The sequence below is a fragment of the Luteimonas sp. MC1828 genome, from assembly GCF_016461615.1.
GTDB lineage: Bacteria > Pseudomonadota > Gammaproteobacteria > Xanthomonadales > Xanthomonadaceae > Luteimonas.
The window spans coordinates 730418-785939 of sequence record NZ_JAEMNY010000002.1 but is presented as its reverse complement, the minus strand read 5'-3'; the positions used below and the strand labels follow the sequence as shown (position 1 = coordinate 785939).

The following is a 55522-nucleotide window of genomic DNA, read 5'->3' as shown; positions in this document are numbered from 1 at the left end:
CCATCAACGCATAGCGGGTGGCGCGGGCCGCGAGTTCGGCGTCTTCGGGCAGCGCACGCGCCGCCTCCAGGTACCACGCCGTGCCTTCGTCCAGGCGACCGGCCGAAACCGCGAATTCCGCGGCAATCACCGCCTCGAGCGGGTCGCGGGCGACGCGGTCCCGCGCCTGGGCGGCCATGGCGCAAAAGAGCAGCAGGACGGCGGCCAGCGCCGCGCGGGGGCGCCGCGAACGACCGCGCGGGAGGTGGCGAACGCCGGTCGCGGACGCGGAGGCTGCCGGCGACGTAAAATAGCGACCTGTCATGCCAGCAGCTTATCGCAAGCACCTGAACCGATGAGGCTGATCGCCATCGGTCTCAACCACCAGACCGCGCCGCTCCAGCTGCGTGAACGGGTGGCCTTTGCCGGCGATCGGCTGGAGGCCGCGCTGGCCGAACTGCGCGCGCTGCCCGACGTCAAGGAGGTGGCGCTGCTTTCCACCTGCAACCGCACCGAGCTGTATGCCGTTGCCGATGACGAAGGCCGCGCGCTGGTGAACTGGCTCGCCACCCACCCCGACGACGCCTCGGGCGATGCCGCCGGGCTGCACGCCTACCTGTACCACCATGCGGGCGACGCCGCGGCGCGCCACCTGTTCCGCGTCGCCACCGGCCTGGACTCGATGGTGCTCGGCGAGCCGCAGATCCTCGGCCAGGTGAAGCAGGCCTGGTCCAGCGCGCGCAGCGCGGGCACGCTCGGAGGCCACCTCGACCGGCTGTTCCAGCACGCCTTCGTCACCGCCAAGCGCGCGCGCACCGAAACCCGCATCGGCAACAGCCCGGTGTCGATGGCATCGATGGCGGTGCGCCTGGCCCAGGAGAGCTTTGCCCGGCCGGAAGACTCCGTGGTGCTGCTGGTCGGCGCCGGCGAGACCATCGAACTGGCCGCGCGCCACCTGGCGCAGGCCAAGGTCAAGCGCCTGCTGGTCGCCAACCGCACCTTCCGCCACGCCGAGGAGCTGGCCGCGCGCCACGGCGGCGTGGCGCTGCCGCTGGACGAACTCGACCGCCACCTGTTCCTCGCCGACATCGTGTTCTCCGCCACCGCCAGCCGCACCCCGGTGATCCGCCGCGACCATGTCGCCGCGGCCCTTGCGGCGCGCAGGAACCGGCCCATGCTGCTGGTCGACCTGGCCGTGCCGCGCGACATCGAACCCGCCGTCGCCGAGCTGCGCGACACCTACCTGTACACCGTGGACGACCTGGAACGCGCGGTCGAGGACAACCGGCGCAGCCGCCGCGAGGCCGCGGACGCGGCGGAATCGATCATCGACCTGCAGGTTTCGCGCTACGCCGAACTGCTGGCCACCAACGCGCGCAGCGCGCCGCTGCGCCGCCTGCGCGCGCATGGCGAAGCGGCGCGGAGCGAAGCGCTGGCCAGGGCGCGGCAGCAGCTCGCGGCCGGCCAGTCGCCGGAGGCCGCACTGGAGCATCTTGCCCACGCGCTGACCAACCGCCTGCTGCACGCGCCCACCGCCGCCCTGCGCGAAGCGGCCGCCAGCGGCGACGACATCCTGTTGCGCGCGGTGGAACGCATGCTCCCCGCCGACCCCGCGACCGCCGACGCACCACGCCAGCGGGCCGATGCCGGCGTGCACGACGACGACGATGCTCCCCTCCCTGCGCCGTAAGCTCGAGGCGCTGGCCGAGCGCCGCGACGAACTCGAACGCCTGCTCTCCGATCCCGCTGCCGCGGCCGACCAGGCGCGGTACCGCGCGTGGTCACGCGAATTCGCGAGCCTGGCGCCGCTGTCCAGTGCGCTCGCCGACGAGGCCCGCGCCCGCGCCGACCTCGCCGCGGCGCAGGCGCTGCGCGACGACCCCGAGCTGCGCGAGATGGCCGACGAGGAGGTGACGTCCGCAAGCGCGCGCCTCGCCGAACTCGACGCCGCGCTGATGGCGCTGCTGGTGCCGCGCGATGCGCGCGACGACGGCGGCATCTACCTCGAAGTCCGCGCCGGCACCGGCGGCGACGAGGCGGCGATCTTCGCCGGCGACCTGTTCCGTCTGTACAGCCGCTACGCCGAGCGCCAGGGCTGGCGGGTCGAGGTCGAGTCCGCCAACGCCGGCGAGCACGGCGGCTTCCGCGAAGTGGTGGCGCGCATCGAGGGCGCCGGCGCCTACGCACGCCTGAAGTTCGAGTCCGGCACCCACCGCGTGCAGCGCGTGCCGGAGACCGAATCGCAGGGCCGCATCCACACCTCGGCGGCGACGGTCGCGATCATCCCGGTGGAGGACGAAAGCGAGCCGATCGAGATCAATCCCGCCGACCTGCGGGTCGACACCTTCCGTTCTTCGGGTGCGGGCGGCCAGCACGTCAACAAGACCGACTCCGCGATCCGCATCACCCACCTGCCCTCCGGCGTGGTGGTGGAATCGCAGACCGAGCGCTCGCAGCACGCCAACCGCGACAAGGCCATGAAGCGCCTGAAGGCGATGCTGGCCGAGGCCGAAGCCGCGCGCCGCGCCGCCGCCACCGCGCAGTCGCGCAAGCTGCAGGTGGGCAGCGGCGACCGCAGCCAGCGCATCCGCACCTACAACTTCCCGCAGGGCCGGATCACCGACCACCGGGTCGACGGCCTGACGCTGTACGACCTGCCGGCCGTGATGGAAGGCGCGCTCGACCCGCTGGTCGATCGCCTGCTGCAGGAACACCAGGCCGACGAACTGGCACGCCTGACGGAGCAGTCGACGTGATCCGCGGAGCGGGTGCGTGAGCGCCCCCGCGGATGCGCGCAGCGAAGCGCGCCGCGCGACGGTCCTGGCGCCGGGCAACCTGATCGCCTGGATCCTGCTGTCGGATGCCGAGCTTGATGCCGGTGACGGCGTCGCCGGCGAAGCCGCTGCGCAGCGTGCACTCGCGCTGGCGCCCGGACACCCCGAAGCGCTCGCGCGCCTGGGCCGCGCCCAATGGTTGCTCGGCCACCGCCGCGACGCCGCGGACAGCCTCGGGCAGGCTGCGCGCGCTGCGCCGGGGCATCCCGGCATCGCGCTCTGGCACGGACATGCGCTGGAGGACGTGGGCGAAGCGGAAGCCGCGGCCGACGCGTATGCACGCGCGCATGCGCTGGCACCCGACGCGGCGCAGATCGCGGCCCACCTGCTGGCCTGGCGCCGGCGCCTGTGCGACTGGCGCGGATTGGACGCCCTGTCGGCGCAGGTGCGTTCGGCGGTGGCGCGCGGCGAAGCGGCGGTGGAGCCGTTCGCCTTCCTCAGCGAAGACGGTGATGCGCTCGAGCAGTTGCGCTGCGCGCGGCTGAGCGCGGCGCAGGTGGCGCGCAGCGTGCGTCCGCTGCCGCCGCGCGCGATCGCCGGCGACGGCCCGCTGCGGATCGGCTTCCTGTCCAACGGTTTCGGTGCGCATCCCACCGGCCTGCTGACCGTGGCGTTCCTGGAGGCGCTGCGCGCGGAGGCGGCCGTCGAGGCGCATCTGTTCGCGCTCAACGCCGACGACGGCAGCGCGGTGCGCCAGCGACTCCAGGCCGCGACCACCCTGCATGACGTCTCCGCCCTGCCCCATGCGGAGGTGGCGGCGCGCATCCGGGCGGCCGGCATCGACGTGCTCCACGACCTGCGCGGCTGGGGAGGTGGCGGCACGCCGGCCGTGCTGGCGATGCGCCCGGCGCCGCTGCAGGTCAACTGGCTCGCCTATCCAGGCACCTCCGGCGCGCCGTGGATCGACTACGTGCTCGCCGATGGCTTCGTGCTGCCACCAGCGCTCGAGACGGGCTTTTCCGAAGCGGTGGCACGCCTGCCGCGCTGCTTCCAGCCCTCCGACACCCGGCGCGCCCCCGCCCCGCCGCCGTCGCGCGGGGAGTGCGGCCTGCCGGCGGAAGGCGTGGTGTTCTGCTCCTTCAACAACAGCTACAAGCTGAATCCGGCCAGCTTCGCGCGCGCCATGGCAGTGCTGGGCGACGTCCCGGGCAGCGTGCTGTGGCTGCTGTCCGGACCCGGGAATGGCGACGCGCGCCTGCGCGCCGCCGCCCAGGCGGCCGGCATCGATCCGGCGCGGCTGGTGTTCATGGCCAAGCAGCCGCACGCCATCTACCTCGCGCGGCTGCAGCTCGCCGACCTGTTCCTCGACAGCAACCCGTACAACGCCCACACCACCGCTTCCGACGCGCTGTGGGCCGGTTGCCCGGTGCTCACCCGGCCGGGGCGCACTTTTGCCGCACGGGTGGCCGGCAGCCTCAACCACCACATCGGGCTTGGCGAACTCAACGTCGCCGACGACCCGGGCTTCGTCGCGCTGGCCACCGCGCTCGGCAACGATCGCGCGCGCCTGCAGGCGGTCCGCACACGCCTGCGCGCCCTGCGACAGGAATCGGGGCTGTTCGACATGCCGGCGTTCGCGCGCGACTTCGCCGCGATGGCCCTGGCCATGGCGGACCGCCAGCGGAGCGGACTGCCTCCGGCCGCGCTCCAGGCGCGGTAGGCTCGACGGATGACCCAGTCCGACACCGCCGTCCAGCTGCACCTGTGCGTCCTCACCGTGTCCGATTCGCGGACGGCTGCCGAGGACAGCTCGGGCGATTACCTCGTCGCCGCGCTCGAGAAAGCCGGGCACCGCCTGGCAGGCCGCGGCCTGCTGCCCGATGACCGCTACCGCCTGCGTGCGCTGGTCTCGCAGTGGATCGCGGACCCCGCGATCGACGGCATCCTGGTCACCGGCGGTACCGGCTTCACCGGACGCGACTCCACCCCCGAGGCGCTGCTGCCGCTGCTCGACAAGGAGATGGCGGGTTTCGGCGAACTGTTCCGCGCGATCAGCTTCGAGGAAATCGGCACGTCGTCGCTGCAGTCGCGGGCGTTCGCCGGCCTGGCAAACGGCACGTTCCTGTTCTGCGTGCCCGGATCGACCTCGGCCTGCCGCACGGCGTGGGAACGGATCATCCGCGCGCAGCTGGATTCACGCACCCGTCCCTGCAACCTCGCCACGCTGCGGCCGCGCCTGAAGGAATGACCGGCGCGATCGCCCAACCATTTCGGAACGGGAGCGGCACGTGAAGGAACTCAAGCGCAAGCAGTACGCATCGCTGCTGGAGCCGCTGCAGCACGAGCTGGTGGCCATGGCACGCTGGGCGCGATGTGCCGGGCAGCGCATCGCCATTGTCATGGAAGGCCGCGACACCGCCGGCAAGGGCGGCGCCATCAAGGCCATCACCGAGCACCTGGACACCCGTCAGTACCGTGTCGTCGCGCTGCCCAAGCCGAGTGAGCGCGAACAGGGCGAGTGGTATTTCCAGCGCTATGTGCGCCACCTGCCCACCACCGGCGAGATCGTGCTGTTCGACCGCAGCTGGTACAACCGCGCCGGCGTCGAAAAAGTGATGGGCTTTGCCACGGACGACCAGGTCGCCGCCTTCCTGCGCCAGGCGCCGGCGTTCGAGAAGCTGCTCACCGACGACGGCATCCTGCTCTTCAAGTACTGGCTGTGCTGCGACCAGGAACAGCAGGAAGAACGCTTCGCGGAGCGGCTCGCGGATCCGCTGAAGTCGTGGAAGCTGTCGCCGATCGACGTCGAGGCGCGCACCCGCTACGCCGATTACACCCGGGCCCGCGAAGCGATGCTCGAGGCCACGCATACCGGGAACGCGCCCTGGACCCTGGTCGACTTCGACGACCAGAAGCGCGGCCGGCTGACGCTCATCCGCCACCTGCTTGACCGCCTGCCCGACGTGCACGTGCCGCGCCGCGCGCCGGAGTTTCCGCCGCTCGATGGCAAGCCGAAGAAGGAACGCTTCGGCAAGCTCAAGCCGATCCCGGCCTGGGAAGGCTGAGGCCGCCGCGCGTCAGACCGCGGGTGCGCCCGGTTCGCCGGCCGCGGTGATCGCGGCCTCAATCTCGCTGGCGGTCACCGGGCCGAGGAACTTCCGGGCCACGCGGCCGTCGGGCGCGATCAGGTAGGTCAGCGGCAGCCCGCGCGGGGTGGCGAAGTCCTTCGGCGGGTCGTAGACGTCCAGGATCGCGACCGGATAGACCACCGGATGCTTGTCCAGGAACGCGCGCATGTCGTCGACCGCGATGTCCTCGTAGGCCAGCCCGACCACTTCGATGTGCTCGCGCATCGCGTCCAGCGCCGACAGCTCGGGCATTTCCTTGATGCAGGGCGCGCACCAGGTGGCCCAGAAATTGACCACCACCCAGCGGCCACGATGATCGGCAAGCCGGTAGGGCACGCCGTCGATCGTGGTCACCTCGAGCACCGGGACCTCGGCATCCGCGGACGCGGCGGCGCCCGCCTCGTCCGCGGCCATTGGCGGTGCCGGTGCCGGCGCATCGCCTGCAGGCGCAGCGGGCTGCGCCGGGGTGTCGCCTGTGGTCGCCGGCGCATCGCCGCCGTCGGGCCGGCAGCCGGAAAGCGCCAGCAGCGCGGTCAATGCAAGGCAGGGGATGTACAGCGGGCGCACACGCATGGGCTCAGGTCCTGGAGGGATCGTGGATGTCGCCGATGCGGCGGCGCAGCAGGTCGCGCAGCGGCAGGCGAAGTTCGTCCAGCGCGGCGATCGCGGCCGCGCCGAGGGCGTCGTCGCGGCACGGCAGCACCGCCTCGGCGACCGGGATGCGCAGCTGTCCGGCTTCGTAGAGTTCGGCGAGCGACAGCCCGTCGAGGTCGCGCGCCAGCAGCCATTCGCCGGTCTCGGCGCGGCGCACCACGTCGATGCCCTGCAGCTGGCCGAGGATCTCCTGCACCAGCTCGTCGGTCAGCATCGGTTCGCATGCCAGGATGTCGTCGCTGTGCAGGCCACGGCCTTCGCGACGCGCCTCGGCGAAGCGGCCGAGCAGGCGCAGGATCCCGTACAGCTCGTAGCCCTGCGGCAGGCGCATGTGCGCGGGCTGGTAGCGGAACGCCGAGATCGACGCGGCGAACGACGCGCCCAGCAGTATCGAGATCCAGCCGAAGTACAGCCACAGCAGGAAGATCGGCACGAACGCCAGCGGCCCGTAGATGTTCTGGTAGGCGTTGAAACTTCCCAGGTACAGGCCGAGCAGGCGCTTGCCGATTTCCAGCAGTACCACCGCCAGCACGGCGCCGGCGAACGCGTGCCGCCACTGCACGGTGCGGTGTGGCACCACGCGGTAGATGGTGGCGAACGCGAGCAGCTCGATCAGCGTCGGGGCCAGGCCCAGCATCAGGTGCTGCAGCCACTGCCCGGCGTTGCTGCGGAACACATCCAGTGCAAAGAACCTCGCCGACACCGACAGGCTGGCCGCGGCGACCAGCGTGCCGAGGGTCAGCACCGTCCAGTACACCAGGAACCGCCCGAACCGCGGCCGTGCGGTGTGCACGCGCCAGATGCGGTTGAAGGCGCCCTCGATGCCGAACAGCGTCACCAGCACCGACACCACCAGTGCCACCACGCCGACCGCGGTCAGCTGCCCGGTGTTTTCCGAGAACGAACGCAGGTAGCCCTCGATGGCCTGTGCCGAACTGGGCACGAAGTTGGAAAAGATGTAGGTGCTCAGCTGTGCGCTCCACTGCTCGAACACCGGGAACGCGGACAGCACGCCGAACACCACCATCGACAGCGGCACCAGCGCGAAGGTGGTGGTGAACGACAGCGCACCGGCCGCTTCGAACAGGCGGTCATCAAGGAAGCGTCGCCACAGGAAGCGGGCGAACGAAGTCGCGCGCGCGCGGTCGCGGATGCGCTCCTTCCAGCGGTACAGGGAATCCAGCGGCTCCATCGTGGCGAGGTTAACCGATCACGAACCCGCGCCGCGGCACGGGGCCTGGCGCATGCGGCTATGCTTTGCCGCCCGGAGGAAACCGCATGCCCGATATCCTGGTCCTGTATTACAGCCGCGGCGGTTCGGTCGCCGCGCTCGCGCGCCACGTCGCGCGCGGCGTGGGCGAAGTGGACGGCATGGCGGCGCGGCTGCGCACGGTGCCGCCGGTGGCCGCGGTGACGCAGGCGGCCGCGCCGCCCGTGCCCGATGAAGGCGCGCCCTACGTGGAACGCGCGGACCTCGACGAATGCACCGGCCTGCTGCTGGGCAGCCCGACGCGCTTCGGCAACATGGCCGCGCCGCTCAAGCACTTCCTCGACGGCCTCGGCAGCGAATGGGCGAGCGGCACGCTGGTCGGCAAGCCGGCGGGCGTGTTCACCTCCACCGCCACCCTGCACGGAGGCCAGGAGTCGACGCTGCTGACCATGATGGTGCCGCTGTTGCACCACGGCTGCGTGCTGGCCGGCATCCCCTTCACCGAGCCGGGCCTGTCCGCCACGCGCAGTGGCGGCACGCCCTACGGCGCCAGCCACGTCGCCGGCGGCGACAATGACCCGCTCCCCACCGACGAGGAGGCGCGGCTGGCCCGCGCGCTCGGGCGCCGCATCGCGATGCTCGCCGCGAGGCTGGGTTGATGACGGCACCCCGTTCGAGGTGGGCACTCGCCGCGCTGCTCGCGGTGCTCGCGCTGCTGTTCGCGGCGTGGTTCCGCGACGACCCGCGCTACCTGCAGGCGCTCGCGGTGTTCGCGCTGCCGCCGCTGCTGCTGATGGCCGGGGTGCTGCTCGGCAGCCGGGTCGCGGCATTCTGGTCCGGCGTGTTCGGCCTCGGCTGGTTCTGCCACGGCGTGATGGTCGGCTGGGAGCGCGCGGCAGGCCGCGGCTACGCCCTGGCGGAAGTCGCGTTGGCGCTGGCGATCATCGTGGCCGCGAGCTGGCCGGGCCTGAGCGCGCGCTTCGGCCGTCGCGGCCAGGGCGGCGCGACCGACTAGAATGCGCACCCGGCCGGCGACACGCCCGCCACCGCGCACGGCATTCGAGGAACACGCGATGGATGAACTCCTGGTCGTCACAACCGGCGGCACGATCGACAAGGTCTATTTCGACGACAAGTCGGATTTCCAGGTCGGCGAACCGCAGATCGGCCGGATCCTCGAGGAGCTCGGGGTGGCGTTCCGCTTCCGCGTGATCCCGATCATCCGCAAGGACTCGCTGCACATCGACCAGGCCGACCGCGAACTGGTGCGCGCCACCATCGCCGCGCAGCCTGCGCGCCACGTGCTGATCACCCACGGCACCGACACCATGGTGGAGACCGCGCAGGCGCTGGCGTCGCTCACCGATCGCACGATCGTGCTGACCGGCGCGCTGAACCCGGCGCGCTTCCGCGGCTCGGACGCCGAGTTCAACATCGGCACCGCGGTCGGTGCGGTGCAGTCGCTCGCGCCAGGGGTCTACATCGCCATGAACGGGCGCATCTGGGATCCGCTCAAGGTGCGCAAGAACGTCGCCGCGAACCGCTTCGAAGCGACCTGAGCCCCGCGCACGCGCGGCACGCGGGCGCGGAGCGCGCAGTCAGGGCGGGCTGAAGCGCGACCGCCCCGGGCCACCCGGCGGCACCGGATCCGGCAGCGCCGGGTGCGGGCGGTTGCGTGGCACCTGTCCGGGCGATGCCGGTGGTGGCACCCGCAGCCGGGTCCTGTTCGACTTGGCCAGTTCGCCCATGAACGCCAGCCCCAGGCGCGCGATGATCGTGGCGTGCTGCGCGTTGCCGCCCATGTTGGCCAGCGTGTCGCCGGGCGTGTGCAGGCGCGGGAAGAACGGGCCTTCGTCGTACATCGCCGCGGGGAACCCGGACTGGGTCCACGAGGCGTGGTCGGAGCAGGCATACCCGCAGGACGAATCGCTGCGCGTATAGCCCTGCGGCGCCATGTACTCGTCGAACAGGTCGCGCAGGAACTGCACCAGCGCCGGGTTGGAATTGTCGGTCATCACCCGGATGTCGCTGCCGCCGCCCGGCGCGCGGTAGTTGGTCATGTCCATCTGCAGCACGCCGACCACGGTGCGGCCCTCGAGAGCGAACGACTGCGCGATCGCGCGCGAGCCGCGCAGGCCCACTTCCTCGGCGGCGTAGGCCATCAGCTTCACCGTGCGCCGGGGCCGGTACCCGTCGGCCATCGCCACGCGCAGCACCTCGGTCAGCGTGGCGATGCCGGATGCGTCGTCGTCGGCACCCGGCGCGACCATGGCGTTGCCGCTGCCGGTGCTGGAGATCGAATCGAGATGGCCTCCGAGCACCACGATCTCGTCGGCCAGGTCGCTGCCCTGGATGGTCAGGATCACCGACGGCTGGCCACCGCAGTTGTTGCAGGCGGTGAACAGCTCGGCGCTGACATCGCTGCGGCCGGCGGCGAGCGACAGCCAGTGGTCGCGGATCCACAGCGCGGACGCCTGCCCGTGGGTGCTGGCGAAATACCGGTTCGGCCAGGCCGTGGACAGGTGGGTGATGGTGGCGGCGAGGTTGGCCGCGGACACCTGCGGCAGCCAGCGCCCGACCACCGCCTGGTTGCTGATGGTGTACGCCGGCGGCGCGGCGGCGCGCATGCCGTCCAGTGGTGCGCGATTCGCGACGAAGGCCTCGGCCTCGGCGCGGGTCGCGAACGCGAAGTAGCCTCCGCAGCGGCGCTCGACCTCGTGCACGTGGCGGGCCAGGTCCTGGATCTGGTGCTCGCGCAGCTCGGCCAGCACCAGCGCATTGCCCAGGGCATCGCGGCGCGACGCGAGCCGGCCGCTGAAGTCGCGCAACGCGGCCTCGAACGTGGCGCGTTCGGCGACCACGTGCACCGGCGCCATCGGGTCGACCGTGGTCGCGCCATGGCCGTGCGCCGCCGCGGCGCCGCTCGCAAGCAGCATCGTGGCAGCCACCAGGCCGCTGGTCAGCGCGCGCTTCAAAGCCGCGTCCCCGGGCGCACGGTCCGCGTGACGCTGGACGTGGCGCCGCGATCGTCGGTCACCGTCAGGGTGACCTGGTAGAACACCTTGGCCGCGTAGGTCCGGGTCGGGTTGGCTGCCGTGGAAGTGGTGCCGTCGCCGAAGTCCCAATGCCAGGCCACGATGCTGCCGTCCGCATCGCTGGACCGGTCGTCGAACCGGATGTTCAGGCCGCCGTTCCGCTGGAAGGCGAACTGCGCGACCGGGTCGGCATTGGGCGTGCCGGCAGCGTCGAGTCCATCGACGAAGGCCGCGCCGCTGCCGGCCGGATCCAGCCAGTCGCTGAGCCGCGTTGCCGCTGTGCCGCCGCCACTCCACGAGGTGAAGATCCGTCCGTAATAGTCGCTGTGGCTGGCGCCGGTGGTGCTGCAGCTGGCGAGTCCACCGTGCAGCTGGCCGACAACGCGCTTCTCGGGGCTGTACAACGGCGATCCCGACGAGCCGCCCTCCGTGGTGCCGATGCCGCCCGGCTCCCAGAACACCTGGTAGTGACTGCTGCCGCTGCCGAAGTAGCCGCTGATGACCAGCGGATCGAGCGAATGCGTGATGCGCTTTTCCGCCACGCGCGGGTGATGGATGCCGGTGGCGTTGGCATGCGCGACGTCGCGCCGGTCCCAGCCCCCCCAGTACAGGTTGAACGCGGGATCGGCAGCGTCATCGAGTTCGAGCAGGGTGAAGTCCGAGGCCGCGTTGGTCGCGCGCACCTGCGCGCCAGACTGGTTGTACGCAAGCGAGCCGTCGCCGTTCTGGCCGCTGGCGGCGCTGCCGGGGATGCGGCAGGTGGAGTTCTGGTAGTTCCAGTACACGACGATGCTGGCTGCAGCCGCCGCCGTGCCCATGCTGCAGTGGTGCGCGGTCAGGAACAGCATGCGCCGGTCGTTGGCGGTGTTGTTGAGCAGCGAGCCCGTGCAGTAGAAGGTGCCGTAGCGCGAGTACGCGCCGACCGAGCGGATCTGCGGGCGATGCGCATCGCCCTGCGGGCACGCGACGTCGATATTGCAGGCGCCGGACACGCCCATGGCGCGCACTTCGTAAGCCGCCTCGCGCGCGATGCGGCCGAAGCCGACGTAGTCATGGTTGACGCTGGACAGCGCCAGCTTCAGTTCGCCGACGCGCACCGCGGGCACCGTCACTTCGATCACGGCATGATCGCCCGGCACGATCGGTGTCCACAGCTGGCCATGCGGCTTGTTGTCGGCTGCGGTGAACACGCTGACCAGCTCCGGCGCATGCGCCTTGGGCAGGCCTGCAGGATAGACGCGCAGCTCGCCGCCTTCCGGCATCCGGTACGCGCTGAATCCGAAATTGAGGGACAGCGCGCCGGGCGACTCGATGCGCAGGCGCCACATCATGCGGTCCTTGCCGACCGCGTCCCAGTCGCCCGCGCTGTCCGGCGTGATGTTCACCGCATGCGCCACCGCGAACCGTGCCGGCGCGTCGCCGCGCGTCGCGGCGCGGTCTTCGGCATGCAGCCTGGCGACATCGACCGCCGGCATGCGGACCACTTCAACCGTGTGTTCGGCGGGCAGCCCCTGCGGGGCCAGGCGGCTCCCGGAGGCCATGGCGCCGCCCGCCATCAGCAGCGCGCACAGCGCCAGGCAAATCCGATTCATCCTTTTCATATCTGCGTCCCCGCACTGGACCGATCGACCGTTGATGGAATGCTGCCCCGGCGCGGGCCGGGGCAGCAGACTGTAACCGGGCGAAGGCCATTCAGATCAGGCTGAGACTCAGAAAGTGACGCTCCAGCTGTTGATGTAGCCGCTGTCGCCGGCGGCGTTGTCGTTCACCCGCAGCTTCCAGGTGCCATTGAGCGCCTCGCTCGACAGGTTCACGTTGTAGGTCGAGTTGATGTTGTCGGCGCTGCCGCCGCTGCGGTTGTGCAGCACGTACACGCTGCCGTCCGGCGCCACCAGGTCGACCTTCAGGTCACCGCGGTAGGTGTGGACGATATTGACCGCGACCGGCGTCGACGCCGGCGCGTTGCCGCTGCGGCCGGAGACCGTGATCGGGCTCTCCACGGTGGCATTGCTGTTGACCGGATAGTCGGTGCCGTTGCTGTAGGTCTGCGGGGAACCGCCGCCACCGCCGGCCGTGTAGCTGCCGGTGAGGGTGACGCCGGAGAACGCCGAGTAGCCGCGCAGCATGACGTGGTAGGTGCCCGCCTGCGGCGCGGCGAAGCTGCAGCTTTCGGCGTTGCCGGCGCGGTACGGACGGCAGTCGTAGGTGGTGGTGGTCGGTGCGGAACCGAAGCGCACGTACAGGTCCGCGTCACCGGTACCGCCACTGCTGGCGATGGTGAGGTTGCTGGCGCCGGCCGGGACATTGATCGTCCACGACTGCGTGCTCGACGCCGCTCCGGCGATGCCGCTCACCGGTACGCCGTTCTGCAGCACGCTGCCTCCGCCGCCACCGCTGCTGACCGTTACCGACTGGGTTCGGCTGTTGCTGGCGCCGCTGTTGTCGGTCACGGTGAGGGTGACGCTGTAGGTGCCTGCCGCCGCGTACGTCTTGCTCGGGTTGGTGGCGGTCGAACTGGTGCCATCGCCGAAGGTCCAGCTGCGCGAGGCGATGCTGCCGTCGCTGTCCGTGGAACTGTCGGTAAAGCTGGCGACCAGGCCGCTGGTGCTGACGCTGAAGTTCGCGGTCGGGGCGACGTTGCCGGTCCCGCCGCCGGCGGCATCGACCGCCGCCTTGGCGTTGACGATGCCCGCGCCGATGGTCTGCGAGGGCGTGCTCGGGAATGCGCTGGCCGTGCTCTTGATGAGCGCTTCGATTTGCGCCGGCGTCTTGGCCGGGTTGGAAACCGACTGGATCAGCGCCACCACGCCGGCCACGTGCGGCGCCGCCATCGAGGTGCCGCTGTAGCTCGCGTAGCTTTCGCTGCCCGGACCCTGGCTGCCCGAGTTGAGCGTGGACATGATGCTGGAGCCGGGCGCGGCGATGTCGACTAGCGCGCCGTAGTTGGAGAAGCTGGAGCGCGCGCCGGTGCTGGTGATCGAGCCCACCGCGATCACGTTGTTGCAGTTGGCCGGCGAGAACCCGGAGGTATTGGCGTTGCTGTTGCCGGCGGCGATCACCAGGGTGGTGCCGCGGCCGACGGCGCCGTTGATCGCGCTCTGCATGGCGCTGCCGCAGCTGCCCGTGCCGCCCAGGCTGAGGTTGATCACTTCCGCCGGATTGGCATTGGCCGGCACGCCGCTGACGGTGCCGCCCGACGCCCAGATCACCGCGTCGGCGATGTCGGAGTCGTAGCCGCCGCCGCGTCCGAGCACGCGCACCGGGACCACCTTGGCGCCGAACGCGGTGCCAGCGACGCCCTTGGCGTTGTTGGTCACCGCGGCCACGGTGCCGGCGACATGCGTGCCGTGCCAGCTCGACGCATAGCCGCCTGAGTAGTCGCCCGGATCGCTCGCATCGCTGTCGCGGCCGTTGCCGTCGCCGGCGACCGCGGTGTCGATGATGAAGTCGTAGCCCGGCAGGATGTTGGCGTTGAGGTCGCTGTGGTTGGTGATGCCGGTATCGAGCACCGCGACCACCGCGCCGGTGCCGGTGGTGACATCCCAGGCCTGGGTGGCGCGGATGCCGGCCGGCGTGGTGCCAAAGCCCCACTGCTGGCTGAAGTTGGTGTCGTTGGGGGTCAGGACCGCCTTGTTGAGCTTGTCGACCTCGACGTACTCGACGTTCGGGTTGGATGCGATCTGGCGCATAAGCGATTCGGCTTCGATGCGGTCCAGCTTGCGGCTGCTGCGCACCACCTCGGCACCGACGGCCATGCGGCGTTCGTGGCGCAGCGCCAGCGGCGTCGCGCCGCGCGCGTTGCGTGCCTGTGGAACGGCGACGGCGGCGGACCTGAGCGCGGCATCGCGAGCGGCGGCCTGCGCGTGTTCGGCGCTGCCGTCCACGTATTTGACGATGAAGCGGTCGTGCAGTTCGGACGCCTGCAGGCCACTCAGGTCGATGCGATCGACAGCCGGCGCCGAGACGGCGGCCAGCGACGCAAGCGCAAGGGTGGTGGCAACGGCGAGCGCGTGCAGGCGCACGCGGCGGTTCGGACGATCGGTCATGGCGGTTGTTTCCGGGAGGTGTGACGGCGCCGCTGGGCGGCAACTGCCGGCAGGACGCCTGCCCGGGATCCCTCCCCCGTTCACGACCCTGCCGGACGCGAAGCGGACTGACCAGATTGTCCGCAAACTGACGCTACGCGACAGGCTGGCGTTCACACAAGCGGGCGCAGACCCTACTTCCGCCTGGAAAATGTGGCGACGCTCACAAAGCTTGAAAGTGGCTGGCGACCCGGTCGCCAGCGCCAGCCCCTCAGAGCATCCCGGTCTCGAGGCGCGCGGCTTCGGACATCATGTTGCGGCCCCACGGCGGGTCGAAGACCAGATCGACGTCGGCCTCGGCCACGGTCGGGATCATCTCCAGCTTGCTGCGCACGTCGTCCACCAGGATGTCGCCCATGCCGCACCCGGGCGCGGTGAGCGTCATCTTGACCGCGACCTCCCGCTGGCCGTCGTCGCGGTGGGTGACCACCGCTTCATAGACCAGCCCGAGGTCGACGACGTTGATCGGGATCTCGGGGTCGAAACAGGTGCGCAGCTGCTGCCAGACCAGCCTTTCAACCGCCGCGTCGTCGGCGCCTTCCTCGAGGACCAGCGGCTCCGGCGGTTCCTTGCCGATGGCGTCGCCATCGGGACCGGCGATGCGGAACAGATTGCCTTCGATGTAGACGGTATAGCTGCCGCCGAGCGCCTGGGTGATGTAGCCGATGCTGCCGGCCGGCAACGTCACCTCATCGCCCTGCGGGACGAGCACGGCGGCGCAATCGCGCTCGAGGCGCACGGGTTCGCTGCTACGGGAGTACATGTCGGGGATGTGTGGCCGCTGGCGGCATGATGCAAGGTGTCCATTCTAGCGCCGCCGGGACGCTATCCTGTGCCGCCCCGAGCGGTGCAGCGTTCCATGACCCCAATGCGATCCCGGCTGGCGCCCACGCTGGCGCTGGCTGGCGGCATCGGTTTTGCCTGTGCCTGGGTGCTGCTGGCGCAGGCCACCGGCCGGCAGTGCAGCTGGATGGCCGTGCTGGCCGCGCTCGACGCCGCCCTGCTGCTGCGCATGGTGCGCGTGCAGCCGGGAATGGCACGTGCCGCCTGGGGCGTGCTGGCCACGGTGCTGACGATCGCGCTGGCCAACTGGGGGATCGTCGCCACCGAGCTCGGCAAGGTCACCGGCCTGGCGCCCTGGACCTCGCTCGGTCGCCTCGGGTTCGAACACGGCTGGCTGCTGGCGCGACTGGCCAACGGCGCCGTCGACCTGGCGTGGCTGGGCGCGGGGATCGTGGTTGCCGCGGTGAGTTGCCGCTGAGACCCCGGCGCCCGGTCGCGGGGCGCGCCCGGCGCAATGCGGATCCGCGCGTCAGTGCCCGCCGTCGAGCGCCTTGAGCTCGGCGACCAGCGCGCTCGCTACCTCCGCGCCATCGCCGTAGAGCATGCGCGTGTTGTCGGCGTAGAACAGCGCATTCTCGATGCCCGCGAAACCGGTGCCCTTGCCGCGCTTGATCACGATGGTGTTCTTCGAGTCGACCACGTCGAGCACCGGCATGCCGTAGATCGGGCTGGCCGGATCGGTGCGCGCCACCGGATTGACCACGTCGTTTGCGCCGATCACCAGCGACACGTCGGTGTTGGGGAACTCGGGGTTGATGTCGTCCATGTCGACGATCAGGTCGTAGGGCACGCCGGCTTCCGCCAGCAGCACGTTCATGTGCCCCGGCATGCGTCCCGCAACCGGATGGATGGCGAAGCGCACCTTCACCCCGCGCTCGATCAGGCGCTGGCTGAGCTCCCAGATCTTGTGCTGCGCCTGCGCCACGGCCATGCCGTAGCCGGGCACGATCACCACGCGTTCGGCGTAGGCCATCATGGCCGCGACGTCGGCAGCCTCGATGGGCTTCTGCGCACCGGTGATCTCCTGCGCCTCGCCGCTGGCGCCGAAGCTCGAGAACAGCACGCTGGCGATCGAGCGGTTCATGGCCTTGGCCATCAGCCGCGTCAGCAGCAGGCCGGCGGCGCCGACCATCATGCCGGCAATGATCAGCGATTCGTTGCCGAGCACGTAGCCCTCGAACGCCACCGCGAGGCCGGTCAGTGCGTTGTACAGCGAGATCACCACCGGCATGTCGGCACCGCCGATGGGCAGCGTCATCAACACGCCCAGCGCCAGCGCGACGATGAAGAAGGCCACGATCACCGGCACGTCGAGGGTGTGGATGGCCATCGCGCCCAGCACCACCGCGGCCAGGAACACCAGTGCGTTGAACACCTGCTGGCCGGGGAACGTGAAGCGCCGGTCCATGCGTCCGTCAAGCTTGGCCCAGGCAATGACCGAACCCGACAGCGACACCGCACCGATCAGCGCGCCCAGCGTGCCGAGCACCAGCGTGGTCATCAACGGCGTGGCGTCGGGACCGCCACCCGAGAAGCGCAGCAGTTCGACGGCGCCGATGGCCGCGGCCGAACCGCCACCCATGCCGTTGAACAGGGCGACCATCTGCGGCATGTCGGTGATCGCCACCTTCTTGCCCCAGATCCACGTCGAGGCGATGCCGATCACCGTGGCCAGCACGATCAGGCCGATGTTCTGCAGCCCCGGCATGAACAGCGTGGCCACGGTGGCGATCACCATGCCCAGCCCGGCCCAGCGGATGCCGCTGCGCGCGGTGCGCGGCGACGCCATGCGCTGCAGACCGAGCAGGAACAGGGTGGCGGCCACCAGGTAGCTGGCCTTGACCAGCAGCATCAGCACGTCCGCGAGCGCCCAGGTCACGGCGCGGCGCCCGGCTTGGCGGCAGGCTTTGCGCTCGGCTTGAACATGTCCAGCATGCGCTCGGTGACGACGTAGCCGCCGGCGGCGTTGCCGGCGCCCAGCAGCACCGCGATGAACCCGATCGCCTTTTCCAGCGTGGTGTCGGCGTGGCCCAGCACCAGCATGGCGCCGATCAGCACGATGCCGTGGATGAAGTTGCTGCCCGACATGAGCGGCGTGTGCAGGATCACCGGCACCCGCGAGATGATCACGTTGCCGGCGATCGCCGCCAGCATGAAGATGTACAAGGCCACGAAACCGTCGCTCATCCGCTTTTTCCCCGGGCTGCCCTGCGTCCGATCATAACCGCCGCGACGGCGGGCGCGACGCCGCTGTCAACCGCGGGCGCGGCGACGCGTTGACAGCCCCGGACCCGACCCGGGATGCGTGGAATGGATGGCGGCATGCAGCAACACCGCGACATCGGCGGGCTGGCTATGCTGGACGGCATGGGTCACCCCGCCGACATCCCTGCCGCCGCCATGCCGGCCACCGACGCCGTGCCCGCGCCGCCGGCGGAGACGCTCGAGGAATTCCTCGACGCCATCGCCCCGCGCGCGTTCCGCTTTGCCGAGTCCGGCCTGCGCCACCGCGAGGACGCCATGGATGTGCTGCAGGACGCGATGGTGAAGATGCTGGGCTACCGCGACCGTCCGCCCGCGGAATGGACGCCGCTGTTCTGGACGATCGTGCGCAGCCGGATCGTCGACGCGCAGCGCCGGCGCACGTTCCGCCTGGGGTGGTTGACCTCGGCGGACGAGCGCCAGGAGGCCGGCGTGGAATGGGCCGACGACGGCCCCGACCCGTCGCGCAGCCACGACGGCCGCGAAGCCTACGGGGTGTTCGCGGCGGCGCTGCGCGATCTGCCGCGTCGCCAGCGCGAGGCCTTCACCCTGCGCGTGCTGGAGGAGCTCGACGTCGCGACGACCGCGCGCGTCATGGGCTGCGGCGAGGGTTCGGTCAAGACACACCTGTCGCGCGCACGTGGCGCGCTGCAGAAGCGACTGGAGGATTTCCGATGACCACCCGGCAAGACGATTTCGATCGCAGGGCGCGCGCATTGCATGCGCAAGCCGTGCAACACGTGCCGTCGCGCACGCTGGAACAACTGCGCATCCGCCGCACCCGCGGCATGTCGTCTGCGGCCGTGCCGGCACGCGGCGCGCGGATTGCGGGCTGGTCGCTGGCCGCCGCCTGCACGGCGGTGTTCGCGCTGGCCATCGGCCTGCGACAGCCCGGGATCGAGCAGGCGCCTGCCGCGCCCCTGGCCACGACCAGCGGCCCCGACGCCGCTGCCGAAACCTATGAAGCCTTCGCCACCCTCGACGAAGACCCCGACCTGTTCCTGTGGCTGGCGTCCCAGGACGCCTTGCCGCTGGCCATGGAGTAAGACCATGCACATCCGACTCCTCGCTACCCTGCTGCTGCCGCTCGCGCTGGCGCTCTCTCTGCCCGCGGCGGCCCAGGGACCCGCAAAGAGCGAGCCGCTTCCGACCTGGGACCAGCTCGACAGCGAGCAGCGCGAAGCCTTGGTGGCACCGCTCAAGCAGCGCTGGGACGACAGGCCCGAAGGCCGCGCGAAGATGCTCGCGCATGCCCGGCGTTGGCAGCAGATGACGCCCGAACAGCGCGAACGTGCCCGGCACGGCGCCGACCGCTGGCACGGGATGAGCCCGGCGGAGAAAGCGGAAACGCGCGCGCTCTACGGCAAGCTGCGCAGCCTTCCCGAAGACGAGCGCCGCGCCCTGCGCGCGCGATGGAAGGCGATGACCCCGGAGCAGCGTCGCGCCTGGGCCGAAGCGAACCCGCCGGCCGAGCGGGGGGCCGCGCCCCCGCGCTGAGTACCGCGTGCCGGCGCCACGCTCCGGCGCGCGCGCCGCTCAGGCCTCGCGCGAGGGCCAGACGGTTTTCGCGAGCAGCTCGTCGCTCCAGTCGAAGCCCAGCGCGCCGTCGCGCAGCAGCAGCGACGCGAAATTGAAGACGTTGCGCGCGAACATCTCGCTGGCGTGCACCGCGCCGCTGCTCGCCAGGTCCAGCGGGCCCGCAACGGTGACGCCATCGACGTCGACCGTCCGGCCCGGCTGCGTCGCTTCGCAGTTGCCGCCGGTCTCGGCCGCCAGGTCGACGATCACGCTGCCGGCGCGCATGCCGGCCACCATCGCCGCGCTGATGATCCGCGGCGCCGGGCGTCCCGGCACCGCCGCGGTGCAGACCACCACGTCGATCGTTTTCAGGTGCTCGCCCAGCCTGCGCTGCTGCTCCGCACGCTCTTCATCGGTGAGCTGCCGCGCATAACCGCCCTCGCCCGCCGCGCTCACGCCAAGATCGAGGAAGCGCCCACCCAGGGATTCGATCTGCTCGCGGGTTTCCGGGCGTACGTCGAAACATTCGACCTGCGCACCGAGGCGCCGCGCGGTGGCGACCGCCTGCAGGCCGGCCACGCCGGCGCCGACCACCAGCACCTTCGACGGGCGGATCGTGCCGGCCGCGGTGGTCAGCATCGGGAAGAAACGCGGCGCCAGCTGCGCGCCGACCAGCACCGCCTTGTAACCGGCCATGCCGGCCTGCGAGCTGAGCACGTCCATCGCCTGGGCGCGGGTGGTGCGCGGCAGGCGCTCCAGCGGAAACGCGAGCAGGCCCGCGGCACGGATCGCGTCCGCGCGCGCCGCGTCGGCTTCGGGCTGCAGCTGGCCGACGATCGCCGCGCCAGGCTTCAATGCCGCGAGCACCGCGGGCGCCGGCGCCTGCACGCACAGCACGAGGTCGGCATCGGCCAGCGCAGCGGCGCCGTCATCGACCAGGATGGCGCCGGCGTCGGCATATGCGTCATCGCTGAAATGCGCGCGCGTGCCGAGCCCGCGTTCGACCGACACGCTGGCGCCGGCGGCGACCAGCTTTTTGCAGGTCTCGGGAGTGAGCGCCACGCGCCGTTCCGCGGGCGCGGCCTCGCGTGCGATGCCGATCTTTACTGCCATGCCTGCTCCCCGGGATGCGCAGCGGCCATCCTAGCGAATGCGCCGGGGCGGCGCGATGCGCGCGATGACGCCCGACCGGCGCTCAGCGCGCGGCTTCGTCCAGGACGTGGCAGACGGCGGCCTCGACCGGATCCGGACCGGCGCGTGCCAGCAGTTCCCCGCTGGCGAGCGCGGCGGCCATGCGCCGTGGCGAAAGCACGGCATGGCGCGCACCCTGCCGCGTCACCAGCAGGCAGCGGCCGGTGAGCGGGCTTCGCCATGCCAGACGAAGGTGCCGCGTCGAAGCGCCATGGTCGCGCGCAACCAGCACATCGCCGACCTCGGGACCTGGCACGGAGGCGGATCCGGGTTCGGCCGCATCGGCATCGGCATCTGGATCGGCAGCGTCGGTGGCCAGCGCAGTGAACCCGGGCATGGCGCGCGGCGCGTCCGGAAGCGCGAGCCCCGCGGCGATCGAAGCCAGCTGCATGTCGATGGCCCCCGCATCCTCGCCAACGGCGGCGAGGCAGGCACGCAGCGGCGCCTCGATGGAAAGCAGGCCGTCGGCCACGGCGGCGCCACGCGCCTGCGCGGCGTCGGCATCCAGCCGCAGCACGCCATCGGCCAGGTCCAGAAGCGCCTGATGGCGGGCCGAACCCGCGCCCTCGCGCAGCCACGCCTGGACCACCGCGCCACGCCAAGGGCCGGCAAGGAACTCGCCGACGATCGGTAGCACGGCACGCTCGCCGACGCGTTCGGCCAGCGTGGCATCCGCCGACCGCCGCGCGGCCTCCAGGCGTTCGCTGCCATCGAGCGCCTGCCATGCGCGCCGTTCGCTGATCGCGGCGCGCCGCAGCAGTGGCGCGCTGCCCGCCTCGAGGTCGGCCAAGGCGCGCTCGAATACGGCGAGTTCACCCTGGTAGGCGTTGGCTATCCCGTCCGCCGCCGCGTCAGCCAGCGCATGCAGCGGCGCGTCGTCGCCGCTCCCCGGATTGCCATCCCACAGCGTGACGATGGTGGCCAGCGCGCGTATCGCCGGATGCGCGACCGCGTCGAACAGCTGCGGGTCTTCGAGCACCAGGCGCGTCCACGGCCAGGCCAGGCGGACCAGGCGGGCCTCGGCAGCGGGAGTGAGGCAGGCCGATGCGCGCAACGCGTCGAAAAGCAGCGCGGTGACGTCGATTGCATCGTCCTGCGCCATCGACGGCAGCGCGGCGTCCGCGTCCATGCCCAGGCTGGACGCGCCGGCCAGCAGTGCTCGGCGCAGCTGCACCGCGAACGCTCCCGGATCGGCTGGCGGCCAGCGCGTCGGGGTTTCGCTGCCCTGGAGCAGGGACAGCACGGCCAGGAACTCGCGGTCGCCGAACGCGCGGCGGCTGTCGTCGATCGGCCGTTCCGGCCGCCTCGCGCGCACGTACGCGCGCAGCAGGTTTCCACGCGTCGGCGCAGGCGCGTCGCCACGGCTCGCCGGCGTGGCGGCACCGCGACCCTCATCCGCTCCGCGTGGTGCCAGGCCGTCCCGCCCCCGCCAGGAAGCGCCTTCGGCACTGCCCACCGGCTGCGAGACCATCGCCGCGTGCACGCTGCCGCCCAGCATCGCGAAACCACCGGCGGCCAGCGCGCCGTTGAGCCAGGCGTAGGTCGGCCCGAGGTGGGCACCGCACAGCCGCTCGTAATGGCGCAGCAGCGACTGGCGCAGCAGCGGCTCGCAGTCGATCGGCGGAAAGGCCACGAGGAACGCGTCGACCACCACGGGCGGCGCGAACGGGTTGGCCGGCAAGCCATCGCCGCCCATGCGCGCGGCCAGCGAGACCAGCCGGCTCTCGACGATCGAAAGCGCATCGGAGAACCGCCGCTGCAGCGCCTCGATGGCCGGTTGCCCGATCAGCTGGGTGCTCAGCTCGCCTTCGGACAACAGCGCGAATGCGGCCGGATCGCCGGTAGCCGCCGGGGCGCGTGCCGGCCAGCCGGCAAATGCCGCATCGATCCGTGCCTGCCAGCGCCGTTCATGGCGCAGCGCATCGCGGCGCAGCATGGCCACGTTCGCCAGCGCATCGCCGACCGCCACGTCGGGCGCCTCGGCGAACATCTGCAGCAGATCTTTTTCCGCCGCGAGCTGCGCCTCGGCAAGCAGTGGCTGCAGCCGCGCCCGGAATTCCTGGCGGAGCGCGTCGAGCTGTTGCATCGGCGGAGCCGCTGCGCGTTGCGCACTGGCAGCCGCGTCGCCTCCGGATCCTTGGGGCGTTCGCATACGTCGTGGTCAGGGGGCGGCGTGGAGACGCACACGATAGCCGATATAGCGTGACCGGCGACACGGTTCGCCGGCAACCGGCCTGGAGCGCGGATTCAGCCGCCGCCTTCGGCCGCCTGTCGCGGATTCAGGTGTTGCCACACCTGCTTCATCGCCTCGTCGAACGGCGCGTCCACCGACCGGATCACCGCGCGGCCGCGGGCGACCAGCACCGTGAGCTCTTCCGGCGACACCACCATCTTGCGCACGCCGCGACGGTTGACCACCAGGAAACGGCCGGTCAGCGGGCTGATCCAGGCGATCCGCGCGGCGGTCTCGTGGCCGTCCTCGTCGATCAGGCGCAGGCCCTGGCCGGCGCGCAGGCGGCGCATGCGCGCGGCGATGTTGGGATCGAACGCCAGCGTGTCGGTCCCGCCGGCAAGGTGCAGCCCGGAAAGCGGCGACGCGTCTTCGGCGCCATCCACATCGTCGGCCGCCTGTTCCGGGTGGTGCACCTTGCGCGGCGAGTCGGGCAGGCCCAACGCCGCGATGATGCGCGCCATGGCGTCACGGGCCGCGGTCGCGTCCATGCCGCAGCTGGCGTAGCACTCGCCCAGCGGGACCTGCAGCGCCAGCAGTTGTTCCGCGACCACGCGCCCGCGCGCCTGGGCGGCGTCGGCATCGACCTGGACCATGGCGTCGCCGACCGCGATCGCCTGGCGGTGGCGATCGGTGCCGTGGCCTTCGCGCAGCCAGGCCTGGGTGAGGTGGTGGCGCCAGTGGCGGTCGAGGAAGTGCGCGACCGGCGTGGTCAGGCTGCGCCCGGCAAGCCGGGACGCGACCATGTCGGCGGCATGGGCGCGCGCCTGCTGCAGCCGCTCGCGCCCGTGGATGGCTTCGCCGGCACGCTTTTCGGCAAGATCGGTGCGGCGGCGCTGTTGCTCCAGCTGGTCGCGCAGCTCGCTCGCCGCCAGTTCGAAGATCGCCTGGTCGTCGTCGTATTCCTCGACCACGCGGTCGACCGCGCGCTCGGCGCGGTCCAGTGTTTCGCGGTCCTGCGGCGTTTCGCCGGCGTTGCCGTCGCAGGCCTCGGTGAGCACGTCCAACAGGCGCCGCGCCGGGTGGCTGCGACGGTTGAACATCGAATCATCAGTCAGCGCGACCTTCAGGTAGGGCACCACCAGCCGCCCGTAGAAATCACGCGCGCGCTGGGCGAGATCGGTGGAATCGCTGAGCGAACTGAACAGCATGCCGACGAGGTCGATGGCGTCTTCTTCGTCGACGCTGAAGTGGGTGGCGTCGGGATCGAAGCCCAGCTGGCGCACGCCGCCGAGGATCGCCTCGCGGATCACCCGCGACAACTCGCGCGAGTCGCTTGCGCCCAGCGCTTGCGTGTACAGGCTGGCATCGTCGCCCTGCAGGATCTGCGCCACGCTGAGCAGGTCCTCGGTGCGCAGCACCTGCACGCCGGCAGCGATTGCAGCGGCGCTTTCGGTGAGGCCGCTGTCGTCGTGGCCGTATGCGTCGGAATCGTTGCCCGCGGCGCGCCAGTGGCGGAGCTGGTCGCGGACCACGTCGCGATAGCGCGGCGCGCGCCCCTCGGCAAGCGCGGCATGCATGCCGCCGCCGGCGATCGCGGCGCCGATGCCGCCACCCGCGTATCCGCCAGTGGCGTGGCCTCCGCCGGCCATGCCGCCGGTGTTGCCCCGATACCCCTGGGCCATGCCGGCAGCCGTGCCGCCAGGCGACTGTGCGCCACCCATGTGCTCGACCATGCCGCCGTCCGGCACCCATTGGCCGCCGCCGTCCGCCCCACGTGCGGCGGGCGCCGCGGACGCGGTACCGGCCGAATGCATCGTATCTGGCTGGCGACCCCGCACCGGCGCGTCGGACGCGAGCGAATAGCCGAAGCCGGCCGCCTCGAGCATCGAGTTCAGCTTTTCGTACAGCTCGCCGAGCACCTCCGGCAGGCGCTTGTCGAACTGGTTGAACACCAGCGGGCGCAGCCCGCGGGTCAGGTCTTCCGCGCCGAACAGGTTGACGAACGCGGCGACGGTGGCGTCGGGGCGCACCGGGTTTGCCCGCTTGCCTTCGACGCCGAGCGCGGTGGCCAGCGCCTGCAGGCGCTCCTCCATCAGCTCCAGCGGGTGCAGGAACTGGTGGTCGAGGAGTTCGGTGGTGTGCTGGCCGGCGAGGTGGATCTCCAGCTCGCCTTCCGACATCAGGCTCAGCGACTTGTCGCCGCTCCGCTCCACCGGCGGCTTGCGCCAGGCGTCGAACTCGCGCTCGAGCGAATCGCGATAGCGAGTGGCGAGTTCCAGCGCACGATGGCCGAGCGCCATCACCGCCATGCGGTCGTCCTGCGCGCCGCTGTAGTCGTGGCCCGCCAACGCCTCCAGCCGCACCTGCTCCTCGATCGTGCCCCAGAACCCGGACAGCACGCCGCCAAGCGTGGTCACCGCCTCGCGCTTGATCGCTTCGAACACGCGCGCGGGCTCGCGCATGGCGCCACCGCGGCTGCGTGGAGGAGAAAACGGACGGGGTTCTTCTGCGATCATGGGGGCACTGCCGGTGTTCGGGGGACACCCGTGCATACCATCCCTGAATGGAGCACCCGAGGTCTGTGACTGCAATCCCAGTTAGTCCACGCATCCCAGCGATGCTCGAGGCAATCGACGCCCGCCGCTCGGTTTCGTCCAAACACCTGGCCGAACCGGCGCCCGACGACGCGACCCTGTTGCGCATGCTGCGCTCGGCCGTGCGCGTTCCCGACCACGGCAAGCGCGAGCCGTTCCGCTTCATCCGCATCGCCGGCGATGCGCGCAACGCGCTCGGCGACGCGGTCGTGGCGCGCGGCCTGGAACTGCGTCCCGATGCAGGCGAGGCGGCTGCCGGGAAGGACCGCATGCGTTTCACCCGCGCACCTCTGGTGGTGGCCGTGGTCGCGGTGCTCGACGACGCCGATACCGCGATCCCGGCGCAGGAACGCCTGCTGACCGCGGGCAGCGCGTGCTTCGCGCTGCTGCAGTCCGCGCAGGCATTCGGATTCGGTGCCTGCTGGCTGACCGGCTGGCCGGCCTACGACGCCGGGATCCTGCGGCTGCTCGGCCTGGGCACGCAGGAGCGCATCGCCGGCTTCATCCATATCGGCACGCCGATGCAGGAGGCGCACGAGCGCGAGCGCCCGGACCCGGCCGAGCTGCTCACCGACTGGTCGCCGCCCGCGTGAGCGTGCCGCTGCCGGCGCCGCTGCCCGCGCTGCACCTGGTGGACGCCAGCCTGTACGTGTTCCGCGCCTGGCATTCGATGCCGGACGAGTTCCGCGATGCCGACGGCTGGCCGACCAACGCCGTGCACGGCTTCGCGCGCTTCCTGCTGGACCTGATCGAGCGCGAGCGCCCGCGGCATATCGCCATCGCGTTCGACGAGGCGCTCGACAGCTGTTTCCGCAACGCGCTGTACCCGGCGTACAAGGCCAACCGCGACCCGGCGCCGGCCGAACTGAAGCGGCAGTTCGCCTACTGCAAATCGCTGTGCGCGGCGCTCGGCCTGCCGGTGCTGGCGCACCGCGAGTACGAGGCCGACGACCTGATCGGCAGCGCGCTGGTGCTGGTGCGCGCCCAGGGCTTCCGCGGCGTGATCGTGTCCGCCGACAAGGACCTGTCGCAGCTGCTCGAAACCCACGACGAGCAGTGGGATTTCGCCCGCGGCGTGCGCTGGGGCGCGGCCGGGGTGAAGGCGCGCCAGGGCGTGCACGCCCACCAGGTGGCCGATTTCCTGGCGCTGAGCGGCGACGCGGTCGACAACATTCCGGGCGTCCCCGGCATCGGCAGCAAGACCGCGGCGGTGCTGCTGGCCCACTTCGGCAGCCTGGATGCGCTGCTTGAGCGCGTGGACGAGGTCGCGTTCCTGCGCTTCCGCGGCGCGGCACAGGCCGCCGTTCGGCTGCGCCAGCACCGCGAACAGGCGCTGCTGTGCCGCCAGCTGTCGACGGTCGCGCTGGACGCGCCGATCGACGATGCCACGCCGCCATTCGTGCGCGGCAACGGCGACGCCGGCATGCTCGCGGCGCTGGCCGACGCGGTCGGCTTCGGGCCGATGACACGCCGTCGCCTGCAGGCCGCGGCCGGTCTGGCGGAAACGCAAGACCCGCCGCAGCACGTAGGATCGGCTCCATGACCGACGCCCGACTCGACGAACAAGCTGAAATCCTCTACCAGGGCGACTGGCTGCGCATGGTCAGGCGCGGCCATTGGGAGTCCTGCGAGCGCACCCACGGCAAGGATGGCCTGGCCGTGCTGGTGATCGCGGTGACGCCGGACGACCACGTGCTGTTCGTCGAGCAGTACCGGGTGCCGCTGGGCGCACGGACCATCGAGATGCCGGCCGGCCTGGTCGGCGACGACCTCGAAGGCGACACGCTGGAATCCGCCGCGCGCCGCGAGCTGATCGAGGAAACCGGCTGGGATGCGGGACGCATCGACGTGCTGCTGGTCGGGCCCACCTCGTCGGGCATGAGCAACGAGCGCATCGCCTTCGCCCGCGCCCGCGACCTGCGCAAGGTCGGCGAAGGCGGCGGCGTGGCGGACGAGAACATCACCGTGCACGCGATCCCGCGCGCCAGCGCGCCGGCCTGGCTGATGCAGAAGTACGCCGAAGGCTACGAGCTCGACCTCAAGCTCTGGGCCGGGCTGTGGATGATCGACCACGAGCCGGACGGATCGCCGGCCCGCTGATCGCCGCGCGCGTCAGCCCTGCGCGAAGCGGTCGGTGGCGCGCACCAGCGCGTCGACGTTCTCGGCTTCGAACGCCGAATGCCCCGAGCCAGGGGTGACCACCATCTCCGCCTTCGGCCAGACCTGGTGCAGGTCCCAGGCGTTCTGCACCGGGCAGACCACGTCGTAGCGGCCGTGCACGATGACGCCGGGAATGTCGACGATGCGGTAGGCATCGCGCAGCAGCTGGTCGTCGACCTCGAAGAAGCCGCGGTTGCTGAAGTAGTGGTTCTCGATGCGCGCGAAGGCCAATGCGAACTCGGCGTCGTCGTGGTCGGCCACGAAGCCTTCGTCGACATGGAGGAAGCTGGTGGCGCCTTCCCAGATGCTCCACGCACGGGCGGCCGCAAGGCGCGTGGCCTCGTCGTCGGACGTCAGCCGGCGGTGGAAGGCCGCGATCAGGTCGCCACGTTCGCCTTCGGGGATGGCGGCGATGTAGCGCTGCCAGGCCTCGGGGAACAGGCGCGAGGCGCCCTCCTGGTAGAACCACTCCAGCTCCCAGCGGCGCAGCATGAAGATGCCGCGCAAGACCAGCTCGGTGACCCGCTTGCAGTGCGCCTGGGCGTAGGCCAGCGCCAGGGTCGACCCCCAGGAACCGCCGAAGACCTGCCAGCGTTCGATGCCGAGCTTCTCGCGCAGGCGCTCGATGTCGGCGACGAGGTGCCAGGTGGTGTTGTCGACGAGGTCGGCATGCGGCGTGGACCGCCCCGAACCACGCTGGTCGAACAGCACGATGCGGTACTTCGCCGGATCGTGGAAGCGGCGCATCTTGTCGGTGCAGCCGCCGCCGGGCCCGCCATGCAGCAGTACGACCGGCTTGCCGTCGGGATTGCCGCACTGCTCGTAATAGAGAGAGTGGCGATCGTCCGCCTGGAGCCGGCCGGTGTCGTAGGGCTCGAGCTCGGGATACAGGGTGCGCATGCAGCGGAAACCTCGTGGAAATCCGCCAGGGAGTCTAACAGGCGGGTTCGCCAGCCCCGCCGCGGCGGCCGAGCGTGACGCGGTCGCGGCCTTCCAGGTCGGCGACGGTGGCGACTTCGGCGAAGCCCGCCGCCGCCAGCAACCCGCCCACTGCGACGCCCTGGTCCCAGCCATGTTCGAGCAGCAGCCAGCCGCCCGCGACGATGTGCCCGGGAGCTGCCGCCACGATCTCGCGGATCGCGTCGAGGCCGTCCGGGCCCGAGGCGAGCGCCGCCGCCGGCTCGTGGCGCAGGTCACCGCGACCCAGGTGCGGATCGCCCGCGACGATGTACGGCGGGTTGCTGGCGATCAGCTCGAAGCACTCCCCGGCCAGCGGCGCGAACCAGTCGCCCTCGCGGAACTCGACGTTGCCGAGGCCCAGCGCGCGGGCGTTGGTGCCGGCGACCGCCAGTGCGGCAGCACTGCGGTCGGTGGCGACCACGCGCGCCTGCGGCCGCTCGCTGGCGATCGCCAGCGCGATCGCGCCGCTGCCGGTGCCCAGGTCCGCCACGCGCGTGGCGGCGCCCGGCGGAATGCGCGCCAGCGCCTGCTCGACCAGGAGCTCGGTTTCGGGGCGCGGGATCAGCGTGTCCGGGGTGACCGTCAGGTCGAGGGTCCAGAATCCGCGGCGGCCCACCAGGTAGGCGACCGGCTCGCCGGCCTCGCGGCGTGCGACCAATGCGTCAAACCGCGCCGCGTCGGCGTCGGCCAGCGGCGCGTCCCCGTGGGCATACAGCCAGCCATGGCTGCGGCCCAGCACGTGGAGCAGCAGGGGCAGCGCGTCTTCCGGGGCGATGCGGGCGCGGGCGGCCCGGAGCGCCTCGTCAACCGAGCGGCGACCGGTCACGGCCCGCCACCCGACGGCGACGTCCGACCTGCAAACGCCGGGACACCGGGCGGAAATACGGGGAATGGGAACGCTTTCAACGAGTTGCCTTGTGAATTGCCTGAGGTGGCGCCATATCGATAGCCAAGACCTATCGATTACATAGAATTAATCAGTTTCACTTTCCGATAGGTTTTGCCTAAAGTTCACCGCATCCGGCACGCGCCGGTTTCTTCCCCACCGACACCGAGGATTCCATGTCCGTCATCAATACCGAAATCAAGCCGTTCAAGGCTACCGCCTATCACAACGGCGAGTTCATCGAAGTCTCCGACGCCGATCTCAAGGGCAAGTGGTCGGTGGTCGTGTTCTACCCGGCCGACTTCACCTTCGTCTGCCCGACCGAGCTGGAAGACCTGGCGATCAACTACGACGCGTTCCAGAAGCTCGGCGTGAACGTGTACAGCGTGTCCACCGATACCCACTTCTCGCACAAGGCGTGGCACGACACCTCGGACGCGATCGGCAAGATCCAGTACCCGATGATCGGTGACCCGACCGGCACCATCACCAACAACTTCGACGTGATGCGCCCGGGCGTCGGCCTGGCCGACCGCGGCACGTTCATCATCGACCCGCAGGGCGTGATCCAGTCCGTCGAGATCACCGCCGAGGGCATCGGCCGCGACGCGCTGGAAGTGCTGCGCAAGGTCAAGGCCGCCCAGTACGTCGCCGCCCACCCGGGCGAGGTGTGCCCGGCCAAGTGGAAGGAAGGCGAGAAGACGCTGAAGCCGTCGCTCGACCTGGTCGGCAAGATCTAAGTACCCGTCACATCCCACTCCATCCCCGCGCGAGCGGGGGTGGGGCTGGACCGGAGTCCGTGCCCTGCGCGGCCTGCGGTCCATCCCCACGCCGGTGGTGCCCCGTCCATGGCGGGGTGCTGGCCCCGCTTTGCCGAACATCAGGAGTCAGACATGCTCGAAGACGATCTCAAGACCCAGCTCAAGGGCTACCTGGAGCGCCTGCAGCGCCCGGTGGTGCTGGTCGCCAGCGTCGACGACGGCACGAAGTCGGCGGAACTGCTCGAGCTGCTCGAGGACATCCGCGCGCAGTCCGACAAGGTCTCGGTCGAGATCCGCCGCGACGACGACCAGCGCAAGCCCTCGTTCGCCGTGACCTCCCCCGGCCACGACATCGACCTGCGCTTCGCCGGCCTGCCGATGGGCCACGAGTTCACATCCCTGGTGCTGGCGCTGCTGCAGGCCGGGGGCCATCCGTCGAAGGCGGCCCCGGCGCTGCTCGAGCAGGTCGCCAACCTGAAGGGCGAGTTCCGCTTCGAGACCTATTTCTCGCAGTCGTGCCAGAACTGCCCCGACGTGGTGCAGGCGCTCAACCTGGCGGCGGTGCTGAACCCCGGCATCCACCATGTCGCCATCGACGGCGCCCTGTTCCAGGACGAGGTGGATGCGCGCGAGGTCATGTCGGTACCCACCGTGTTCCTCAACGGCGAGCTGTTCGACCAGGGCCGCATGAGCCTGGAGCAGATCGTGGCGCGGCTCGACACCGGCGCCGCGGAGCGTGCCGCGAGCGAAATCGCCGGCAAGGACCTGTTCGACGTGCTGGTGGTCGGCGGTGGCCCGGCCGGCGCAGCGGCCGCGATATACGCCGCGCGCAAGGGCATCAACACCGGCGTGGTCGCCGAACGCTTCGGCGGACAGGTGCTCGACACCATGGCGATCGAGAACTTCATCTCCGTGCAGGAGACCGAGGGTCCGCGCCTGGCGGCACAGCTCGAGGCGCATGTGCGCCAGTACGACGTCGATATCATGAACCTGCAGCGCGCCGAGGCGCTTGCGCAGGACGCCGACGGCATCACCACCGTGCGCCTGGCCAGCGGTGCATCGGTGCGCGGCCGCACCGTGGTGCTGTCCACCGGCGCGCGCTGGCGGCAGATGGGCGTGCCCGGCGAAGACAAGTACCGCAACAAGGGCGTGGCCTATTGCCCGCATTGTGACGGGCCGCTGTTCAAGGGCAAGCGCGTCGCGGTGGTCGGCGGTGGCAACTCGGGTGTGGAAGCGGCGATCGATCTCGCTGGCCTGGTCGCCCACGTGACGCTGATCGAATACGACGACAAGCTGCGTGCCGACGAGGTGCTGCAGCGCAAGCTGCGCAGCCTGGCGAACGTCCGCATCATCACCTCCGCGCAGACCACCGAGGTGCTCGGCGACGGCAACCGCGTCAACGGCCTGGTCTACCGCGACCGCGCCGGCGGCGATTCCCATCGCATTGAGCTGGAGGGCGTGTTCGTGCAGATCGGCCTGCTGCCCAACACCGAATGGCTGAAGGGCACGCTGGCGCTGTCGCCGCGCGGCGAGATCGAAGTGGATGCCGCGGGCCGCACCTCGCTGCCTGGCGTGTTTGCCGCAGGCGACGCGACCACGGTGCCGTACAAGCAGATCGTGATCGCCATGGGTGAAGGCTCCAAGGCCGCGCTCAGCGCGTTCGACCACCTCATCCGCAGCAGCAGTCCGGTCGTCGAGACCGCCGCCGCGTAAGGCACAACCCGCGCAACGGCCACCCGGCCGCGGCGGGCCACGAGGGGGACAGCATGAACCTGCGCGACCTGAAATATTTCATCGCCCTCGCCGAACACCTGCACTTCGGGCGCGCGGCGGCGGCCAGCTTCGTCAGCCAGCCGACCCTGTCCACGCAGGTGCGCAAGCTCGAGGAAGAGCTGGGCGTGGTGCTGGTGGAGCGTGCACCGCGCAAGGTCATGCTCACCCCGGCCGGGCGCGACGTTGCCGCGCGCGCGCGGCGGATCGTGGCCGACGTCGAGCAGATGCGCGAATCGGCGCGACGCAGCCGTGACCCGGAAGCGGGCACGGTCAGGCTCGGCGTCTTCCCCACGCTGGGGCCTTATCTCCTGCCGCACGTGGTGCCCGGGATCCGCGCGCGCTTCCCGCAGCTCGAACTGCTGCTCGTGGAGGAAAAGAGCGACGTGCTGCTGTCGCGCCTGCAGGAAGGCCGGCTCGACGCCGCGCTGCTGGCGCTGCCGGTGAACGAGGAGCAGCTGCACCTGGAGTTCCTGTTCGAGGAGCCGTTCGTGCTGGCGGTGCCGGACACGCACCCGCTGGCCGGGCGCGACGCACTGTCCATGAAGGACATCGCCGGCGAGCGCCTGCTGCTGCTTGCCGACGGCCACTGCCTGCGCGACCAGGCGCTGGATGTCTGCCACCTGTCGGGGGCGAGCGAGAAGGACGAGTTCCAGGCGACCAGCCTGGAGACGCTGCGGCAGATGGTCGCGGCCGGCGTCGGCGTCACCCTGTTGCCGACGCTGGCAGTCAAGCCGCCGGTGGCGCGTTCGGAGAGCATCCAGCTGGTCGGCTTCCGCGATCCGCCGCCAAGCCGTCGCGTGGCGATGGTGTGGCGCAAGAGTTCGGCGATGCACGAATTCCTGCTGGCGCTGGCGCAGGTGCTGCGCGAACTTCCACCCGGCCTACTGGCACCCGGCAACGGCGGGGCGCGCGCACCGCTGCACGCACCGGGTACCTCGGGCGCCTGAGCGCCCGCGCCGTCAGGCGCCGACGCCGACCGGGCAGGACACCCCGGTGCCACCGATGCCGCAGTAGCCCGCGGGATGCTTGGACAGGTACTGCTGGTGTTCGTCTTCGGCGTAATGGAACACCGGCGCGGGGTACACGATTTCAGTGGTGATGGCGCCCAGCCCCGCCGCAGCCAGCCGTTGCTGGTAGGCGTCGCGGCTGGCCAGCGCCTGCGCATGCTGCGCCGCGGTTTCGCAATGGATCACCGAGCGGTACTGGGTGCCGATGTCGTTGCCCTGGCGCATGCCCTGGGTGGGGTCGTGGCCTTCCCAGAAGCGCGCCAGCAGCTGCGCGAACGACACCACCGCCGGGTCATGCACCACCATCACCACCTCGGCGTGTCCGGTCTCGCCACTGCAGACCTCGCGGTAGGTCGGGTTGGGCGTCAGCCCGCCGGCATAGCCGACCGCGGTGGTCTCCACGCCCGGCAGCGTCCAGAACAGGCGTTCCGCGCCCCAGAAGCAACCCATCCCGAATGCGACGCGCCCCAACCCTTCGAATGGGCCACGCAGCGGACGGCCGTGCACGTGGTGGATGTTGTGCAGCGGCAGCGGCGTATCGCGACCCGGCAACGCCTGCCCCGCCGTCGGCATCCGCTGCTTCCACGAACCGACTCCAAGCATGTCCCGCTCCATATCGACGTCGCGGCCATGATCGGCGCGCCGCGCCGCGCGATCAAGGCGCGGCAATGGCCTAGCTGAACACCGCCGGCGCCACGTGCACGCTGTTGCGGCCGCCGTGCTTGGCCGCGTACACCGCCTTGTCTGCGCGCTCGACCAGCGAGGCCGGCAGATCCTCGTCCGACAGGCGCGTGGCCACGCCGACGCTGGCGGTCAGCTGTACGCGCTGGCCTTCCCATTCGAACACCAGGCACTCCACCGCAAGGCGCATCTCCTCGCCGATCGCGCGTGCCGCGGCGCCCCCGCGACCGGGCAGCACGACGATGAACTCCTCGCCGCCGTAGCGCCCGAGCAGGTCGCCTTCGGTAAGTGTCGAGTGCAGGACTTTCGACACCGCGCGCAGGCAGGCATCGCCACAGCCGTGGCCATGGCGGTCATTGATCGCCTTGAAGCGGTCGAGGTCGATGAACAGGACCGAGATCGGCTGGCCGCTGCGCACGGACTCGGCGACGCCGCGACCGAGCCACTGGTCGATCGTGCGCCGGTTGAAGGTGCCGGTCAGCGCATCCAGCTCGGCCGAGCGCTGCAAGGCGACGGCCGCGCGCGCGTGCTCGATGCCCACCTGGGTCGCGCGCGCGAACTCGCCGGCCAGCGCCAGCTCGGCCGCATTGAACGAGTCGCCGCCGGTGCGCTGCAGCAGCAGCACGCCCCAGGCGGGCGCGCGGATGGCGAGCGGCAGGACCGCTTCCATCGCCACCACCCCGTGCTGTCCTTCGACCGTGACCGGCTGCTGCAGCGGAATGCCGTTGGCGGCCTGGCGCTTCAGCGGCAGCAGCCGGCCGGACACGATCGCATCCACCGCCGCCTTGCTGGCCTGGGGAACGACGATGTCGATGTCGCGCCCGCCGTGGCCGCGCGACAGCACCGCCGCAAAGGCGACCGGCACCTGCGGCACCAGATGCTCCAGCAAGAGGCGGTACGCGGTCCACGCAAGATCGGTATCGGGCACGCCACGCAGCGCCGTCTGCAGGGCGGCATTGAGGTCGGCGCGCGCGGCTTCGCGCCGCATCCGCGTTTCCGACTCGGCGCGGGCGATGCGGTCGCGGTCGCGCTGGTCCCGATACTGGCCCACCCGGCTCACCAGGCCGACCGCCAGCACGGCGGCGGCGAACGCAAGCACCAGCTGTCCGCCATAGCGCAGCCACACCGGGTCCAGCCAGCGGCCGTGGGCCACGAATTCGATCACCAGCGACGCCACCGCGACCAGCGCGAACAGCAGCACCAGCGACCAGGCCATCGGCACCCGCCGCCGCCCCGCATCCACCAGCATCGCCAGGCCCAGCGTCGCCGCGCCCAGCTGCGCGACCAGCGCCACGCCCGGCAGCACGCCGCCGAACGCCTCGACGCGCATCAGGCACACCGCGGCAAGGGCAAAGAGCGCCCACACATGGCGATCTGCCAGCCGCGACAGCCGCGGCATGGCCAGGGCGGTACCGGCGTAGCGCTGCAGCAGCGGCAGCACCGCAGCCAGGAACAGCAGCCCGAGCACGCGGATCCCGTCCCCGCGCCAGGCCGACGCGGCGCCGAACACCGGCAGCGCGTACAGGTGCCCGTTGTCGGCTGCCGACGCCAGGAGGGCAAGCACGGCCGCCGCGAAGAACTGCAGGAAGGCGCGATCGCGGACCGCGCCGTACAGCGACAGCGTCAACAGGGCCAGGACGAACAGCGCGGCATAGATCGACGCACTGATCGCAGAGCCGAGCTGGGCGATGCGCATCGCCGCGTCCGCGCGCACCAGGCGCACGCGCATCACCCCTCGCTCGCTGCCGACCACGTGCAGGGCGATGCTGGCGTCGTTGCCCAGGTCCCCGCGAAGGGGAAACATGTAGCCGGACGGCAGCGTGCCATCGTCGGCCCCCGGCGCGAAGAAGTCGCTGCGCGCGCTTTGCCAGCCCGCACCTTCCAGCCAGATCGCATCCACGGCGCCCCTGCCCACCCAGACGACCCAGGGGGGACCATCGCCGGCCTCATCGGGAAATGCGACGCGCAGGGGGACCACGGTCAGCCCGGTGCGCCGCGCCGGCAGGACCAGGATGTCCGCGGCCGCGCCCGCGCGTCCCGCGCCCTGCGGCTCGCCCAGCGTCACGGCAAGCCCGTCAAGGCCGCCGCGGAACGCGTCCGAACTGGCTGCCACCAGCAACGCCAGCAGCAGGGCGACGCCGGCGGCGAAGGCCCAGTCGTGGAGCAGCGCGAGCCGCCAGCGGGACGCCATCAGGCGCACCCGCCGGAACCGCGCGCCCGTCCTGCGCGGCGCGGAGCCCACGCACCAACCGGGATTCCGCTATCCATAGCCGCCCCCCCCCCGAACCAATGCCAAACATACAAGCAAGCGGCATGCCATCTGCTCCGGCGGGCGCCGCTCGGCTACACTTCGCGGCCCGTGGCGCAGCCCGCGCCGGCAGCGTCCATCGCCACATGAGCCTACCCGCAGACCCGTCCGCCACCGCGCCCGCAGCGCCCGCCGAGAAGCAGGACTTCATCCGCCAGATCGTGCGCCAGGACCTGGCGGCGGGCCGTCACCAGGCGATCCGCACACGCTTTCCGCCGGAGCCCAACGGCTACCTGCACATCGGCCACGCCAAGGCGATCTGCCTGGACTTCGGCATCGCCGGGGAGTTCGGCGGCCGCTGCAACCTGCGCTTCGACGACACCAACCCGGCCAAGGAAGACCCCGAGTTCGTGCGCGCGATCCAGGACGACGTGCGCTGGCTGGGCTTCGAATGGGCCAGCCTGCGCCATGCGTCGGACTACTTCGAGGTCTTCTACCTGGCGGCAGAAAAGCTCATCCGCCAGGGCGACGCCTTCGTCTGCGACCTGAGCGCCGAAGACGTGCGCAGCTACCGCGGCTCGCTCACCGAAGGCGGCCGCAACTCGCCGTTCCGCGAGCGCGGCGTGGATGAGAACCTGGACCTGTTCCGGCGCATGCGCGCGGGCGAATTCGCCGACGGCGCGCGCACGCTGCGCGCGAAGATCGACATGGCCAGCGGCAACATCAACCTGCGCGACCCGGCGCTGTACCGCATCAAGCACGTCGAGCACCAGAACACCGGCGCGGATTGGCCGATCTACCCGATGTACGACTTCGCGCACGCCTTGGGCGACGCCGTCGAAGGCATCACCCATTCGCTGTGCACGCTGGAGTTCGAGGACCACCGCCCGCTGTACGACTGGTGCGTGGACCGCGTCGACCTCGCCGGCAACCCGGAGCTGCTGGCGCCGCTGGCGGCGAAGGGCCTGCCGATCGAGGCCGCAAAACCGCGCCAGATCGAGTTCTCGCGCCTCAACATCAACTACACGGTGATGAGCAAGCGCAAGCTGACGCAGCTGGTCACCGAGGGCCTGGTGGACGGCTGGGACGATCCGCGCATGCCCACCCTGCAGGGCCTGCGCCGCCGCGGCTACACGCCGGCCGCGCTGCGCCTGCTGGTGGACCGCGTGGGCATCAGCAAGCAGAACTCGGTGATCGACTACTCGGTGCTCGAGGGGTGCCTGCGCGACGACCTGGACACCGGCGCCGAGCGGCGCATGGCCGTGGTGGACCCGCTGAAGCTCACGCTCACCAACCTGCCAGACGATCACGCCGAGCAGCTGCTGTTCCCGAACCACCCCAAGGACGAAGCGCTGGGCACGCGCGCGGTGCCGTTCTCGCGCGTGCTGTGGATCGAGCAGGACGACTTCGCCGAAGTGCCGCCCAAAGGCTGGAAGCGCCTGGTGTCGGGTGGCGAGGTGCGGCTGCGCGGCGCGGGCATCATCCGCTGCGACGAGGTGGTCAAGGACGCCGACGGCAACGTCGTCGAACTGCGCTGCACGCTCGACCCGGAGTCGCGTCCGGGCATGGAAGGCGCCAACCGCAAGGTCAAGGGCACGATCCACTGGGTCGATGCCAGCCGCGCGATCGCCGCCGAGATCCGCCTGTACGACCGCCTGTTCGCGGTGGCCGACCCGGACGACGAGAGCGACGGCCTGGGCTACCGCGACCGCATCAATCCGGACTCGCGACGCACCGTGCAGGGTTGGGTGGAGCCAGCCGCGGCCGACGCCGCGCCGGAACAGTCGCTGCAGTTCGAGCGCATCGGCTACTTCGTCGCCGACCGCCGCGACCACCGCGCCGACGCGCCGGTGTTCAACCGCAGCGTGACCCTGCGCGACACCTGGGCCGCCAAGGCCTGATCCGATCCGCGCGCCGGCCTGCACGGCGGCGCCACCGCGGCGCGGCTACCATCGCCCGCGCCTCATTCCGCCAAGGAGCCCCACATGCGCCGGATCGAACCCCGCACGCTGTTGTCCCTGCTTTCCCTGCTGCTCGCCCCGCTGCTGCTGGCCGCCTGTGCGGCGCCGCAGTCGAACGCCGGCAACGACGTCGGACCACCGACAACCGCGGAACAACCGGTGGAATCCGTGCCGCGCCAGCGCCCGGGCACCGTGGCCGGCGTGTCGGTCCTCGACCGCAGCTGCAAGGTCGACACCGACTGCACCGTGAAGGACGTCGGCAGCTGCTGCGGCTACCGCCCGGCCTGCGTCAACAAGGACGCCAAGCCCGACCCGGCCGCGGTCCAGGCCGCCTGCGCCGCCAATGGCGTGATGGGCACCTGTGGCTTTCGCGAGATCGAAGCCTGCAGCTGCGTCGCCAACACCTGCGAAGCCTCGGCCTCCGCGGCGGTGGCACGCTGATGCTCTACGCCCAGGTCCACCTCACGCTGCCGGCGTGGGTCCATGACGCGGTCGATACCGCGCGCGCCTACGCCACCGACGAAGACAAGGTCGGGCTTGCGATCGAACTGGCGGGTCGCAACGTCGCCGCCGAAACCGGCGGCCCGTTCGGCGCCGTGGTCTTCGGCCCGACCGACCGCGTGGTCGCCGCCGGCGTCAACGTGGTGCTGCCGCAGAGCACCTCGCTCGCGCACGCCGAGAACATGGCCTACATGCTGGCCCAGCAGCGCCTGCAGCGGCCGCGCCTCAACCAGGACGCGGACGGACGCCATGACGGCCCCTACACCCTCGCCACTTCGGCGCAGCCGTGCTGCCAGTGCTACGGCGCGACGGTGTGGGCGGGCGTGGACCGCCTGCTGATCGGCGCGCGCGCCGAGGACGTGCACGCGCTCACCGAATTCGACGAAGGCCCGCTGCCCGCCGACTGGATCGGCGAGCTCGCGCGCCGCGGGATCGAAGTTGCACGCGACGTGCGCCGCGATGACGCCCGCGCCGTGCTCGCCGCCTATGGCCAGGCCGGCGGCCGGCGCTACTGATGCCGTCGCCGCCCATGCCGCGGGCCGTGGCGGCATGAGTGGCCTGCTCTGCTATTGCCGGGCGGGTTTCGAACCCGAACTCGCCGCCGAACTGGGCGAGCGCGCCGCGGCTGCCGGCCACGCCGGCTACGCCGTCACCGATCGCGACAGCGGCTACGTGCGCTTCCTCGTGCCCGGTGGCGACGCGCATGCGCTGTCGCGCGCGCTGCCGTGGCGCGACCTGGTGTTCGCGAGGCAGAAGCTGCAGCTGCTCGCCGACCTGCCCGCGCTCGACCCGAGGGACCGCATCGCGCCGATCATCGCGGCGCTGCAGTCCGCATCCGTGGCGGGGCCACCCGCCGCCGCGGGCCAGGCGCCGTACGGCACCCTGCTGGTGGAGCACCCCGACAGCGATGCCGCCGGTCCACTCTCGGGCCTGGCGCGCGCGTTCGGCAATGCGCTGCGCCCGGCGTTGCGCAAGGCCGGGCTGCTGGCTGCAAGCGACGACCCGCGCCGCCCGCGCCTGCACGTCTGCCTGCTCGCCGGCGACCACCTGCTGCTGGCATGCAGCGACAGCCGCGACTCCTCGCCCTGGCCGAACGGCGTGCCGCGGCTACGCCTGCACCGCGATGCGCCCTCGCGCTCGGCGCTGAAGCTCGAAGAAGCGTTCATGTCGATGCTGGACGACGCCGAGCGCGCGCGCCTGCTGAAACCCGGCATGCACGCCGCCGACCTCGGCGCCGCGCCGGGCGGCTGGACCTGGGTGCTGCTGCGCGAAGGCCTGCAGGTGATGGCGATCGACAACGGCCCGCTGCGCGAGCATGTGATGGATACCGGACGCGTGACCCACCTGCGCGAGGACGGCTTCCGCTGGCAGCCGCCGCGCCCGCTGGACTGGATGGTGTGCGACATGGTCGAGCAGCCGCGCCGGGTCGCCTCGCGGATGGCGACCTGGTTCCGCGAGGGCTGGTGCCGGCAGGCGGTGTTCAACCTGAAGCTGCCCATGAAGAAGCGCTGGCTCGAAACCACGCTGTGCCTGGACCTGTTCGCGCGCGAGGCGGGACGGCCGCTGACCGTGCGCGCACGGCAGCTGTACCACGATCGCGAAGAGATCACGGTCATCGCGATGCCGTCCGGCAGCTGAAGACGCGCGCGGTATTCAGCGGACAGTCGACGATTCCCTACGCCGACGTCATGGCGTGGCCGCTAGTGTCCGCTGACCAGCAGCCTGGAGACCCGAAGATGAAGCCACGCACCCCGACCAGCCTGGTGCTCGCCGCGCTGGGTGCATTCGCCGCCAGCGGCAGCGTGCCGGCGCAATCCTCCCTGGACACGCCCACGCAGGCGCCGGTCACCGGCACGGTCACATCGACCCAGCCCGCCGAAGCGCCGGTGACGATCAGCAGCCGGCTGCCCGATTCCGTGATCGGCGAGTACCGGATCGACATGGCGGCGCTCGACGCGAACGCCGACGGCAAGCTGACGCGCCGCGAAGCCCGCACCAATGCCACCCTGACCGCCGAGTTCCGCGCCGTGGATGCCAATGGCGACGGCGTGCTCGACAGCCACGAACTGAAGGGTTGGATGCGATAACCCGCACGAAGCCACGCGGCGGGCCGCTCAGGTCCCGGCGGCGTGCCGCCAGAGCGCGGAGGACAGCAGCGGCATGCGCCCGGCCATGCCGAGCAGCGGTCCGCGCAGCAGCGTCGCCGGAAGCGACGCGCTGGTGAAGGCCCGGTTGATGCCGTCGAACGCGCGTGCGGCCAGCGTGTCTTCGCTGCGGCGCGCGCGTGCCCAGCGCGCGAGCCGCTGCGGCGTGGCCCAGTCCTGCTTGCGCGTGCGTGCGCCTGCAATGGACTCGCGCAGCGCGGCGACATCGCGCAGGCCCAGATTGACGCCTTGCCCGGCCAGCGGATGCACGGCATGCGCGGCATCACCCACCAGCAGCACGCGGCCGGCGACATAACTGCGTGCGAGCTGCATGCGCAGCGGGAATGCGACCCGTCGCGAACATGGCATCGCGCGGCCGAGCCGGGCATCGAAGGCCTGCGTGAGTGCGTGGCCGAACGCGTCGTCATCCATCGCCAGCGCAGCCTGCGCCGCGGCGGTGGGCTGCGACCAGACAATCGAAGAGCTGCCGTCGGCGCAGGGCAGGAACGCCAGCGGCCCGCCCGGCAGGAAGCGCTGCCAGGCGGTCGCTTCATGCGCCTCTTCCGTGCGCACGTAACCGACCACGCCGGATTGTCCGTAATCACGGCCGTCGACGGCGATGCCGGCCAGCCCGCGCAGGGTGGATGCGGCGCCGTCGGCCGCGATCGCGACGCGCGCGGAAACGCGGCGGCCGTCGTCAAGGCGCAGCTGCACGCCAGCGTCGTCCTGCTCGAGGGTCTCGACGCGGGCGGGACAGCGCAGTTCCACGCCCGCGGCTGCCAGGCGCGCCCACAGGCGGTCGACCAGCAGCGCGTTCTCGACGATCCAGCCCAGTTCGCGGCGCCCGTAGGCGTCGGCGTCGAACATCAGCTCGCCGCCGCCGGCGGCGTCCCACACCCGCATGCGCCGGTACGGCTGCAGGCGCGTCGAGGGCGCACCGTTGCAGCCGGCGACCGCGTCCCAGGCGCCAAGCGTCTCGAACAGCGCGGCGTTGTCGGGCGCGAACGCGTAGACGCGCAGGTCCGGGGCGTCGGCGGACCAGGGCGCGGGCGCGCGGCCCTCGACCAGCACCACTGAAAGATCCTGTTGCGCCAGCGCAAGCGCTGTCGCGGCACCGACCACGCCGCCGCCGACCACCACGGCATCGACCTGGCCGCGGCGCATCAGCCCGCCTCCGCGCGGCACGCGGCAGGCACGTCGCCGCGATAGCCCATGGCGCCGCCGACCAGTCCCGCCTGCAGCGCCGGCACGGCATCGAGTGCCATCAGGCCCAGGCTGCGCAGCAGCGTCACGCCGGGCGCGGGATTGGACGTCAACCGCGCGAATCCGTGCGAGAACGCCAGCGTGCGGCTGCGGTCCTCGGCGCGGCGCGCCGCGTAGGCGGCCAGCAGCGCGGGGTCGCCCGGATCGGCGCCCGCGGCGGCCTGCGTTGCCAGCAGCTCGGCCAGCGTCATGGCATCGCGCAGGCCGAGGTTGAATCCCTGCGCACCGATCGGGTGCAGGCTCTGTGCGGCGTTGCCGACCAGCACCGCGCGCGCCGCCACGGTTTCCGCGGCGGTGACCGCGACCGCCGGGTAGGCGCTGCGCGGTCCGGCCTCGAGCAGGCGGCCGACCCGCCAGCCGAACGCATCCTGGACGTGGGCGAGGAAAGCGGGCTCATCGAGTGCCTGCACGCGCGCGGCGTCCGCAATCGCCACGCCGTGCACCAGGCCCCAGGCGCGATCGCCGCGCGGCAGCAGGGCTGTCGGGCCGTCGTCGCCGAGGCGCTCGTAGGCGGTGCCGTCCGGCGCGCGCGACGCGCGCAGCCGCGCCACCAGCAGCACCTGGCCATAGTCATGCTCACCGGCGTCGATCCCGAGCGCGGCGCGCACGCCGCTGCGCATGCCATCGGCGGCGACCACCAGGCGCGCGCGCAGCACGGACGCGGCACCGCCCTCCACATGCACTTCGCGCACGCCGTCGGCGGCAACGCCCAGCGCAGTGAAGCGCGTTCCGCGATGGCGCGTGAGCCCGGCCACGTCGCCCAGCCGCGCTTCCAGCGCCTCGCCGAAGTCCCGGGCCACGACCACCTGGCCGAAACACGCGCGGCCGTAATCGGCCGCGGCGAGGCGAATGCGGCCGAAATCGCCGCGCCGGCTGACATGGATGCGCTCGATGGCGCCGGTGGGCGCGCGCAGGCGCGTCATCACGCCAAGGTGCGCCAGGGCGTTCACGGTCGCCTCGGCAAAGCTCAGGTTGCGCTCGTCGAACACCGCAGGCATCGCCGCCGCGGGCGCTGCCTCGACCAGCGCGACATCGAGCCCGGTGGTTTCCAGTGCGATTGCAAGGCTGGCGCCGACCAGGCCGCCGCCGATGATCACCACGTCGTGGGTTGCGCTCATGCGGGCATGATACGGCCCCTCGTGCCGCCAGTTCGCTAGAATGGCCGCCACCTCGAAGTCCGTGCCGGAGCTCCCAGCGCCATGAACACCACCCTGCAACGCGCCATCATCCTGTCACTGCTCGTGCTGCTGATGGCGGCGACCCGCAGCCATGTGTTCAACCACTTCACTCCGGTGCCGGATGCGTCCTGGGCGGTGTTCCTGATCGCCGGCTTCTACCTGCGCAGCTGGTCGCGCCTGGTGCTGCCGGGCCTGCTGGCCCTCGCCGTGGCGATCGACTGGGCGGTGATCACCGGCCAGGGCATGTCGTTCTGGAGCCACTACTGCGTGTCGGCCGGCTACTGGATGCTGCTGCCGGCGCACGCGGCCATGTGGGCTGCCGGTGCATGGCTGCGCCGCGGCTACGGTGGTGCCAGCGTGGCCGCGCTCGGCCGCCTCGCCGCCGCCGTGGTGCTGGCCACCGCAACCTGCCACCTGCTGGCGCAGGGCGGTTTCTACTGGCTGTCCAACGCGGTTGCCGAGCCGACGTTCGCCGGCTGGGCACTCAACTACGGCCACTGGTTCCTGCCCTACCTGAGCGCCACGGCGATGTTCGTCGCGCTTGCGGCGATCGCGCAGGTGGTGGCCGAAGCCATCTCGCGCCACGGTGCCGTGAGCGCGCCGGCGCGCGACAAGCGCCGCTGACGCCATGGGCAACCGCCTGTCGAAGATCTACACCCGTACCGGCGACGACGGCAGCACGGGACTCGGCGACGGCAGCCGCACCGGCAAGGATTCGCTCCGCGTCGAGGCCTATGGCACGGTCGACGAGGCCAACTCCACGATCGGGCTGCTGCTGGCCAGCGAGATCCCGGAGCCGATGCGCGAGCTGCTGACGTCGGTACAGCACCAGCTGTTCGACCTCGGCGGCGAGCTCTGCATCCCGGGGCACGCGGCCATCAGCGATGACGACGTCACCCGCCTCGAGCAGCACCTCGACCAGTACAACGCGCCCTTGCCGCCGCTCAAGGATTTCATCCTGCCCGGCGGCGGCGATGCGGCGGCACGCTGCCACATCGCACGCACCGTGGTGCGCCGCGCGGAACGCTGCACGGTGGCGCTGTCGCGGGTCGAGGACATCCGGGCGCAGCCGGTGCGCTACCTCAACCGCCTCTCCGACCTGCTGTTTGTGCTGGCGCGCGTGCTGGCGCGCGAGAGCGGCCATGGCGAGGTCATCTGGCGGCACGAGCGCCGCAACGCCTGAGCGATGGCTGGCCGCGCACCCGCGCTGGAGTCCGCGCCTTGAGCGCGACCGGCCTGCCGGTCTTCACCCACGCCGCGTGCTTCGCGCACGACACCGGTCCCGGACACGCCGAAAGCCCGCAGCGGCTGGGTGCGGTGATCACCGCCCTGCGCGACCACGTCCCCGGTCTGGACTGGCTGGAAGCGCCCCGCGCCACGCGCGGGCAACTGCTGCGCGTGCACGACCCGATCCTGCTGCAGGCGGTCCTCGAGGCGCCCGACCGGCTGGTGCAGCTCGATCCCGACACCGTGCTGTCGCCGGACTCGCCCGAGGCCGCGCTGCGCGCCGCCGGTGCCGTGGTCGCGGCCGTGGACCACGTGATGGCCGGCATCTCGCACAGCGCATTCTGCGCGGTACGCCCTCCCGGCCACCACGCCACAGAACTGCATGCGATGGGCTTCTGCCTGTTCAACAACGTCGCCGTCGGCGCCGCGCACGCGCTGGAGCGCCACGGCCTGTCGCGCGTCGCGATCGTCGATTTCGACGTGCACCACGGCAATGGCACGCAGGCGATCTTCGCGGAGGAGCCGCGCGTGCACTACAGCAGCTCGCACGAGATGCCGCTGTTCCCCGAGACCGGCGACCCGCGTGAACGTGGCGCCGGCAACGTGCGCAACGCGGCGTTGCGGGCCGGCACCGGCAGCCATCGCTTCCGCGAGGCCTGGCGCGAGCAGCTGTTGCCGGCGATCGATGCCTTCGCGCCGCAACTGCTGCTGCTGTCCGCAGGCTTCGACGGCCATCGCGCCGACCCGATGGCACACATCGAGCTCGAAGCCGACGACTTCGCCTGGATCACCGGCGAGCTTGGCGCGATCGCCGGGCGCCATGCCGACGGCCGCATGGTCTCGGTGCTGGAAGGCGGCTACGACCTGGCGGCGCTCGCCGAGTGCAGCGTCGCCCACGTCGCGGCGCTGGCGGCAGCGTCGCCCCGCTGAACGCCGCGTTCACGCCGGGCGCCGCCCTGCACGCGGGCCGTCCTGCGTTCACCCGGCGCGCATTGCCGCTGCACGGGCGATGCGGCAAGCTAGCCGCCGCCCTTTCGCCCGGATGAACGCGTGCACAAACCCCTCCGACTGCTCCCGTTGTCGCTGTGCATTGCCTGCGCACTGGCGACGCACATCCCGGATGCGCGGGCAGCGGATGAACCCGAACCCGATTGGGGCCTGTGTCCGGTCGACGATTCGGTGCCGGCGTTCGCCGATGCGCAACCCGCGGTCGGCTCGATCGAAGACCGTGCCTCGCAGCCGACCGACATCGCCTGCGACGACATGAGCGGCATCGACGGCGAGAACGTCGCCTGCAAGGGCAACGTCACGCTGCGCCGCGGCGACCAGTTCCTCGGGGCGGACGGCCTGCAGTTTGAAAACGAGACATCGACCTATGTCGCCACCGGCAGCGTGCGCTACCAGGACTCCGGCATGCGGATGGTCGCCGAGCGCCTCGAGGGCGACCAGGAAGCCGACACCCACCGCGTCGACGATGTCCGCTACCAGCTGACCGACCGCCGCGGCAACGGCGGCGCCGAGCGCATCGAGATGAAAGGCTCGCAGGGCTCGCTGTACGGCTCCACCTATTCGACCTGTCCACCGGACGACCGGTGGTGGGAGCTGCGCGCCGGCCGCATCGACATCGACAACGAGAAAGGCCAGGGCATCGCACGCAACGCCACGCTGCGGGTGGGCAAAGTGCCCGTGCTGTACGTGCCGATCTTCGCCTTCCCCACCGACAACCGTCGCCACACCGGCCTGCTCTACCCCGCCATTTCCTATTCCAGCCGCAACGGCTTCGACTGGCGGCAGCCGATCTACCTGAACCTCGCGCCCAACTACGACATGACGCTCGAGCCGCGGCTGATGACCAATCGCGGACTGCAGCTCGGCACCGAGTTCCGCTACCTCATCAATGGCGGCGGCGGCGTGCTGGAGCTCGACGTTCTGCCTTCCGACAAGCTGACCAGGGACGGGCGCGCCGACGAGATTGCGTCGCCCTACCCTGAAGAGAACTTCCGCAAGGAAGACCGCGGCATGTTCCGGTTCAACGGCTACCAGAACATGGGCCCGCACTGGCAGGCGCGGACCAACCTGGCGTGGGCCAGCGATCCGCGCTACCTGGAAGACTCCAGCAACGCGTTGAACGGCATGACCAACTTCTCCGTCAAGAGCGACGTCGGCGTCTATGGCAGAGGCCGCTCGTGGGATGCCGGGGTGATGGCCGACTACTGGCAACTGGGTGACTGGACGCTGGCCGAAGCCAACCTTCCCTACCACCGCCTGCCGCGCGCGTACGTCAACTGGGAAGACTCCTTCGGCGACTGGCTGGTCGCCGGGCTCACCGCCGACGCCACGCGCTTCGCGCACGCGGACAGCACCGCCCGGCCGGGCGGAAGCCGCATCGACGTGCGGCCCTACCTCTCCATGCCGCTCGAGGGCGCCAGCTGGTTCATCAAGCCGACCGTCGCCTGGCGCTATACCGCCTATGCGCTCGAGGATGCGTTGGCGCAGGAGCTCGCCCGCGTAAATGGCAGGAGCCCCGACGCCTCGCCCTCGCGCAACCTGCCGATCACCACCGTTGACGCGGGCATGTTCTTCGACCGCGAGACGCTGTTCCGCGGCGACACCTACCTGCAGACCCTCGAACCGCGCCTCTATTACGTCAACGCGCCCTACCGCGACCAGTCCAACCTGCCGCTGTTCGATACCCAGTTCACGTCGTTCGGCTGGGGCCAGCTGTTCCGCGACAACCGCTTCACCGGCGCCGACCGCCAGGCCGATTCCAACCAGCTCACCCTGGCGCTGACCACCCGCCTGATCGAGTCCGAATCGGGCGTTGAGAAGCTCTCGGCCAGCATCGGCCAGATCCGCTACTTCGAGGACTCGCGGGTCGGCCTCGAGGCGACCTCGCCGGTCATCCGCGAGGGCAAGTCGGCCTGGATCGCCGACGGCAACTACGCCATCAACGACCGCTGGAGCATCGGCGCCACCTACCACTGGAACCCGGCCACCCGGCAGGAGGACCTGGCCAGCGTACGCACCCGCTACCTGATGGGCGACGACGGCGTGGTCAACCTTGCCTATCGCTACCGCCGAAACGCCGCCAACCAGCTCGACCTGCTCGAGCAGGTCGACATGTCGTTCCTGTACCCGATCAACAAGTCGTGGAGCCTGGTGGGCCGCTACTACTATTCCCTGCTCGACAAGCAGCTGCTCGAGGGCATCGCCGGCGTGCAGTGGGACAGCTGCTGCATGGCCGCGCGCCTAGTCGCGCGCCGCTATGTCCGCAACCGCGTCGGCGAGATGAACGACGCGATCCAGTTCGAACTCGAATTCAAGGGCCTCGGCTCCGCCGGCCCCGACACGGCCAGCCGTCTGCGCCGTGCTATCCTCGGCTACTACCGCGAGGACCTGTACCTGGTGCCTCCTGCCGAAGTCCGCAGTGGCCCAGGCAACGACCCATCCCTCGACGCGACCCCATGAAAAACATCCTGATTCCGAGCCTCGCCCTCGCCTTGGCCGCCTTTGGCCTGCCTTCCATGGCGCAGGACATCCAGCCGCTTGACGGCATCGCCGCGGTCGTCAACGAGGACGTGATTCTCGAGAGCGAACTCGCGCTGGCGACGGCCAACATCCTGTCCCAGTACGGCGACCGCCCCGAGCAACTGCCGCCGGCGGAAGTGCTGCGGCGCCAGGTGCTGGAGCGCCTGATCCTGGTGCGCCTGCAGACCGCTCGCGCCCAGGAGAGCGGCGTGCGCGTGTCCGATGAGGAAATCGACGCCGCGATCGGTGGTATCGCGAAGCAGAACAACCTGACCCCGGACCAGCTGCGACAGCAGCTGGCGGGCGACGGCCTGAGCTTCAGCGACTTCCGTCGCTCGCTCGGCGAGGAGCTGATGATCCAGCGCATGCGCCAGCGTTTCGCGCAGAGCCGGATCACCGTCAGCGAAGGCGAAGTCGACGCCGCGCTGGCCACCCAGGCCAGCGGCACCCAGTACCGCCTGGCCCACATCCTGGTCGCGCTCCCCAACGGCGCCACCCCGGAACAGATCGCCACCGCGCAGCAGAAGGCGGACGGCGTGAAGGGCCTGCTGGACCGCGGCGAAATGGATTTCCAGGCCGCGGCGGTGCGTTATTCGGACAGCCCCAATGCCCTCGAGGGCGGTGACCTGGGCTGGCGCAGCAGCGACGAGATCCCGACCGCGTTCAGCGGCTCCATCGCCACCATGCAGCGCGGCCAGGTGCTTGGGCCGTTCCGCGGACCGAGCGGCTTCCAGCTGCTGCAGCTGGTCGACACCCGCAGCGCCGCCGCCGCTGACGCGCAGACCGTGACCCAGTACCAGGCGCGCCACATCCTGGTGCGCAGCAGCGACGCCGCCGGCAAAGCCCGCATCGACACGCTGCGCGCGCGCATCGCGGGTGGCGCCGATTTCGCGACGGTGGCCCGCGAGGACTCCGAAGACCGCTTCACCGGTGACAAGGGTGGCGACCTCGGCTGGTTCATGCAGGACCAGTTCGGTCCTGACTTCGGCGCCCAGGTGGCTGGACTGGCCGATGGCGAGGTTTCCGCGCCGTTCCGTACCCAGGCGGGCTGGCATGTGGTGCAGCGCCAGGGTACGCGCCAGGCCAACGTCGGCGAGGAAAACCGCCGCGCCCAGGTCCGCGAGACCATCGGCCAGCGCAAGCTCGAAGACGAATGGAACCGCTACCTGCGCGAGCTGCGCGGCGAAGCCTACGTCGACATCCGCACGGCCGGCGTCTCCGGCGCCAACGGCGACTGATTTGCAGCGCCCACGGCTCGCGCTGGTCCCGGGTGAACCGGCCGGCGTCGGGCCGGAGCTCTGCGCACGCGCCCTGCAGCGCGCGTGGGATGCCGAACTCGTCGTGCACGGCGACGGCGACGCCCTGCTCACTGCCGCTGAACGGCTCGGGATCACGCTCGAACGCCCTGCGCACGACACCCTCGTCGCCGCCGGCGGCCGCTTCCGCCTGATCGACGTCCCTGGCGCCTGCGTGGTCGCGCCCGGCAGGCCCGCGGCGGCCAATGCACCTGCCGTGGTCGCCGCGCTGTCCAGTGCCGCGGATGCCTGCCTTCGCGGCGACTGCGACGGCATGGTCACCGGCCCGGTGCACAAGGCCACGATCAACGACGGCGGCATCGCCTACACCGGCACCACCGGCCTGCTGGCCGCCCACGCCGGGTGCGAGGTGGTGATGATGCTGGCCAATGACCACATGCGCGTCGCGCTGGCCACGGTGCACCTGCCGCTGCGCGCCATTGCCGATGCGCTCACCCCGGCACTGCTCGAACGCAGCCTGCGCATCGTCCACGCCGCCCTGCGTGCGGACTTCGGCATTGCCGACCCGCTGATCACGGTCCTCGGGCTCAACCCGCATGCCGGCGAGGATGGCCACCTGGGCCGCGAAGAGATCGACGTGATCATCCCGGTGCTCACGCGCCTGCGCAGCGAAGGCCTGCGGCTCGAAGGCCCGCTGCCGGCCGACACCGCCTTCCTGCCGCGCAAACTGGCCGGCGTCGACGCCGTGCTGGCCATGTATCACGACCAGGGGCTTCCGGTGCTGAAATACAGTGGTTTCGAGCAGGCGGTGAACATCAGCCTGGGCCTGCCCTACCCGCGCGTCGCGGTGGACCATGGCACCGCGTTCGATCTTGCCGGCAGCGGCCGCGCCGACCCCTCCAGCCTGTTTGCGGCGATCGATAGCTGTACGCGGCTGGCGCGTGCGCGCCGGGCCACGCGCGATGCCCTGCACGCGGACAGGCTGGCATGAGCACCACCACAAGCCACGACGGCACGTTCCGCGATCCGGCGAAGAAATCGCTCGGCCAGCACTTCCTGCACGAGCGCGGCGTGGTCGACAGGATCGTGCTGGCGGTGGACCCGCGCCCGGGCGACCACATCGTCGAGATCGGCCCGGGCCAGGGCGCGATGACGTATCCACTGCTTGACCGCCACGGTCGCCTCACGGCGATCGAATTCGACCGCGACCTGCTGGCACCGCTGGCGGCGCGCGCACGCGCGCATGGCGAACTCGAGCTGGTGCACGCCAACGTGCTCGACGTCGATTTCACCGCGCTGGCCGCGGGCACGCCGATCCGCCTGGTCGGCAACCTGCCCTACAACCTGTCGTCGCCGATCCTGTTCCATGCGCTCGACCACGCCGCGGTCGTGCGCGACATGCACTTCATGCTGCAGAAGGAAGTCGTCGACCGCATGGCCGCAGGACCGGGCAGCAAGGTGTACGGGCGGCTCAGCGTCATGCTGCAGGCCTACTGCAGGGTGACCGCGCTGTTCACCGTGGGGCCGGGCGCGTTCAAGCCGCCGCCGAAGGTCGACTCCGCCGTCGTCAGGCTGGTGCCGCGGCCGCCGGAGGAGATTGGCATCGACAACCGGGCGCGGTTCGCCGCGATCGTGCGCGCGGCGTTCGGGCAGCGCCGCAAGACACTGCGCAATGCGTTGCAGCCGCTGTGTTCCGCAGACGAGATCAGTGCCGCCGGCGTCGACCCGTCGCAGCGCGCGGAGCAGCTCGAAGTGGCGGATTTCATCCGCATCGCCAATCTTCCGGCGGCCACGTAGTCCCCGGATTCACACCGACGGCTTAAACTGCCGGCATGGACGACACGCCGGACTACACGCTGGAAATACAGATCGCGACGCGATTCCTCGCCGACGAGTCGGCGCCGGAGGACGATCGCTACGTGTTCGCGTACACGATCCGCATCCGCAACCTCGGCAAGCGCGCGGCACAGCTGCTGGACCGGCACTGGGTGATCACCGACGGCAACGGCCGTGTCGAGGAAGTGCGTGGCGAAGGCGTGGTGGGCGAACAGCCCAGGCTCGAACCGGGCGAACAGTTCACCTACACCTCCGGCGCGGTGCTGCAGACCGCCGTGGGCACGATGGAAGGCAGTTACGGCATGCTCGGCGATGACGGCACGCAGTTCGATGCGCCGATCCCGCCGTTCACGCTCGCCGTACCGCGAACGCTGCACTGATGGCCGTCTGGGCGATTGGCGACCTCCAGGGCTGCCTGGGTCCGACCGAGCGCCTGCTCGATCGGATCCGCTTCGATCCCGCGCGCGACCGCATCTGGTTCTGCGGCGACCTGGTCAACCGCGGCGGCGAATCGCTGGAGACGCTGCGCCTGGTGCATTCGTTGCGCGCGAACGCGGTCACCGTGCTCGGCAACCACGACCTGTCGCTGCTGGCGATCGCCGATCGCCGCGAGGACGAGCAGCGCAAGGTCAATCCGGACCTGCAGCGCGTGCTGTTCGCGCCCGACCGCGACGAGCTCCTCGACTGGTTGCGCGTGCAGCCACTGGTGCATGCCGACCACGAGCTCGGCTGGATGATGGTGCACGCCGGCCTGGCCCCGAGGTGGACCGCCGCCGACGCCGAAGCCCTGGCGCGCGAGGTCGAGGCCAGCATCCAGGGCAAGGACCGCCGGCGCCTGTTCAAGCAGATGTATGGCGACCGGCCGGCGTGGTCGCCGGGCCTGCGCGGCACCGACCGCGAGCGCGCCATCATCAACATCTTCACGCGCATGCGCTATTGCAGCCCGCGCGGCCGCATCGCGTTCGAGGAGAAGGGTGCGCCGGGCACCCAGCTGCCGGGCCTGTATCCCTGGTACGCCGTACCCGGTCGCGTCGAGCGCGGCCTGAAGGTGGTCTGCGGGCACTGGTCGTCACTCGGCCTGTTCATCGGCCACGGCGTGCACGCGATCGATACCGGCGCCGTCTGGGGCGGCAAACTCACCGCGCTGCGGCTGGACTGCGAGGAGCTGCAGGTGGTGCAGGTTCCTGGTCGGTCGCTGCCTTCCCAGCCCCCAGCCTGAAACGGCAGGCGTGCCCGCCGCGGACGATGCACTCGACGTGGTGGACGCGGCGCCCGGTGGTCGCTTCCATGTAGGCAAGGTCGAACCTGCACACCTGCGGGTGCTGGCGCGCGAGGTCGTGGAACACGCAGTTGAAGGCTTCGACCTGCCAGTCTTCGCCGTGCCGCGCGGGCACCGCCTCGTAGCCCAGCGCATCCAGCCGCTGCGCCAGCGCACGCGCCAGTCCTTCGCCGCTTTCGACGTCGAGCGATGGCTGCGTCGCCGCGATGGTGCGGCCCAGCTCCTGCAGCAGCGCCCCGACCTCGTCCTCGCCCATGTGCGCATGCAGCTGCGTGAGCAGCGCGGCTGCGATGGCGCCGTAGTTGCGCGGGAACAGGGCGCGCCCCTCGGCGGTCAGCACGTAGCGCGCCTGCGGGCGGCCACCGGTGGCGCGCGACTGTCCACTCTGCACCAGCCCGCGCGCGGCCAGCGCGGTGATGTGCTGGCGCACCGCGTTGTGGCTGATGCGCAGCCGCTCGCACATCTCCTCGACGCCGAGGCCATCGACGGCCGACAGCAGCTGCCTGAGCAGCCGCTGCCGGGTATCCCCGAAGTGCGCCAGCCCTGGCGTCATCGCGGGCCTAGGTGGCCTTGTCCGGGAACTGTTTGGCGATGGCTCCCGCGAGCGCGTCGGCGATCATGTCCATGTGCGTCTGCATCGCGCTCCATTCGGCGGCTTCGCCAGCGGTGTCGTCCGCCAGGATCAGGTCGACCTGCCGCGAATGGTGCGCGCCGTGGGCCAGCATCAGGCCTAGCACGGTGTCTTCGGGCAGGTTGGGATTGGCACCCGCCAGGAACTTCGCGATCTCGCCGGCATTGGCGGTGAGGTCGGCCATGGCAGCCTCGGCGGCGGCTCCCCCGCCAGCGGCGCGGGCATCGGTGAGCGCCTTCACCGCGCCCCAGTGGCCACCGAGCAGGGCCAGCATCTGCTTGCCGCCGGCCTCGCCATAGAAGCCCGCCACCGCGGTGCTGATCTGCGTAGCGTTCTCGACCACCGCGTCGGCCGCGGCCTGGGCGTCGGCGGCACTGCCGGCATGCACGGCGAGCGCGTAGTCGCGGGCATGCACGATGTGGCCGTGCCAAAGCTCGCGCATGGCGGCGTGGAGCTGTGGTGCGGCGACAGCGCCGGACTCGGGCATTGGCGCTGGCGCCGTGGCCACGGGTGTCGGAGCGGTGGCCTCGGGCGCGGTGGCCGGAGTGTCGGGCGGCACGGCCCGGTCGCAGCCGGCCAGGGCCAGCGCCAGCGCCACGGCTGCGACAAGCGGATTGAGTGGAATCGACATGGAAGGACTCCGGAAGGCATCGCGGGGTGCGACCGGGGCATCATGCGCCGCGTGGCGCGATTTGCCATGGTGCCATGTGTAAAGGCGCCAGATGGCGCCTGGAGGCGATCAGGCGCGCCGGTACTCGACAAAATCGAAGGCGAAGGCGTGGCGCGCGTCGGCTGTATGGTGCTCGCGCGACACCTCCCGCCAGCCGTCCCCGTCGAAGGCCGGGAAGAACGCGTCGCCGCCTTCGACCGCGGTGTCGACATGCGTCAGGTACAGCACCGCGGCGCGCGGCAGCGCCAGGGCATAGACCTCGGCGCCGCCGATGACGCACAGCTCGGCGGCTCCCGATGCCAGCGCGCAGGCCTCGTCCAGCGACGCCACGGCGTCCATGCCGGCGAACGGCACCTGGCCGCTGCGCGTCAGCACCAGGTTGCGCCGCTTCGGCAGCGCGCGGCCCAGCGACTCGGCCGTCCTGCGTCCCATCAGCACCGGCTTGCCGAGCGTCAGCGCCTTGAAATGCGCGAGATCCGCCGGCAGGTGCCACGGCAGGCCGTTGTCGCGGCCGATCGCGCGCCGGCGGTCGAGCGCGGCCACCAGCGACAACGCCGGGGCGATCGGCGGCTGCGTCATCGCGGCGTGCTCAGACCGCGACCGGGGCCTTGATGGCCGGCAGCGGATCGTAGCCTTCGATGGCGATGTGCTCGTGGGTGAAGGCGAAGACATCACGGATCGATGGATCGAGAACCAGCCGCGGCAGCGCGCGCGGCGCGCGTTCCAGCTGCTCGCGCGCCTGCCCGAAATGGTTGCTGTACAAGTGCGCATCGCCCAGCGTGTGCACGAAATCGCCCACGCCAAGCCCGCAGGCCTGCGCCACCATGTGCGTCAGCAGCGCGTAGCTGGCGATGTTGAACGGCACGCCGAGGAAGATGTCGCCGCTGCGCTGGTACAGCTGGCAGCTCAGCCGGCCGTCGACCACGTAGAACTGGAACAGCGCGTGGCAGGGCTGCAGCGCCATCGCCGGCAGTTCGGCCACGTTCCAGGCCGAGACCACCAGGCGCCGCGAGTCCGGGTTGCGGCGGATCTCGTCGATGACCCAGCGGATCTGGTCGATCTCCACGCCGTCGGCACCCGCCCAGTGCCGCCACTGCTTGCCGTACACCGGGCCCAGCTCGCCGTCGGCGTCGGCCCACTCGTCCCAGATGCCGACCTTGTGCTCGCGCAGGTAGGCGATGTTGGTCTCGCCGCGCAGGAACCAGAGCAGCTCGTGGATGATCGAGCGCAGGTGCAGCTTCTTGGTGGTGACCAGCGGAAAGCCGTCATTGAGGTCGAAGCGCATCTGCCAGCCGAACACGCTGCGCGTGCCGGTGCCGGTGCGGTCGGCCTTGTCGGTGCCGTGTTCGAGGACGTGGCGCAGGAGGTCGAGGTACTGGCGCATGGCGTCGCGGGCTCGTCAGTCGGTGGTGCTGGGGCCGGAAGCGGTCGGGGGCACGGGCTGCAGGGTCGGCGAGCGCCGCGCCAGCCACAGCCAGTACAGGCCCACCAGGACCAGCGGCAGGCTCAGCACCTGGCCCATGGTCAGCCAGCCGAAGGCGAGATAGCCGAGGTGGGCGTCGGGCTCGCGCACGAACTCCACCAGGAAGCGGAACGCGCCGTAGAGCAGCGCGAACATGCCGGCAACCGCGTAGCGCGGGCGCGGCCGGCGCGAGAACCACCACAGCGCCGCGAACATCACCACGCCCTCGAGGAATGCCTGGTAGAGCTGCGACGGATGGCGCGCGTATTGCGCCAGTTCGCCCGCCTGGAACTGTGCGCGCAGCGCGGCCTCCGGCAGGCCGGCCAGGTCCGGCGGCAGCGCATTGCGGAACACCACGCCCCAGCCGGCTTCGGTCGGCTTGCCCCAGAGCTCGCCGCCGATCCAGTTGCCGATACGGCCGAAGCCCAGGCCCAGCGGCACCAGCGGCGCCACGAAGTCCATGCTGTCGAACACATGCAGGCGGCGCGCCCGCGACCACAGCCAGATCGCCACCAGCACGCCGAGCAGGCCGCCGTGGAAGCTCATGCCGCCATCCCAGACCTTGAACAGCATCAGCGGGTCGGCCAGCAGGTCGCCGAACGCATAGAACAGCACGTAGCCGATGCGGCCACCCAGCACCACGCCGAGCATGCCGTAGAACATC

General features: G+C 71.0%; 54 protein-coding genes and 2 pseudogenes (2 of these 56 cut by a window edge). 32 read left to right on the top strand and 24 right to left on the bottom strand.

Going from position 1 to position 55522, the window contains the following annotated elements:
• Positions 1-178: the 5' end (the start) of a tetratricopeptide repeat protein gene (locus tag JHB91_RS13455; protein WP_233398701.1), read on the bottom strand. The gene continues 1436 nt to the left of window position 1, outside the view; only the first 178 of its 1614 coding nucleotides appear in the window; the start codon lies at positions 176-178; the stop codon falls past the left edge of the window.
• Positions 179-334: 156 nt separating this feature from the next.
• Here JHB91_RS13455 and hemA point away from each other — a divergent pair, with 156 nt between their 5' ends.
• The 5 genes from hemA to ppk2 are packed head-to-tail and all read left to right on the top strand — an operon-like array spanning position 335 to position 5818.
• The gene (gene hemA, locus JHB91_RS13450) at positions 335-1669 is read left to right on the top strand and encodes a glutamyl-tRNA reductase (RefSeq protein WP_199473225.1); all 1335 of its coding nucleotides are present in this window, start codon (positions 335-337) and stop codon (positions 1667-1669) included.
• Positions 1647-2735 carry a peptide chain release factor 1 gene (prfA, locus tag JHB91_RS13445; RefSeq protein ID WP_199473224.1) on the top strand — a complete coding sequence of 363 codons (1089 nt, stop codon included), beginning with the start codon at positions 1647-1649 and terminating at the stop codon, positions 2733-2735. Before hemA ends, prfA begins: the two co-directional genes overlap by 23 nt.
• 16 nt (positions 2736-2751) lie before the next feature.
• On the top strand, positions 2752-4473 hold the full coding sequence (locus JHB91_RS13440) for a UDP-N-acetylglucosamine-peptide N-acetylglucosaminyltransferase (RefSeq protein ID WP_343225104.1): 1722 nt from the start codon (positions 2752-2754) through the stop codon (positions 4471-4473).
• Between the two features lie 9 nt (positions 4474-4482).
• A complete protein-coding gene (moaB, locus tag JHB91_RS13435) occupies positions 4483-5001 on the top strand; it encodes a molybdenum cofactor biosynthesis protein B (protein ID WP_199373284.1) in 519 nt (172 codons plus the stop codon).
• A gap of 40 nt (positions 5002-5041) precedes the next feature.
• Positions 5042-5818 (top strand): polyphosphate kinase 2, encoded by a 777-nt coding sequence (ppk2, locus tag JHB91_RS13430; RefSeq protein WP_199373285.1) that lies wholly within the window; start codon positions 5042-5044, stop codon positions 5816-5818.
• Positions 5819-5830: 12 nt separating this feature from the next.
• Here ppk2 and JHB91_RS13425 read toward each other — a convergent pair whose 3' ends face one another.
• Together JHB91_RS13425 and JHB91_RS13420 are read right to left on the bottom strand one after the other, a co-directional pair.
• A complete protein-coding gene (locus JHB91_RS13425) occupies positions 5831-6454 on the bottom strand; it encodes a TlpA disulfide reductase family protein (protein WP_199473223.1) in 624 nt (207 codons plus the stop codon).
• 4 nt (positions 6455-6458) lie between these two features.
• On the bottom strand, positions 6459-7727 hold the full coding sequence (locus tag JHB91_RS13420; RefSeq protein WP_199473222.1) for a YihY family inner membrane protein: 1269 nt from the start codon (positions 7725-7727) through the stop codon (positions 6459-6461).
• Positions 7728-7813: 86 nt separating this feature from the next.
• On the opposite strand from JHB91_RS13420, the gene wrbA reads away from it, so the two are divergent.
• Genes wrbA through JHB91_RS13405 form a run of 3 tightly spaced genes read left to right on the top strand, consistent with a single transcriptional unit; the run spans position 7814 to position 9304 of the window.
• Positions 7814-8404, top strand: a complete 591-nt coding sequence (wrbA, locus tag JHB91_RS13415) for an NAD(P)H:quinone oxidoreductase (protein WP_199373288.1) — start codon at positions 7814-7816, stop codon at positions 8402-8404.
• Positions 8404-8760 carry a DUF2069 domain-containing protein gene (locus tag JHB91_RS13410; RefSeq protein WP_199473221.1) on the top strand — a complete coding sequence of 119 codons (357 nt, stop codon included), beginning with the start codon at positions 8404-8406 and terminating at the stop codon, positions 8758-8760. Before wrbA ends, JHB91_RS13410 begins: the two co-directional genes overlap by 1 nt.
• Positions 8761-8818: 58 nt before the next feature.
• Positions 8819-9304 carry an asparaginase domain-containing protein gene (locus tag JHB91_RS13405; protein ID WP_199473220.1) on the top strand — a complete coding sequence of 162 codons (486 nt, stop codon included), beginning with the start codon at positions 8819-8821 and terminating at the stop codon, positions 9302-9304.
• A gap of 39 nt (positions 9305-9343) precedes the next feature.
• On the opposite strand, the gene JHB91_RS13400 is transcribed toward JHB91_RS13405, so the two are convergent.
• The 5 genes and pseudogenes from JHB91_RS13400 to sufT form a co-directional block, all read right to left on the bottom strand.
• Positions 9344-10720: a M20/M25/M40 family metallo-hydrolase gene (locus JHB91_RS13400; protein WP_199473219.1), complete on the bottom strand. Its 1377-nt coding sequence runs from the start codon at positions 10718-10720 to the stop codon at positions 9344-9346.
• Positions 10717-12372 carry a PKD domain-containing protein gene (locus JHB91_RS13395; protein WP_199473218.1) on the bottom strand — a complete coding sequence of 552 codons (1656 nt, stop codon included), beginning with the start codon at positions 12370-12372 and terminating at the stop codon, positions 10717-10719. The genes JHB91_RS13400 and JHB91_RS13395 overlap by 4 nt, the downstream gene beginning before the upstream one ends.
• A gap of 117 nt (positions 12373-12489) precedes the next feature.
• Positions 12490-13134, bottom strand: a complete 645-nt coding sequence (locus tag JHB91_RS13995) for a proprotein convertase P-domain-containing protein (RefSeq protein WP_343225108.1) — start codon at positions 13132-13134, stop codon at positions 12490-12492.
• A gap of 57 nt (positions 13135-13191) precedes the next feature.
• Positions 13192-14754: pseudogene (locus tag JHB91_RS13990) on the bottom strand (S8 family serine peptidase); the annotation flags it as partial.
• Between the two features lie 322 nt (positions 14755-15076).
• On the bottom strand, positions 15077-15628 hold the full coding sequence (gene sufT, locus JHB91_RS13385) for a putative Fe-S cluster assembly protein SufT (protein ID WP_199473216.1): 552 nt from the start codon (positions 15626-15628) through the stop codon (positions 15077-15079).
• A gap of 96 nt (positions 15629-15724) precedes the next feature.
• Here sufT and JHB91_RS13380 point away from each other — a divergent pair, with 96 nt between their 5' ends.
• Complete coding sequence (locus tag JHB91_RS13380) at positions 15725-16126, top strand: hypothetical protein (protein ID WP_199473215.1); 402 nt, start codon at positions 15725-15727, stop codon at positions 16124-16126.
• Positions 16127-16177: 51 nt separating this feature from the next.
• On the opposite strand, the gene JHB91_RS13375 is transcribed toward JHB91_RS13380, so the two are convergent.
• Together JHB91_RS13375 and JHB91_RS13370 are read right to left on the bottom strand one after the other, a co-directional pair.
• Complete coding sequence (locus JHB91_RS13375; RefSeq protein WP_199473214.1) at positions 16178-17587, bottom strand: NAD(P)(+) transhydrogenase (Re/Si-specific) subunit beta; 1410 nt, start codon at positions 17585-17587, stop codon at positions 16178-16180.
• Positions 17584-17895, bottom strand: a complete 312-nt coding sequence (locus JHB91_RS13370; protein WP_199473213.1) for an NAD(P) transhydrogenase subunit alpha — start codon at positions 17893-17895, stop codon at positions 17584-17586. The genes JHB91_RS13375 and JHB91_RS13370 overlap by 4 nt, the downstream gene beginning before the upstream one ends.
• Before the next feature lie 213 nt (positions 17896-18108).
• Here JHB91_RS13370 and JHB91_RS13365 point away from each other — a divergent pair, with 213 nt between their 5' ends.
• Genes JHB91_RS13365 through JHB91_RS13355 form a run of 3 tightly spaced genes read left to right on the top strand, consistent with a single transcriptional unit; the run spans position 18109 to position 19467 of the window.
• Positions 18109-18648 (top strand): RNA polymerase sigma factor, encoded by a 540-nt coding sequence (locus JHB91_RS13365; RefSeq protein ID WP_233398745.1) that lies wholly within the window; start codon positions 18109-18111, stop codon positions 18646-18648.
• Entirely contained in the window at positions 18645-19016 is a 372-nt protein-coding gene (locus JHB91_RS13360; protein WP_199373298.1) for a hypothetical protein, read from the top strand. The genes JHB91_RS13365 and JHB91_RS13360 overlap by 4 nt, the downstream gene beginning before the upstream one ends.
• A 4-nt stretch (positions 19017-19020) precedes the next feature.
• Entirely contained in the window at positions 19021-19467 is a 447-nt protein-coding gene (locus JHB91_RS13355; protein ID WP_199373299.1) for a DUF3106 domain-containing protein, read from the top strand.
• Positions 19468-19506: 39 nt separating this feature from the next.
• On the opposite strand, the gene JHB91_RS13350 is transcribed toward JHB91_RS13355, so the two are convergent.
• The 3 genes from JHB91_RS13350 to JHB91_RS13340 form a co-directional block, all read right to left on the bottom strand.
• A complete protein-coding gene (locus JHB91_RS13350; RefSeq protein WP_199473212.1) occupies positions 19507-20601 on the bottom strand; it encodes an NAD(P) transhydrogenase subunit alpha in 1095 nt (364 codons plus the stop codon).
• Between the two features lie 82 nt (positions 20602-20683).
• Positions 20684-22765: a DUF1631 family protein gene (locus tag JHB91_RS13345; protein WP_199473211.1), complete on the bottom strand. Its 2082-nt coding sequence runs from the start codon at positions 22763-22765 to the stop codon at positions 20684-20686.
• A 161-nt stretch (positions 22766-22926) separates the two neighbouring features.
• A complete protein-coding gene (locus JHB91_RS13340; RefSeq protein WP_199473210.1) occupies positions 22927-25314 on the bottom strand; it encodes a DUF1631 family protein in 2388 nt (795 codons plus the stop codon).
• 155 nt (positions 25315-25469) lie between these two features.
• On the opposite strand from JHB91_RS13340, the gene JHB91_RS13335 reads away from it, so the two are divergent.
• From JHB91_RS13335 to JHB91_RS13325, 3 genes are read left to right on the top strand one after another with little or no spacing between them, the layout of a single operon-like run.
• Complete coding sequence (locus tag JHB91_RS13335; RefSeq protein ID WP_199473209.1) at positions 25470-26039, top strand: nitroreductase; 570 nt, start codon at positions 25470-25472, stop codon at positions 26037-26039.
• Positions 26036-26989 (top strand): 5'-3' exonuclease H3TH domain-containing protein, encoded by a 954-nt coding sequence (locus JHB91_RS13330; protein WP_199473208.1) that lies wholly within the window; start codon positions 26036-26038, stop codon positions 26987-26989. The genes JHB91_RS13335 and JHB91_RS13330 overlap by 4 nt, the downstream gene beginning before the upstream one ends.
• A complete protein-coding gene (locus JHB91_RS13325; protein WP_199473207.1) occupies positions 26986-27546 on the top strand; it encodes an NUDIX hydrolase in 561 nt (186 codons plus the stop codon). The genes JHB91_RS13330 and JHB91_RS13325 overlap by 4 nt, the downstream gene beginning before the upstream one ends.
• 12 nt (positions 27547-27558) lie before the next feature.
• On the opposite strand, the gene pip is transcribed toward JHB91_RS13325, so the two are convergent.
• Complete coding sequence (gene pip / locus JHB91_RS13320) at positions 27559-28506, bottom strand: prolyl aminopeptidase (protein ID WP_199473206.1); 948 nt, start codon at positions 28504-28506, stop codon at positions 27559-27561.
• A 34-nt stretch (positions 28507-28540) separates the two neighbouring features.
• Positions 28541-29392 carry a peptide chain release factor N(5)-glutamine methyltransferase gene (gene prmC / locus JHB91_RS13315; RefSeq protein WP_199473205.1) on the bottom strand — a complete coding sequence of 284 codons (852 nt, stop codon included), beginning with the start codon at positions 29390-29392 and terminating at the stop codon, positions 28541-28543.
• A 236-nt stretch (positions 29393-29628) separates the two neighbouring features.
• Between prmC and ahpC the strand changes: the two genes are divergently transcribed.
• From ahpC to JHB91_RS13300, 3 genes are all read left to right on the top strand, one after another.
• Positions 29629-30192: an alkyl hydroperoxide reductase subunit C gene (gene ahpC / locus JHB91_RS13310; protein WP_199373308.1), complete on the top strand. Its 564-nt coding sequence runs from the start codon at positions 29629-29631 to the stop codon at positions 30190-30192.
• Positions 30193-30345: 153 nt separating this feature from the next.
• Positions 30346-31926 (top strand): alkyl hydroperoxide reductase subunit F, encoded by a 1581-nt coding sequence (gene ahpF / locus JHB91_RS13305; RefSeq protein ID WP_199473204.1) that lies wholly within the window; start codon positions 30346-30348, stop codon positions 31924-31926.
• Positions 31927-31979: 53 nt separating this feature from the next.
• A complete protein-coding gene (locus JHB91_RS13300; protein WP_199473203.1) occupies positions 31980-32933 on the top strand; it encodes a LysR substrate-binding domain-containing protein in 954 nt (317 codons plus the stop codon).
• Positions 32934-32945: 12 nt separating this feature from the next.
• Here the strand turns inward: JHB91_RS13300 and msrA are convergent, their stop codons facing one another.
• Positions 32946-33596, bottom strand: a complete 651-nt coding sequence (gene msrA, locus JHB91_RS13295) for a peptide-methionine (S)-S-oxide reductase MsrA (RefSeq protein ID WP_199473202.1) — start codon at positions 33594-33596, stop codon at positions 32946-32948.
• A gap of 70 nt (positions 33597-33666) precedes the next feature.
• On the bottom strand, positions 33667-35865 hold the full coding sequence (locus JHB91_RS13290; RefSeq protein ID WP_199473201.1) for a GGDEF domain-containing protein: 2199 nt from the start codon (positions 35863-35865) through the stop codon (positions 33667-33669).
• A gap of 203 nt (positions 35866-36068) precedes the next feature.
• On the opposite strand from JHB91_RS13290, the gene JHB91_RS13285 reads away from it, so the two are divergent.
• The 5 genes from JHB91_RS13285 to JHB91_RS13265 all read left to right on the top strand — a co-directional run bounded on the left by JHB91_RS13285 (position 36069) and on the right by JHB91_RS13265 (position 40471).
• Positions 36069-37823 (top strand): glutamine--tRNA ligase/YqeY domain fusion protein, encoded by a 1755-nt coding sequence (locus JHB91_RS13285; protein WP_199473200.1) that lies wholly within the window; start codon positions 36069-36071, stop codon positions 37821-37823.
• 84 nt (positions 37824-37907) lie between these two features.
• Complete coding sequence (locus tag JHB91_RS13280; RefSeq protein ID WP_199473199.1) at positions 37908-38324, top strand: hypothetical protein; 417 nt, start codon at positions 37908-37910, stop codon at positions 38322-38324.
• Positions 38324-38899, top strand: coding sequence for a nucleoside deaminase (locus JHB91_RS13275; RefSeq protein WP_199373315.1), 576 nt, complete (start codon positions 38324-38326; stop codon positions 38897-38899). Before JHB91_RS13280 ends, JHB91_RS13275 begins: the two co-directional genes overlap by 1 nt.
• Positions 38900-38933: 34 nt before the next feature.
• Positions 38934-40022 (top strand): 23S rRNA (cytidine(2498)-2'-O)-methyltransferase RlmM, encoded by a 1089-nt coding sequence (rlmM, locus tag JHB91_RS13270; RefSeq protein ID WP_199473198.1) that lies wholly within the window; start codon positions 38934-38936, stop codon positions 40020-40022.
• A 98-nt stretch (positions 40023-40120) separates the two neighbouring features.
• Entirely contained in the window at positions 40121-40471 is a 351-nt protein-coding gene (locus tag JHB91_RS13265; protein ID WP_199473197.1) for a hypothetical protein, read from the top strand.
• A gap of 27 nt (positions 40472-40498) precedes the next feature.
• Here JHB91_RS13265 and JHB91_RS13260 read toward each other — a convergent pair whose 3' ends face one another.
• Positions 40499-41692, bottom strand: coding sequence for an FAD-dependent oxidoreductase (locus JHB91_RS13260; RefSeq protein ID WP_199473196.1), 1194 nt, complete (start codon positions 41690-41692; stop codon positions 40499-40501).
• The gene (ubiH, locus tag JHB91_RS13255; protein WP_199473195.1) at positions 41692-42909 is read right to left on the bottom strand and encodes a 2-octaprenyl-6-methoxyphenyl hydroxylase; all 1218 of its coding nucleotides are present in this window, start codon (positions 42907-42909) and stop codon (positions 41692-41694) included. The genes JHB91_RS13260 and ubiH overlap by 1 nt, the downstream gene beginning before the upstream one ends.
• A gap of 81 nt (positions 42910-42990) precedes the next feature.
• Between ubiH and JHB91_RS13250 the strand changes: the two genes are divergently transcribed.
• The 9 genes and pseudogenes from JHB91_RS13250 to JHB91_RS13210 form a co-directional block, all read left to right on the top strand.
• Positions 42991-43593 carry a hypothetical protein gene (locus JHB91_RS13250; RefSeq protein ID WP_199473194.1) on the top strand — a complete coding sequence of 201 codons (603 nt, stop codon included), beginning with the start codon at positions 42991-42993 and terminating at the stop codon, positions 43591-43593.
• 4 nt (positions 43594-43597) lie between these two features.
• Positions 43598-44152: a cob(I)yrinic acid a,c-diamide adenosyltransferase gene (locus tag JHB91_RS13245; protein ID WP_199473193.1), complete on the top strand. Its 555-nt coding sequence runs from the start codon at positions 43598-43600 to the stop codon at positions 44150-44152.
• Between the two features lie 53 nt (positions 44153-44205).
• A complete protein-coding gene (locus JHB91_RS13240) occupies positions 44206-45126 on the top strand; it encodes a histone deacetylase family protein (RefSeq protein ID WP_199473258.1) in 921 nt (306 codons plus the stop codon).
• A gap of 120 nt (positions 45127-45246) precedes the next feature.
• A complete protein-coding gene (gene lptD, locus JHB91_RS13235; RefSeq protein ID WP_199373321.1) occupies positions 45247-47664 on the top strand; it encodes an LPS assembly protein LptD in 2418 nt (805 codons plus the stop codon).
• Positions 47661-48962 (top strand): peptidylprolyl isomerase, encoded by a 1302-nt coding sequence (locus JHB91_RS13230; protein ID WP_199473192.1) that lies wholly within the window; start codon positions 47661-47663, stop codon positions 48960-48962. The genes lptD and JHB91_RS13230 overlap by 4 nt, the downstream gene beginning before the upstream one ends.
• A gap of 1 nt (position 48963) precedes the next feature.
• Positions 48964-49971 (top strand): 4-hydroxythreonine-4-phosphate dehydrogenase PdxA, encoded by a 1008-nt coding sequence (pdxA, locus tag JHB91_RS13225; RefSeq protein WP_199473191.1) that lies wholly within the window; start codon positions 48964-48966, stop codon positions 49969-49971.
• Positions 49968-50777, top strand: a complete 810-nt coding sequence (rsmA, locus tag JHB91_RS13220) for a 16S rRNA (adenine(1518)-N(6)/adenine(1519)-N(6))-dimethyltransferase RsmA (RefSeq protein ID WP_199473190.1) — start codon at positions 49968-49970, stop codon at positions 50775-50777. The genes pdxA and rsmA overlap by 4 nt, the downstream gene beginning before the upstream one ends.
• Positions 50778-50812: 35 nt before the next feature.
• Positions 50813-51196 carry a Co2+/Mg2+ efflux protein ApaG gene (apaG, locus tag JHB91_RS13215; protein WP_199373325.1) on the top strand — a complete coding sequence of 128 codons (384 nt, stop codon included), beginning with the start codon at positions 50813-50815 and terminating at the stop codon, positions 51194-51196.
• A pseudogene (locus tag JHB91_RS13210) lies at positions 51196-52032 on the top strand (symmetrical bis(5'-nucleosyl)-tetraphosphatase); the annotation flags it as partial. The gene apaG and the pseudogene JHB91_RS13210, both read left to right, overlap by 1 nt.
• On the opposite strand, the gene JHB91_RS13205 reads toward JHB91_RS13210, so the two are convergent.
• The 5 genes from JHB91_RS13205 to lgt form a co-directional block, all read right to left on the bottom strand.
• Positions 51953-52648, bottom strand: a complete 696-nt coding sequence (locus JHB91_RS13205; protein ID WP_199473189.1) for a hypothetical protein — start codon at positions 52646-52648, stop codon at positions 51953-51955. The pseudogene JHB91_RS13210 and the gene JHB91_RS13205 overlap by 80 nt on opposite strands.
• Positions 52649-52655: 7 nt before the next feature.
• Positions 52656-53357 carry a hypothetical protein gene (locus tag JHB91_RS13200; RefSeq protein ID WP_199473188.1) on the bottom strand — a complete coding sequence of 234 codons (702 nt, stop codon included), beginning with the start codon at positions 53355-53357 and terminating at the stop codon, positions 52656-52658.
• A 108-nt stretch (positions 53358-53465) separates the two neighbouring features.
• Positions 53466-53975, bottom strand: a complete 510-nt coding sequence (locus tag JHB91_RS13195; protein ID WP_199473187.1) for a dihydrofolate reductase — start codon at positions 53973-53975, stop codon at positions 53466-53468.
• Between the two features lie 10 nt (positions 53976-53985).
• Positions 53986-54780: a thymidylate synthase gene (locus JHB91_RS13190; RefSeq protein WP_199373329.1), complete on the bottom strand. Its 795-nt coding sequence runs from the start codon at positions 54778-54780 to the stop codon at positions 53986-53988.
• A gap of 15 nt (positions 54781-54795) precedes the next feature.
• Positions 54796-55522, bottom strand: partial view of a prolipoprotein diacylglyceryl transferase gene (gene lgt, locus JHB91_RS13185; RefSeq protein WP_199373330.1) — the 3' portion only. Its footprint extends 197 nt past the window's final position; the window shows 727 of its 924 coding nt (coding positions 198-924); its start codon lies off the right edge, out of view; the stop codon is at positions 54796-54798.

Coding starts and splice junctions, on each gene's coding strand:
- JHB91_RS13250 (WP_199473194.1), top strand. CDS start 42,991: ATGAACACCACCCTGCAACGCGCCATCATCCTGTCACTGCTCGTGCTG.
- msrA (WP_199473202.1), bottom strand. CDS start 33,596: ATGCTTGGAGTCGGTTCGTGGAAGCAGCGGATGCCGACGGCGGGGCAG.
- JHB91_RS13370 (WP_199473213.1), bottom strand. CDS start 17,895: ATGAGCGACGGTTTCGTGGCCTTGTACATCTTCATGCTGGCGGCGATC.
- pip (WP_199473206.1), bottom strand. CDS start 28,506: ATGCGCACCCTGTATCCCGAGCTCGAGCCCTACGACACCGGCCGGCTC.
- rsmA (WP_199473190.1), top strand. CDS start 49,968: ATGAGCACCACCACAAGCCACGACGGCACGTTCCGCGATCCGGCGAAG.
- JHB91_RS13335 (WP_199473209.1), top strand. CDS start 25,470: ATGCTCGAGGCAATCGACGCCCGCCGCTCGGTTTCGTCCAAACACCTG.
- wrbA (WP_199373288.1), top strand. CDS start 7,814: ATGCCCGATATCCTGGTCCTGTATTACAGCCGCGGCGGTTCGGTCGCC.
- JHB91_RS13260 (WP_199473196.1), bottom strand. CDS start 41,692: ATGCGCCGCGGCCAGGTCGATGCCGTGGTGGTCGGCGGCGGCGTGGTC.
- JHB91_RS13420 (WP_199473222.1), bottom strand. CDS start 7,727: ATGGAGCCGCTGGATTCCCTGTACCGCTGGAAGGAGCGCATCCGCGAC.
- JHB91_RS13365 (WP_233398745.1), top strand. CDS start 18,109: ATGCCGGCCACCGACGCCGTGCCCGCGCCGCCGGCGGAGACGCTCGAG.
- JHB91_RS13345 (WP_199473211.1), bottom strand. CDS start 22,765: ATGCAACAGCTCGACGCGCTCCGCCAGGAATTCCGGGCGCGGCTGCAG.
- JHB91_RS13350 (WP_199473212.1), bottom strand. CDS start 20,601: ATGGCAGTAAAGATCGGCATCGCACGCGAGGCCGCGCCCGCGGAACGG.
- JHB91_RS13425 (WP_199473223.1), bottom strand. CDS start 6,454: ATGCGTGTGCGCCCGCTGTACATCCCCTGCCTTGCATTGACCGCGCTG.
- ahpF (WP_199473204.1), top strand. CDS start 30,346: ATGCTCGAAGACGATCTCAAGACCCAGCTCAAGGGCTACCTGGAGCGC.
- JHB91_RS13355 (WP_199373299.1), top strand. CDS start 19,021: ATGCACATCCGACTCCTCGCTACCCTGCTGCTGCCGCTCGCGCTGGCG.
- JHB91_RS13285 (WP_199473200.1), top strand. CDS start 36,069: ATGAGCCTACCCGCAGACCCGTCCGCCACCGCGCCCGCAGCGCCCGCC.
- ubiH (WP_199473195.1), bottom strand. CDS start 42,909: ATGAGCGCAACCCACGACGTGGTGATCATCGGCGGCGGCCTGGTCGGC.
- JHB91_RS13325 (WP_199473207.1), top strand. CDS start 26,986: ATGACCGACGCCCGACTCGACGAACAAGCTGAAATCCTCTACCAGGGC.
- JHB91_RS13405 (WP_199473220.1), top strand. CDS start 8,819: ATGGATGAACTCCTGGTCGTCACAACCGGCGGCACGATCGACAAGGTC.
- JHB91_RS13290 (WP_199473201.1), bottom strand. CDS start 35,865: ATGGCGTCCCGCTGGCGGCTCGCGCTGCTCCACGACTGGGCCTTCGCC.
- JHB91_RS13300 (WP_199473203.1), top strand. CDS start 31,980: ATGAACCTGCGCGACCTGAAATATTTCATCGCCCTCGCCGAACACCTG.
- ahpC (WP_199373308.1), top strand. CDS start 29,629: ATGTCCGTCATCAATACCGAAATCAAGCCGTTCAAGGCTACCGCCTAT.
- JHB91_RS13410 (WP_199473221.1), top strand. CDS start 8,404: ATGACGGCACCCCGTTCGAGGTGGGCACTCGCCGCGCTGCTCGCGGTG.
- JHB91_RS13200 (WP_199473188.1), bottom strand. CDS start 53,357: ATGTCGATTCCACTCAATCCGCTTGTCGCAGCCGTGGCGCTGGCGCTG.
- JHB91_RS13340 (WP_199473210.1), bottom strand. CDS start 25,314: ATGCGCGAGCCCGCGCGCGTGTTCGAAGCGATCAAGCGCGAGGCGGTG.
- JHB91_RS13360 (WP_199373298.1), top strand. CDS start 18,645: ATGACCACCCGGCAAGACGATTTCGATCGCAGGGCGCGCGCATTGCAT.
- JHB91_RS13395 (WP_199473218.1), bottom strand. CDS start 12,372: ATGAATCGGATTTGCCTGGCGCTGTGCGCGCTGCTGATGGCGGGCGGC.
- sufT (WP_199473216.1), bottom strand. CDS start 15,628: ATGTACTCCCGTAGCAGCGAACCCGTGCGCCTCGAGCGCGATTGCGCC.
- prfA (WP_199473224.1), top strand. CDS start 1,647: ATGCTCCCCTCCCTGCGCCGTAAGCTCGAGGCGCTGGCCGAGCGCCGC.
- moaB (WP_199373284.1), top strand. CDS start 4,483: ATGACCCAGTCCGACACCGCCGTCCAGCTGCACCTGTGCGTCCTCACC.
- hemA (WP_199473225.1), top strand. CDS start 335: ATGAGGCTGATCGCCATCGGTCTCAACCACCAGACCGCGCCGCTCCAG.
- JHB91_RS13275 (WP_199373315.1), top strand. CDS start 38,324: ATGCTCTACGCCCAGGTCCACCTCACGCTGCCGGCGTGGGTCCATGAC.
- JHB91_RS13195 (WP_199473187.1), bottom strand. CDS start 53,975: ATGACGCAGCCGCCGATCGCCCCGGCGTTGTCGCTGGTGGCCGCGCTC.
- JHB91_RS13190 (WP_199373329.1), bottom strand. CDS start 54,780: ATGCGCCAGTACCTCGACCTCCTGCGCCACGTCCTCGAACACGGCACC.
- JHB91_RS13380 (WP_199473215.1), top strand. CDS start 15,725: ATGACCCCAATGCGATCCCGGCTGGCGCCCACGCTGGCGCTGGCTGGC.
- JHB91_RS13205 (WP_199473189.1), bottom strand. CDS start 52,648: ATGACGCCAGGGCTGGCGCACTTCGGGGATACCCGGCAGCGGCTGCTC.
- rlmM (WP_199473198.1), top strand. CDS start 38,934: ATGAGTGGCCTGCTCTGCTATTGCCGGGCGGGTTTCGAACCCGAACTC.
- JHB91_RS13230 (WP_199473192.1), top strand. CDS start 47,661: ATGAAAAACATCCTGATTCCGAGCCTCGCCCTCGCCTTGGCCGCCTTT.
- JHB91_RS13245 (WP_199473193.1), top strand. CDS start 43,598: ATGGGCAACCGCCTGTCGAAGATCTACACCCGTACCGGCGACGACGGC.
- apaG (WP_199373325.1), top strand. CDS start 50,813: ATGGACGACACGCCGGACTACACGCTGGAAATACAGATCGCGACGCGA.
- JHB91_RS13265 (WP_199473197.1), top strand. CDS start 40,121: ATGAAGCCACGCACCCCGACCAGCCTGGTGCTCGCCGCGCTGGGTGCA.
- JHB91_RS13280 (WP_199473199.1), top strand. CDS start 37,908: ATGCGCCGGATCGAACCCCGCACGCTGTTGTCCCTGCTTTCCCTGCTG.